This window comes from Subtercola sp. Z020, from assembly GCF_002931235.1.
GTDB lineage: Bacteria > Actinomycetota > Actinomycetes > Actinomycetales > Microbacteriaceae > Subtercola.
On the sequence record NZ_PSTT01000103.1, the window covers coordinates 1 to 44,288 of the forward strand.

Annotated in this window: 45 protein-coding genes and 2 tRNA genes; 26 read left to right on the plus strand and 21 right to left on the minus strand. The window is 68.8% G+C overall.

All coding sequences use genetic code 11. The annotated features are described in order from the left end of the window. Positions 1-180 precede the first annotated feature (180 nt). Together C5B96_RS13405 and C5B96_RS13410 are read right to left on the minus strand one after the other, a co-directional pair. Positions 181-2,337 carry a hypothetical protein gene (locus C5B96_RS13405; RefSeq protein ID WP_146078184.1) on the minus strand — a complete coding sequence of 719 codons (2,157 nt, stop codon included), beginning with the start codon at positions 2,335-2,337 and terminating at the stop codon, positions 181-183. A gap of 78 nt (positions 2,338-2,415) precedes the next feature. Then, the gene (locus C5B96_RS13410) at positions 2,416-2,895 is read right to left on the minus strand and encodes a hypothetical protein (RefSeq protein WP_104245902.1); all 480 of its coding nucleotides are present in this window, start codon (positions 2,893-2,895) and stop codon (positions 2,416-2,418) included. A 200-nt stretch (positions 2,896-3,095) separates the two neighbouring features. On the opposite strand from C5B96_RS13410, the gene C5B96_RS13415 reads away from it, so the two are divergent. The 5 genes from C5B96_RS13415 to C5B96_RS13435 all read left to right on the plus strand — a co-directional run bounded on the left by C5B96_RS13415 (position 3,096) and on the right by C5B96_RS13435 (position 8,838). After that, positions 3,096-4,919 (plus strand): circularly permuted type 2 ATP-grasp protein, encoded by a 1,824-nt coding sequence (locus C5B96_RS13415; protein WP_104245868.1) that lies wholly within the window; start codon positions 3,096-3,098, stop codon positions 4,917-4,919. Next, on the plus strand, positions 4,919-5,851 hold the full coding sequence (locus tag C5B96_RS13420) for an alpha-E domain-containing protein (RefSeq protein ID WP_104245869.1): 933 nt from the start codon (positions 4,919-4,921) through the stop codon (positions 5,849-5,851). The genes C5B96_RS13415 and C5B96_RS13420 overlap by 1 nt, the downstream gene beginning before the upstream one ends. Continuing rightward, complete coding sequence (locus tag C5B96_RS13425) at positions 5,848-6,693, plus strand: transglutaminase family protein (RefSeq protein WP_104245870.1); 846 nt, start codon at positions 5,848-5,850, stop codon at positions 6,691-6,693. The genes C5B96_RS13420 and C5B96_RS13425 overlap by 4 nt, the downstream gene beginning before the upstream one ends. A gap of 115 nt (positions 6,694-6,808) precedes the next feature. After that, complete coding sequence (locus C5B96_RS13430; RefSeq protein WP_104245871.1) at positions 6,809-7,648, plus strand: alpha/beta hydrolase; 840 nt, start codon at positions 6,809-6,811, stop codon at positions 7,646-7,648. A gap of 140 nt (positions 7,649-7,788) precedes the next feature. Further along, positions 7,789-8,838: a biotin/lipoate A/B protein ligase family protein gene (locus C5B96_RS13435; protein WP_104245872.1), complete on the plus strand. Its 1,050-nt coding sequence runs from the start codon at positions 7,789-7,791 to the stop codon at positions 8,836-8,838. A gap of 44 nt (positions 8,839-8,882) precedes the next feature. On the opposite strand, the gene C5B96_RS13440 is transcribed toward C5B96_RS13435, so the two are convergent. Both C5B96_RS13440 and C5B96_RS13445 read right to left on the minus strand, forming a co-directional pair. Next, positions 8,883-9,308: a VOC family protein gene (locus C5B96_RS13440; RefSeq protein WP_104245873.1), complete on the minus strand. Its 426-nt coding sequence runs from the start codon at positions 9,306-9,308 to the stop codon at positions 8,883-8,885. Between the two features lie 69 nt (positions 9,309-9,377). Then, the gene (locus C5B96_RS13445; RefSeq protein ID WP_104245874.1) at positions 9,378-9,665 is read right to left on the minus strand and encodes a GNAT family N-acetyltransferase; all 288 of its coding nucleotides are present in this window, start codon (positions 9,663-9,665) and stop codon (positions 9,378-9,380) included. 70 nt (positions 9,666-9,735) lie between these two features. Here C5B96_RS13445 and C5B96_RS13450 point away from each other — a divergent pair, with 70 nt between their 5' ends. Beyond that, positions 9,736-10,602 (plus strand): site-specific DNA-methyltransferase, encoded by an 867-nt coding sequence (locus C5B96_RS13450; protein ID WP_104245875.1) that lies wholly within the window; start codon positions 9,736-9,738, stop codon positions 10,600-10,602. A gap of 111 nt (positions 10,603-10,713) precedes the next feature. On the opposite strand, the gene C5B96_RS13455 is transcribed toward C5B96_RS13450, so the two are convergent. Beyond that, the gene (locus C5B96_RS13455) at positions 10,714-12,627 is read right to left on the minus strand and encodes an MDR family MFS transporter (protein WP_369826485.1); all 1,914 of its coding nucleotides are present in this window, start codon (positions 12,625-12,627) and stop codon (positions 10,714-10,716) included. A 278-nt stretch (positions 12,628-12,905) separates the two neighbouring features. Here C5B96_RS13455 and C5B96_RS13460 point away from each other — a divergent pair, with 278 nt between their 5' ends. Both C5B96_RS13460 and C5B96_RS13470 read left to right on the plus strand, forming a co-directional pair. Further along, on the plus strand, positions 12,906-13,706 hold the full coding sequence (locus tag C5B96_RS13460; protein WP_104245876.1) for an amidase domain-containing protein: 801 nt from the start codon (positions 12,906-12,908) through the stop codon (positions 13,704-13,706). A 23-nt stretch (positions 13,707-13,729) separates the two neighbouring features. After that, positions 13,730-14,746: a D-alanyl-D-alanine carboxypeptidase family protein gene (locus tag C5B96_RS13470; protein WP_233189201.1), complete on the plus strand. Its 1,017-nt coding sequence runs from the start codon at positions 13,730-13,732 to the stop codon at positions 14,744-14,746. 187 nt (positions 14,747-14,933) lie between these two features. Here C5B96_RS13470 and pgm read toward each other — a convergent pair whose 3' ends face one another. Continuing rightward, positions 14,934-16,559, minus strand: coding sequence for a phosphoglucomutase (alpha-D-glucose-1,6-bisphosphate-dependent) (pgm, locus tag C5B96_RS13475; protein ID WP_104245878.1), 1,626 nt, complete (start codon positions 16,557-16,559; stop codon positions 14,934-14,936). A gap of 118 nt (positions 16,560-16,677) precedes the next feature. After that, positions 16,678-18,555 (minus strand): putative Ig domain-containing protein, encoded by a 1,878-nt coding sequence (locus C5B96_RS13480; protein WP_104245879.1) that lies wholly within the window; start codon positions 18,553-18,555, stop codon positions 16,678-16,680. Positions 18,556-18,768: 213 nt separating this feature from the next. Here C5B96_RS13480 and pheA point away from each other — a divergent pair, with 213 nt between their 5' ends. Next, the gene (gene pheA, locus C5B96_RS13485) at positions 18,769-19,758 is read left to right on the plus strand and encodes a prephenate dehydratase (RefSeq protein ID WP_104245880.1); all 990 of its coding nucleotides are present in this window, start codon (positions 18,769-18,771) and stop codon (positions 19,756-19,758) included. A gap of 54 nt (positions 19,759-19,812) precedes the next feature. On the opposite strand, the gene C5B96_RS13490 is transcribed toward pheA, so the two are convergent. Next, positions 19,813-20,844 (minus strand): diacylglycerol kinase family protein, encoded by a 1,032-nt coding sequence (locus C5B96_RS13490; protein ID WP_104245881.1) that lies wholly within the window; start codon positions 20,842-20,844, stop codon positions 19,813-19,815. Between the two features lie 35 nt (positions 20,845-20,879). Between C5B96_RS13490 and serS the strand changes: the two genes are divergently transcribed. From serS to C5B96_RS13520, 6 genes are all read left to right on the plus strand, one after another. Further along, complete coding sequence (serS, locus tag C5B96_RS13495; protein ID WP_104245905.1) at positions 20,880-22,157, plus strand: serine--tRNA ligase; 1,278 nt, start codon at positions 20,880-20,882, stop codon at positions 22,155-22,157. Between the two features lie 59 nt (positions 22,158-22,216). After that, positions 22,217-23,254: an HAD family hydrolase gene (locus C5B96_RS13500; RefSeq protein WP_369826486.1), complete on the plus strand. Its 1,038-nt coding sequence runs from the start codon at positions 22,217-22,219 to the stop codon at positions 23,252-23,254. Between the two features lie 427 nt (positions 23,255-23,681). Continuing rightward, positions 23,682-24,848 carry a putative Ig domain-containing protein gene (locus tag C5B96_RS13505; protein ID WP_233189202.1) on the plus strand — a complete coding sequence of 389 codons (1,167 nt, stop codon included), beginning with the start codon at positions 23,682-23,684 and terminating at the stop codon, positions 24,846-24,848. 169 nt (positions 24,849-25,017) lie between these two features. Beyond that, positions 25,018-25,102: transfer RNA gene (locus tag C5B96_RS13510), tRNA-Ser, on the plus strand. A 65-nt stretch (positions 25,103-25,167) separates the two neighbouring features. After that, complete coding sequence (locus tag C5B96_RS13515; protein ID WP_104245883.1) at positions 25,168-25,386, plus strand: hypothetical protein; 219 nt, start codon at positions 25,168-25,170, stop codon at positions 25,384-25,386. 48 nt (positions 25,387-25,434) lie between these two features. Beyond that, positions 25,435-25,788: a VOC family protein gene (locus tag C5B96_RS13520; RefSeq protein ID WP_104245907.1), complete on the plus strand. Its 354-nt coding sequence runs from the start codon at positions 25,435-25,437 to the stop codon at positions 25,786-25,788. Here C5B96_RS13520 and C5B96_RS13525 read toward each other — a convergent pair. Both C5B96_RS13525 and C5B96_RS13530 read right to left on the minus strand, forming a co-directional pair. Beyond that, the gene (locus tag C5B96_RS13525; protein WP_233189203.1) at positions 25,719-26,423 is read right to left on the minus strand and encodes a hypothetical protein; all 705 of its coding nucleotides are present in this window, start codon (positions 26,421-26,423) and stop codon (positions 25,719-25,721) included. The two genes, C5B96_RS13520 and C5B96_RS13525, sit on opposite strands and share 70 nt — an antisense overlap. Further along, positions 26,420-27,259, minus strand: a complete 840-nt coding sequence (locus C5B96_RS13530) for an endonuclease/exonuclease/phosphatase family protein (RefSeq protein WP_104245884.1) — start codon at positions 27,257-27,259, stop codon at positions 26,420-26,422. Before C5B96_RS13530 ends, C5B96_RS13525 begins: the two co-directional genes overlap by 4 nt. Positions 27,260-27,528: 269 nt before the next feature. Between C5B96_RS13530 and C5B96_RS13535 the strand changes: the two genes are divergently transcribed. Continuing rightward, positions 27,529-28,995 carry a protein kinase gene (locus tag C5B96_RS13535; protein ID WP_104245885.1) on the plus strand — a complete coding sequence of 489 codons (1,467 nt, stop codon included), beginning with the start codon at positions 27,529-27,531 and terminating at the stop codon, positions 28,993-28,995. A gap of 4 nt (positions 28,996-28,999) precedes the next feature. On the opposite strand, the gene C5B96_RS13540 is transcribed toward C5B96_RS13535, so the two are convergent. After that, on the minus strand, positions 29,000-29,347 hold the full coding sequence (locus C5B96_RS13540) for a LysR family transcriptional regulator (RefSeq protein ID WP_104245886.1): 348 nt from the start codon (positions 29,345-29,347) through the stop codon (positions 29,000-29,002). Between the two features lie 87 nt (positions 29,348-29,434). On the opposite strand from C5B96_RS13540, the gene C5B96_RS13545 reads away from it, so the two are divergent. Next, positions 29,435-29,830, plus strand: coding sequence for a hypothetical protein (locus tag C5B96_RS13545; RefSeq protein WP_104245887.1), 396 nt, complete (start codon positions 29,435-29,437; stop codon positions 29,828-29,830). A gap of 6 nt (positions 29,831-29,836) precedes the next feature. Here C5B96_RS13545 and C5B96_RS13550 read toward each other — a convergent pair whose 3' ends face one another. Continuing rightward, positions 29,837-30,184 carry a DUF952 domain-containing protein gene (locus C5B96_RS13550; protein ID WP_104245888.1) on the minus strand — a complete coding sequence of 116 codons (348 nt, stop codon included), beginning with the start codon at positions 30,182-30,184 and terminating at the stop codon, positions 29,837-29,839. Positions 30,185-30,277: 93 nt separating this feature from the next. On the opposite strand from C5B96_RS13550, the gene C5B96_RS13555 reads away from it, so the two are divergent. The 4 genes from C5B96_RS13555 to C5B96_RS13570 all read left to right on the plus strand — a co-directional run bounded on the left by C5B96_RS13555 (position 30,278) and on the right by C5B96_RS13570 (position 31,721). After that, positions 30,278-30,367 (plus strand) — tRNA-Ser (locus tag C5B96_RS13555). A gap of 266 nt (positions 30,368-30,633) precedes the next feature. Continuing rightward, on the plus strand, positions 30,634-30,924 hold the full coding sequence (locus C5B96_RS13560; protein ID WP_104245889.1) for a hypothetical protein: 291 nt from the start codon (positions 30,634-30,636) through the stop codon (positions 30,922-30,924). Positions 30,925-31,097: 173 nt separating this feature from the next. Continuing rightward, complete coding sequence (locus C5B96_RS13565) at positions 31,098-31,430, plus strand: ATP-dependent DNA ligase (RefSeq protein ID WP_104245890.1); 333 nt, start codon at positions 31,098-31,100, stop codon at positions 31,428-31,430. Beyond that, a complete protein-coding gene (locus C5B96_RS13570) occupies positions 31,431-31,721 on the plus strand; it encodes a hypothetical protein (protein WP_199176658.1) in 291 nt (96 codons plus the stop codon). It abuts the gene before it with no gap. On the opposite strand, the gene C5B96_RS13575 is transcribed toward C5B96_RS13570, so the two are convergent. Beyond that, positions 31,659-32,453, minus strand: coding sequence for an SDR family NAD(P)-dependent oxidoreductase (locus tag C5B96_RS13575; protein WP_104245908.1), 795 nt, complete (start codon positions 32,451-32,453; stop codon positions 31,659-31,661). The genes C5B96_RS13570 and C5B96_RS13575 overlap by 63 nt on opposite strands. Positions 32,454-32,517: 64 nt before the next feature. Between C5B96_RS13575 and C5B96_RS13580 the strand changes: the two genes are divergently transcribed. Further along, positions 32,518-33,408: a sigma-70 family RNA polymerase sigma factor gene (locus tag C5B96_RS13580; protein ID WP_104245891.1), complete on the plus strand. Its 891-nt coding sequence runs from the start codon at positions 32,518-32,520 to the stop codon at positions 33,406-33,408. Positions 33,409-33,475: 67 nt separating this feature from the next. Beyond that, the gene (locus tag C5B96_RS13585) at positions 33,476-33,703 is read left to right on the plus strand and encodes a hypothetical protein (protein ID WP_233189204.1); all 228 of its coding nucleotides are present in this window, start codon (positions 33,476-33,478) and stop codon (positions 33,701-33,703) included. A 19-nt stretch (positions 33,704-33,722) separates the two neighbouring features. On the opposite strand, the gene C5B96_RS13590 is transcribed toward C5B96_RS13585, so the two are convergent. From C5B96_RS13590 to C5B96_RS13625, 8 genes are all read right to left on the minus strand, one after another. Then, the gene (locus C5B96_RS13590; RefSeq protein ID WP_104245892.1) at positions 33,723-34,352 is read right to left on the minus strand and encodes an alkylhydroperoxidase domain protein; all 630 of its coding nucleotides are present in this window, start codon (positions 34,350-34,352) and stop codon (positions 33,723-33,725) included. Beyond that, on the minus strand, positions 34,349-34,936 hold the full coding sequence (locus C5B96_RS13595) for a CMD domain protein (RefSeq protein WP_104245893.1): 588 nt from the start codon (positions 34,934-34,936) through the stop codon (positions 34,349-34,351). Before C5B96_RS13595 ends, C5B96_RS13590 begins: the two co-directional genes overlap by 4 nt. Beyond that, positions 34,909-35,931, minus strand: coding sequence for a putative FMN-dependent luciferase-like monooxygenase (locus C5B96_RS13600; RefSeq protein WP_104245894.1), 1,023 nt, complete (start codon positions 35,929-35,931; stop codon positions 34,909-34,911). The genes C5B96_RS13595 and C5B96_RS13600 overlap by 28 nt, the downstream gene beginning before the upstream one ends. Further along, entirely contained in the window at positions 35,928-36,656 is a 729-nt protein-coding gene (locus C5B96_RS13605) for an ABC transporter ATP-binding protein (RefSeq protein ID WP_104245895.1), read from the minus strand. The genes C5B96_RS13600 and C5B96_RS13605 overlap by 4 nt, the downstream gene beginning before the upstream one ends. Further along, on the minus strand, positions 36,653-37,522 hold the full coding sequence (locus C5B96_RS13610) for an ABC transporter ATP-binding protein (RefSeq protein WP_104245896.1): 870 nt from the start codon (positions 37,520-37,522) through the stop codon (positions 36,653-36,655). Before C5B96_RS13610 ends, C5B96_RS13605 begins: the two co-directional genes overlap by 4 nt. After that, complete coding sequence (locus C5B96_RS13615) at positions 37,519-39,321, minus strand: ABC transporter permease (protein ID WP_104245910.1); 1,803 nt, start codon at positions 39,319-39,321, stop codon at positions 37,519-37,521. The genes C5B96_RS13610 and C5B96_RS13615 overlap by 4 nt, the downstream gene beginning before the upstream one ends. Next, positions 39,318-40,481, minus strand: coding sequence for an ABC transporter substrate-binding protein (locus C5B96_RS13620; RefSeq protein ID WP_104245897.1), 1,164 nt, complete (start codon positions 40,479-40,481; stop codon positions 39,318-39,320). Before C5B96_RS13620 ends, C5B96_RS13615 begins: the two co-directional genes overlap by 4 nt. A gap of 181 nt (positions 40,482-40,662) precedes the next feature. Further along, the gene (locus C5B96_RS13625; RefSeq protein WP_104245898.1) at positions 40,663-41,652 is read right to left on the minus strand and encodes an NAD(P)/FAD-dependent oxidoreductase; all 990 of its coding nucleotides are present in this window, start codon (positions 41,650-41,652) and stop codon (positions 40,663-40,665) included. A gap of 131 nt (positions 41,653-41,783) precedes the next feature. Between C5B96_RS13625 and msrB the strand changes: the two genes are divergently transcribed. The 3 genes from msrB to C5B96_RS13640 all read left to right on the plus strand — a co-directional run. Continuing rightward, positions 41,784-42,281, plus strand: coding sequence for a peptide-methionine (R)-S-oxide reductase MsrB (gene msrB / locus C5B96_RS13630; RefSeq protein ID WP_104245899.1), 498 nt, complete (start codon positions 41,784-41,786; stop codon positions 42,279-42,281). Positions 42,282-42,283: 2 nt separating this feature from the next. Beyond that, on the plus strand, positions 42,284-42,796 hold the full coding sequence (msrA, locus tag C5B96_RS13635) for a peptide-methionine (S)-S-oxide reductase MsrA (protein WP_104245900.1): 513 nt from the start codon (positions 42,284-42,286) through the stop codon (positions 42,794-42,796). A 297-nt stretch (positions 42,797-43,093) separates the two neighbouring features. Then, positions 43,094-44,288: D-alanyl-D-alanine carboxypeptidase family protein (locus tag C5B96_RS13640; protein WP_146078185.1), on the plus strand; the 1,195-nt coding region annotated here is incomplete at its 3' end.

Sequence of the window (44,288 nt, forward strand, 5' to 3'; positions counted from 1 at the left end):
ACCGCATTCAATGTGACGGCCGGCTGATGGGCGCGAGCACGGGTCAGTCGCTCGGCACCGCCTCCTGCGACCTGGCGAGCACGAACACGGCCGCCATCGCCAGCACTGCCCCCACGGGCATCCCGGTGCTCGCCAGGTCGCAGGAGGCGGTGCCGAGCGACTGACCCGTGCTCGCGCCCATCAGCCGGCCGTCACATTGAATGCGGTGCTGACGACGGAGACGGACCCCACGGTTGCCTGGAGGGTGTAGCCGTTGCCCGAGGCCAGCCCCGACAGCAGCGCCCCAGCGATCGAGACTCCGCTGAAGGTCGCGACTCCCGACGCGTCACTCGTGACGACCACCGGGTTCGTCGACACGCCGTTCTGCCAGAGCCGGCCGACGCCGAGCAGGGAGGGGTTGTTCGCGATGGAGAGGCTGATGGCGGTCGACACGGGGTTGCCGAACGCATCGACCGCGCTCACCTTGATCGCGGGCGAGAACGGGGTGCCGGAGACGATGTTTCCCGGCTGCTGGGTGAACACCAGCGTGGCTGCGGCCCCTGCTGTGACCGTCTCGCTGAGCGAGGCCGACGTGAGGCCCGACGCCGCGGCCGTGATGGTCGGCGTGCCGATCTTCGTGTCCCCGTAGTAGAAGGTGGCGGTACTGGCACCGGCGGCGATGCTGACGGTGGCGGGCGCAGCCCCGCTCGTCGGGCCGAAGACCGCGGTGCCCGAGGTGTTCGACGTCAGTGTGAGGGGGCTGGCGGTGGCCGAGGTGACCGCGTTGCCGAACGCGTCCTGACGCTGCACGGTGATGGCCGTGCCGTTCGGAGTCGCCGAGGCGGGGGCCGAGCGGGTCGCCGACGTGAAGGCGAGCTTCGACGCGCTCGCGGGCGTGATCGTCTCGGTCTGGGTCGCCGAGGTGAGCCCCGACAGGGCCGCCGTGATCACAGGTGTGCCGGCCCTGGTGTCTCCGTGGAAGAACGTCGCGGTGCTCGACCCGGTGGCGAACGACACGGTCGAACCCGCCGCACCGCTCGTCGGGGCGAAGATCGCGGTACCACCCGAGTTCGACGTGAGCGTCAGCGGTGTCACAGCCGTCGCCGGCGCCGGGTTGTTGAAGGCGTCCTGCCGCTGCACGGTGATCGCCGACGTGTTCGTCGTCGCCGAGGCCACCGCGGTGACGGCCACCGACGTGAAGACCAGCTTCGAGGCGGCAGCAGCGGCCACGGTCTCGACCTGGGTCGCCGAGGTCAGCCCGGTGGAGGCTGCGGTGATCGTCGGCGTGCCGACGCGGGTGTCGCCGTAGAAGAAGGTGGCCGTGCTCGAACCGGCCGCGATGCTCACGGTGGCGGCCGCCGCGAGGTTCGTCGGGGCGAAGACGGCGGTGCCGGCCGTGTTCGAGGTCAGCGTGAGCGCGCTCGCCGTGCCCGAGGTCACCGCATTGCCGAACGCATCCTGCCGCTGCACGGTGATGGCGGTGCTGTTCGTCGTCGCCGAGGCCGTCGTGGTCACCGGGGCCGAGGTGAAGGCCAGCTTCGAGGCGGCGGCGGGAGTGATGGTGAACGTGCCGCTGGTCGCTGCCGTCAGCCCCGGGCTCGCCGCGCTGAGGGTGTAGCCCGCTGCCGCCTTGTCGAGGGAGAGTCCGGCGAAGGTCGCGATGCCGCTGGAGTTCGTCAGCGCCGTCACCGTGCCCGAGAGCGTTCCGGCGGCGGGGTTGGTTCCGATCGACAGGGTGATCGCGACGCCGGCCGCCGCGACCGTGGTTCCGGCGGCGTTCTGCAGCGCCACCGCGATCGACGGCGTGATCGCGACACCCGCGACGGCGCTGGTCGGCTGCACGGTGAAGCCCAGTTTCGTCGCCGCGATGACGACGACACTGCCGCTTGATGCGCTCACCGCCGTCCAGCTGCGGAACACCGCCGTCACGGCATACGTGTAGGTGCCCGCGGCGACCCCGGTGTCACTGCACGACGTCGTCGTCAGCAGGGCGGTGGCCGAGCTGCCGCAAGCGGCGATGGTGCTGGCGCCTGCCGTTCGGGTCACGAAGTACCCGGTGGGCACGGTTGTGCCGCCGGATGCCGTCCAGCTGACGCTGACCGGCGAGGTGCTGGTCGCAGCCACGGTGACCCCGGTCGGCGCGTTGAGCGTGCCGCTGACAGCGGAGCCGACGCCGCGACCCGTCGAGCGCCAGAACGCATCGGCCGGCCCAGCGACGGGAATGCCGGCGAGCACGAGCAGGGCGACCGCGAGCATCCCGCCGAGCCCCGCGCTGAGCCATCCGCGCACGCCGAACGGCAGGCGGTCCCACGATGATCTGTGGGCACGCCTGCCGTGTCGCGGTGGTGCGGTTCGCATGGTTCAGCTGACCGTTCGACCTGTTTCTGAAGGGCGGGGCACCCGATGCTGCGGCTCGGGCGTCACGCGGTCGATCGGCTAGCTGGCGGTGAAGTAGAGCGGAACGGTGGCGAGCTTGCAGCCGTCCTGGTTGACCGCGGCGCGGTTGATCATCTGGATGGTCACCGTGCCGGTGACGGTGGCGCCCGGGTTCACGTTGCCGGTGGTGAAGGTGGGTGTTCCGACGGTGTAGTCGGCAGCCGAGCATCCGGTCACCGCGACCCACGGGGTGCCGTCGGCGTTGGCGACGGCGGTGGTGACCGCGGCGAGGTTCTGCACACCGGTGCCCGGGTTCGTGACGATGAAGGTGACGGTGTCTGTCGGGCCGCCGGGCGTGAGGGCGGCGCCGGCCGTGGTCGAGGTGATGGTCCAGTTGACGGTGGTGCCGGTCGTGGCCGAGCCGGTTCCCGTACCGGTCGTGGTCCAGTAGGCGAAGGCCGCTGACCCACCACCCAGAACCAGAACGGCGGCGGTGACGATCGCGAAGACGCGCTTTTTCCTGTTGATGTGCTTAGGCATGATTCCCCAAATATCGGTGTCGATGTGAAACATCGACGGCCGATGTTCTGGGGTATCGTGCCATTTCGAAAAAGCCGATTTCGCCGAACTCCCCCCAATGGTGTATTGAGCTTTCGACAGCGGTTGCGGCCTGCCTCCAGCACCAGACGGGTGCAGCCGGCGGAAACACACCGGCAACACGGTGGGCCTAGGCTCTCACCATGGTTGACCTGTTCGCCGGCTATGGCGCCACACTCCTGCCCCGCAAGCCGATCAAGGGTGCCAGCGCCTACGACGAGATGTTCCCCGAGCCGCACTCCTCGTCGCCGGTCGAGGCCAGGGCCGCCTACAGGGACATCTACAACGCTCTCGCCCGCATGACGCAGGAGGAGCTCCGCGGCCGCACGGATGCGCTCGCGAGCTCGTACCTCGCCCAGGGCGTGACGTTCGACTTCGCGGGCGAGGAGCGGCCCTTCCCGCTCGACGCCGTGCCCCGCGTCATCGAACAGGCCGAATGGACCGGGGTCGAAGCCGGCATCAAGCAGCGCGTGCGCGCGCTCGAAGCGTTCCTCGCCGACATCTACGGCGCCCAGAACGCCATCCGCGACGGCGTCATCCCCGCCGGGCTGGTGAGTTCGTCGAGCCACTTCCACCGCGAGGCGGCGGGCATCGTGAGCGCGAACGGCGTGCGCATCCAGGTCTCGGGAATCGACCTCATCCGCGACGAGAAGGGCGCGTGGCGGGTGCTCGAAGACAACGTGCGGGTGCCCTCCGGCGTCAGCTACGTCATCTCGAACCGCCGCGTCATGGCCCAGACCCTGCCCGAACTCTTCGTCAGCATGCGGGTGCGCCCCGTGGGCGACTACCCCAACAAGCTGCTGCAGGCCCTGCGGGCATCCGCCCCCGAAGGTGTCGAAGAACCGAACGTCGTCGTGCTCACCCCGGGCGTCTACAACTCGGCGTACTTCGAGCACACGCTGCTGGCCCGCCTGATGGGCATCGAGCTCGTCGAGGGCCGCGACCTGTTCTGCTCGGGCGGGCGGGTCTGGATGCGCACGACGGCGGGGCCGACGCGCGTCGACGTGATCTACCGCCGGGTCGACGACGAGTTCCTCGACCCGTTGCAGTTCCGGGCGGATTCGATGCTCGGTTCGCCGGGCATCCTGCTCGCGGCGCGCCTCGGCAACGTCACCATCGCCAACGCGGTGGGCAACGGCGTGGCCGACGACAAGCTCGTCTACACCTATCTTCCCGACCTGATCAGGTACTACCTCAGCGAGGAGCCCCTGCTGCCGAACGTCGACACCTGGCGCCTCGAAGACCCGGGAGCCCTCGAAGAGGTGCTCGACCGGCTCGATGAGCTCGTCGTGAAGCCCGTGGACGGTTCGGGCGGCAAGGGCCTCGTCGTGGGTCCGGCCGCGTCGAAGAAGGAGCTCGACGCGCTTCGTAAACGGCTCATCACAGACCCCCGGGGCTGGATTGCACAGCCCGTCGTGCAGCTGTCGACGATTCCGACGCTGGTCGAAGACGGGATGCGCCCGCGGCACGCCGACCTCCGCCCGTTCGCGGTCAACGACGGCAAGGACATCTGGGTGCTGCCGGGCGGCCTCACCCGCGTGGCGCTGCCCGAGGGGGAGCTGGTCGTCAACTCGTCGCAGGGCGGCGGGTCCAAAGACACCTGGGTGGTCGGTTTCGCCGGCGGATTCTCGCCGATCGACGGCACGGCGCAGGTCGCGCAGAACATCCAGGGGCTGGTCGCCGACCAGGCCGCCAACACGCAGGCCATCCCGATCGTGAAGCACGTGCCCGACCAGTCGCCCTACGACAAGCCGCGCTCGCACCACGACCAGCAGGAGCAGCAGCAGCAGGCCGCCGCCCCGCGCCTCGGCGCGCCGCTCACCCTCGCCGCCCTCCCCCTCGCCTCCGGCGAGATGGGCACCTCCGTTCGAGACCGTCAGGCACACCTGTCGGTCTCGCCCGCAAGTGACGGTCTCACGATCGATACGGCTCCGGATGCCCGTTCCGAGCACGAGGGAGAGCGCTGATGCTGAGCCGCATCGCTGAGAGCCTGTTCTGGATCGGGCGGTACATCGAGCGCAGCGACGGTACGGCGCGCATCCTCGACGTGCACCTGCAACTTCTGCTCGAAGACCCGTGGATCGAGGAGAACCTCGCCTGCCGGTCGCTGCTCGCAGTGATGGGCAGCGACATCCCGCCCGACGACCACGAACTGACGCGGGCCGACGTGCTCGACATTCTCGCGGTCGACCGCACGCAACCGGCGTCGATCGCCTACTCGCTCGGTGCTGCCCGCGAGAACGCCCGGCGGGCCCGCGAGATCGTGTCGACGGAGCTCTGGGAGTGCCTCAACACGACGCGCGCACGCATGCCGCGGCGCATCGCGGTGGAGAAGACGCACGAGTTCTTCGCCTGGGTCAGGGAGCGTTCGGCGCTCGCCGTCGGCATCCAGGAGTCCGCGGCATCCAGAGACGAAGCCTGGCACTTCTTCACGCTCGGGCGCTCGCTCGAACGGGCCGACATGACCGCGCGACTGCTCGCGACCCGGTCGCTGACCGAAGCCTCTGGGCCGTCGTGGACGACCATTCTGCGCTCGTGCGGCGCGTACGAGTCGTACCTCCGCACCTACCGCGGGGTGCCGTCGGCGCGAAACGCCGCCGAGTTCCTGCTGCTCGACCGGCTCTTCCCCCGCTCGATCCTCTACTCGGTCTCGCGTGCCGAGCAGAGCCTCCGCGACATCGAACCGCGCAACACCCGCCTCGCGGTGACCGACCAGGCGCAGCGCCTGCTCGGCCAGATCCGCAGCCAACTGGAGTACCGACCGATCATGGACATCCTGCACGACCTCCCGCACCAGATGGATCTCGTGCAGGAGGCGACCAGCGAGGCCTCGGAGGCGATTCGCCAGCGGTACTTCCCGACGAACGCGGCACCGAGCTGGGTGGGAGAGCACGTATGAACCGCCTGCGCATCCGGCACGTCACGGGGTACCGCTACGAGGGTGAGGTGGGGGCGTCGTACAACGAGGCGCGCATGCTGCCGGTGTCGTCGGACGGGCAGTTCGTGCTGTTCTCGAACCTCGAGATCTCGCCGCTGTCGTCGAACCACTCGTACCTCGACTACTGGGGCACGAAAGTGTCGTCGTTCGAGGTGCTGACGCCGCACAAAGAGCTGTCGCTCACCGCGAACTCGCTCATCGAGGTGCGGCCGCGCGAGCATCCCGCCCACGTGCTGACCTGGGAGTCGCTGCGCGAGGAGTCGGCGCGCGTGACCTCGACGATCGAGCAGGTCAAGCAGACGAAGCTGACCGACCCGCCCGACGAGGTGGCGGCTCTCGCGGCCTCGATCGCCTCATCGTACGAGAACGTCTGCGACGCAGCGCTTGCCATCTGCTCGGAGATCGGCAACCAGGTCGAATACATGACCGGGGTGACGGGCGTGCACACGAACGCGCGCGAGGCGTGGGTGGAGAAGAAGGGCGTCTGCCAGGACATCACGCACATCGCGCTCGGTGCGCTGCGGTCGGTGGGCATCCCGGCGCGCTACGTGTCGGGATATCTGCACCCGCGGCCGTCGGCCGGCATCGGCGAGACGGTGACGGGGGAGTCGCACGCCTGGGTGGAATGGTTCTGCGGCGACTGGCGCGGCTTCGACCCGACGAACTCGATCGACATCGGCGATCGGCACGTGACGATCGGCCGGGGCCGCGACTACAACGACGTGGCGCCGCTGCGCGGGGTCTACGCGGGGCCCTTCGGCTCCCGCCTCTTCGTGAAGGTGGAGATCACGCGCGAGGCGTGACCTCGCCCGCGAGACGGTCACTTGCGGGCGAGATGGCCACCTCTACCTGGCGGTCTCGCCCGCAGGTGACCATCTCGCGACCGCGGTCGGCCCGCAGAGCGGGCACAATGGGGGAGTGCCCCACTTCACCGATGAACACGGCGTTCGCATCACGTACTACCGCTGGCTGGTCGAGAACCCCCGCGGAGTGGTGCAGCTCTCGCACGGGCTCGGCGAATACGCGGGCCGCTACGTCGAGCTCGCCGCCGAGCTGAACGCGGCCGGGTACTCCGTCTACGCGAACGACCACCGCGGCCACGGACAGACCGGACTCGACCAGTACAGCGGCGACCGCTCGCAGTTCGGCCGCCTCGGCCCGGGCGGCCTGCGGGCGACGATCGCGGGCATCCGGCAGTTCACGGCGTTGATCGCCACGAAGAACCCGGGACTTCCGCTCTTCCTGCTCGCGCAGAGTTGGGGCTCGCTGATGGCGCAGATCATTGTCAACGGTTCGTCCAAACCGTACGCCGGCCTCGTGTTGGTCGGTTCGGCCTACCGGATGCCCGGGTCGATGGATGGCGGCGACCTCAGCCGACGGCACCGCCCACCCGGCGGCGGCCACGGCTACGAGTGGTTGAGCCGGGATGTCGCCGTGCAGACGGCAGCCGCAGCCGACGAGTTCATGTTCGAAGCGAAGGTGCTGAAGCTGTTCGGGCTGGCAGACGGACTCCGCCTCTTCGGCCGCCCGGCGCGGCGCTTCGACTCCGACCTGCCGGTGCTCATCCTGTCGGGAACCGACGACATCCTCGGCGGGGAGAAGAGCGCCCAGAAGCTCGCGGCGGCCTACCGGCGCGGAGGTCTGAGCGACGTGACGGTGCAGCTGTACCAGGATGCCCGCCACGAGGTTCTGCGAGAGACGAACCGCGACGAGGTCGTCGCCGACCTCCTCGCCTGGCTGGCCGCCCACCCCGCCTGACCCCGCCCCGCCTGACCCCGCGCGCCGATCGACACGCCAAAAGGTGCCGCTCCGGGCCCGGCCTACCGGCGACTTTCGGTGTTTCGACGACCAATGCGGACGCAGGGCGGGCGCGGGCCGGGCGCGGCTACGATGGGCACATGCACGGTGAATACAAAGTTCCTGGCGGCAAGCTCGTCGTGGTCGACCTCGACGTTCGTGACGGAGTGTTCGCCGACTTCCGGCTGGCGGGCGACTTCTTTCTCGAACCCGACAGTGCGCTCGGCGACATCAACCGGGCCGTGAACGGGCTCTCCGCCGACAGCGAGGCTTCCGCCATCGCCGCAGCGATCAAGGCGGCCCTGCCGAAGGACGCCACGATGCTCGGGTTCAGCGCCGAGGGCGTCGCTGTCGCGATCCGGCGTTCACTCGCCAAGGCGACGAGCTGGCGCGATTACGACTGGCAGGTCATCCACTCGAAAGCGGTTCCTCCGCTGATGCAGATGGCCCTCGACGAGGTTCTGGCCGTCGAGGTCGGCGAGGGTCGGCGGCAGCCCACCCTCCGCATCTGGGAGTGGGACTCGCCCGCCGTCGTCATCGGCAGCTTCCAGTCGCTGAAGAACGAGGTCGACCCCGACAACGCGGCGAAGTTCGGCTTCGATGTCGTGCGACGGGTGAGCGGTGGCGGCGCCATGTTCATGGAGGCCGGCTCGGTCGTCACCTATTCGATCTACGCCCCGGCCGATCTCGTTCAGGGCCTCAGCTTCGCCGACTCCTACGCCTTCCTCGACGAGTGGGTGCTGGTCGCTCTCAAGTCGCTCGGCATCGACGCCTCGTACGTGCCGCTGAACGACATCTCGAGCCCGAGCGGCAAGATCGGCGGGGCCGCCCAGAAGCGCCTCGGCAACGGCGCCGTGCTGCATCACGTCACGATGAGCTACGACATCGACGGCGAGAAGATGGTGCAGGTGCTGCGCATCGGCCGCGAGAAGATGAGCGACAAGGGCACCAAGTCGGCCGCCAAGCGGGTCGACCCGCTCCGCAGCCAGACCGGGCTCCCTCGGGCGGAGATCATCGACCGGATGATCGCCACGTTCACCTCGCTCTACGGCGCGACCACCGGCGACATCACCGATGACGAATACGCGAAGGCCGAAGCACTCGTCGAGACGAAGTTCGGCACCCGCGAGTGGATCGAGCGCGTTCCCTGAGCAGCGGCGCCCCCCGGCGGCAGGCGCCCCCCCGGCGGCAGGCGCTACGCAGCGGCGGGCGGCCCGTTCTCGGCGGCGACCGGATCCATCCACATGATCTGCCAGGCGTGGCCGTCGGGGTCTTCGATGTCGCGCGAGTACATGAAGCCGTAGTCTTCGGGATCGCCGAGTTCTGCGCCGCCCGCGGCGACAGCCCTGGCGGCGAACGCGTCGACCTCCTCGCGTGAGTCGACGCCGAGGGAGTTCAGCACCTCGGCCGAACGCCGCGGGTCGACGACCTCCCGGTCGGTGAACGTCGAGAAGTACGGCTTCACCAGCAGCATCAGGTAGATCGAGTCTGACAGTCGGATGTTGGCGGCCTTCTCGTCGGAGAAGTTCGGGTTCACGGTGTAGCCGAGCGCCGTGTAGAACGATGTCGCCCGTTCGAGGTCTTCGACGGGCAGGTTCACGAAGATGTTGTTGGTGGCCATGGCATGCTCACTTTCGAATCGAGATGGTGAGTGATAGTCAACCATCAGCCTCCGACATCCGTAAAGAGCTCAGCCACGCTCCACGAGCTCGTGGTACTCCGGATGCACGTCGATCCAGTCCGCGACGAAGGGGCACTGCGGAACGACTTTCAGCTTCGAGTTGATTCGCACATCATCCAGAGCCCCCTTCACCAGGTTGCTGCCGAGCCCGTGCTTGCGACGGCTGGGGTCGACCTCGGTATGGGTGAAGACGATGGTCTGGCCGATGGTGCGGTAGTCGGCGAGCCCGGCTTCGCGGTCGTCGACGACGAGAACGTAACGGTGGTGATCGGCTTCGTGCCGGATGACAGTGCTCATTGCAGAGCGACACTACGCCGGGTGCCGGGGCCGTGCCAGTCGGCGCTCCGCAGCCTGCCAGAATGAGAGAATGCCCAGCCAGCCGCCCCCCGACCTTCCGGCAGCGGGCTCGACGGGCCGCGTCATCCATGCCGACAATCTCGACGTTCTGCCCACCCTGCCGAGCGGCTCGGCGACACTGATCTACCTCGATCCGCCGTTCAATACGGGGCGCGTGCAGCGTCGCCAGGGCACGACCGCGGTGCGCTCAGAAGCGGGAACCGGCTCGATCACGGGGTTCAAGGGCAACTCGTACGCGCGGATCAAGGGCGACCTGCTGCGCTACGACGACGCCTTCGAGAACTACTGGGAGTTCCTCGAGCCGAGGCTCGTCGAGGCCTGGCGGCTGCTCGCCGACGACGGCACGCTCTACCTGCACCTCGACTACCGAGAGGCGCACTACGCGAAGGTGCTGCTCGATGCGCTCTTCGGCCGGGAGAGTTTTCTGAACGAGATCATCTGGGCCTACGACTACGGAGCGAAGTCGAAGACGCGCTGGCCGACCAAGCACGACACGATTCTGGTCTACGTGAAGAACCCGGATGCCTACTTCTTCGACTCTGAGACTGTCGATCGTGAGCCCTACATGGCTCCCGGGTTGGTGACTGCCGAGCGGGCGGCGCGGGGCAAGCTGCCGACGGATGTCTGGTGGCACACGATCGTGTCGCCGACCGGCCGCGAGAAGACGGGGTACCCGACCCAGAAGCCCGAGGGTGTTCTGCGGCGCATCGTGCAGGCCTCGTCGCGGGAGGGCGATCTGGTGCTGGACTTCTTCGCCGGCAGTGGCACGACGGGGGCGGTTGCGTCAGCGCTCGGGCGCCGGTTTCTGCTGATCGAGCAGAACCCCGAGGCGATAGCGGTCATCCGCCGGCGCCTCCCGGCCGCCTCCTTCGAGTAGCGACCGCCTGGACGGGCGCTCCGACCGCCGAGACTGACGCCTGCGGGCGAGACCGACGGTTCTGTGTGTCGGTCTCGCCCGCAGCGGTCCGTCTCGGCTCAGGCGCGCGAGTCAGGCGCCGTGCTTGGGGTGGTGCTGAGCGGGCTCGCCGCCCGTGGCGACACCGATGCCGGTGTGGCGGGCTCCGACGGTCGTGTCGGCGACTCCAGCCGAGACGACACCGGTTCCGGATGCCCGCTCCGCACCGCCCCGGTCACCTCCGTCGCTCGTGCCGGGCTCGATCATCGCGCCCGTGGCGTTGGCGGCGCTCAGCGCTTCCGCGGCCACGGCATCGGCCGCGGCATCCAGATCGCTCGCCTCCTGCATGGCCGACTTCTGACGGAGCGGCGGCGCCTTCAGGAAGATGGCCAGCACGAACGCGACCGTGACGACCGCCATCGTGATCCAGAACACCGATGCGATAGCGTACGAGAACCCGCTGAGGAACGGGAACGCGAGACGCGGGTCGATCACGTTGAGGAAGGACGTGTCACCGTTCAGCGCGTTGCTGATCGCCGAGAAGTCCTGCGTCTGGATCCAGCCGAGGATCTGCGTGTTCGCCGGGTTGCCGACGACGGCCGGGTCCTGCCCGGCAGCCGCGATTCCGGCCTGCGTCGAGGGAACCGCGAAGGCATCGGTGACCGTCTGCGGCAGGCGCGTGAAGATGAACGAGAACACCACGGCGGTGCCGAGCGTTCCACCGATCTGCCGGAAGAACGTCGACGCACTCGTCGCCACACCGATGTCACGCGGGCCGACCGAGTTCTGCGAGGCGATCGTCAGCGTCTGCATCATCTGGCCGAGACCCAGCCCGATGATGAACATCCCGATCATGACGTACCAGATCTGGGTGTCGACCTTCAGGAAGGTCATGATGAAGAACCCGACGGCCATCAGAGCCGTACCGATGACGGGGAACTTCTTGTACCGGCCGGTGCGGGCGATGAGCTGGCCGCTCACGATCGAGGCGGTCATCAGGCCGAGGATCATCGGCAGCATCAGGAAGCCCGACTCGGTCGGCGTCGCGCCCTTCACCAGCTGCAGGTAGAGCGGCAGGGTGAGCAGCGCGCCGAACATGCCGAACCCGACGAGCACGCCGAGCACGGTGGCCACAGAGAACGTCGACGACTTGAACAGCTTGAGCGGGATGAGTGCGTCGTCGCCCATGCGGCTCTCGACGAAGAGGAAGGCGGCGATGCCGACGGCGGACATGATGTAGCAGAGCCACGCCCCACCCGAACCCCAGCCCCATTCGCGACCCTGTTCGGCGATCAGCAGCAGGGGAACCAGCGCGAGGATGACGGTCGCGGCACCCCACCAGTCGATGCGCACGCCCGGGCGCTTCGTGAACGGGAGGTGCAGGTAGCGGAGAACGACGGCCAGGGCGACGACGCCGATGGGGAGGTTGATCAGGAAGACCCAGCGCCAACCGGTGATGAAGATGATCTCGGGCGCACCCGACAGCAGGCCGCCGAGCAGCGGGCCGATGACACTCGCGATGCCGAAGGTGGCGAGGAAGTAGCCCTGGTACTTGGCGCGTTCGCGCGGGGCGAGCATGTCACCCATGATCGCGAGCGGCAGCGCCATCAGGCCACCGGCACCGAGGCCCTGGATGCCACGGAAGACGGCCAGCTCGTACATCGAGGTCGAGAGGCCGGAGAGCAGCGAGCCGATCAAGAAGATGACGATCGCGATGATGAACAGGGGTCGGCGGCCGAAGATGTCGCTGAGCTTGCCGTAGATCGGCGTCGAGATGGTGGAGAGAATGAGGTAGGCCGTCGTGACCCAGGCCTGCAGGCTGAGCCCGTCGAGGTCGTCGGCGATGGTTCGCATCGAGGTGCCGACGATGGTCTGGTCGAGGGCGGAGAGGAACATTCCGGCGATCAGAGCGAAGATGATCACGAGGATCTGGCGGTGTGTCATGACGCCGCCGGCATCCTTGATCGACTGCGCGCGGGCCTGGCCGGCGCTGGTGGTTCGTGACATGAGTGTCCTGAGGTGTGAAGAGGTGGATGCGGCGGCCGGTGGGTGCGCGCGGGCTACTTCTGCGAAAGTTTGCGGAGACTGCAAAGTTACACCCGGCGAAACCTTCGTGCAAGACAGCAGCTTTTTACCCTCTCGGGCTTGCAATTGCAACCCGATCGAGCGCGGAGGTTATTCATAGGAATACGTGTTGTTCTTAAAGGGTGACAATTACTACGCGACGCTCGTTCATTGCACTGGCCGCCGGGGCCGGCTTCCTGGCCCTCACAGGATGCACTGCCGTGAACGCGTTCGGTGAATCGGCCTCGATGCCCGTCACCTCTGCTGCTCCCGCTCCGTCGGTCACGGCTGCGAGTGTCACGACCGGGTCTCTGGCCGGCGGTACTGCCGTGAGCCTCGCCGGGCAGGGGCTCGGCAGCGTGGTCAGCGTGTCGGTCGGCGGCGTGCCCGCGACATCCGTTGCCATCGACGGCGAGGGCACCGTGACGTTCGTGACCCCGCCCGCCGCCGACTACCAGCCGGCCGCCGCTGCGCTCAGCCTCGCGAACGCAGACGGAACGGTGGTCGACACCGGCCAGACGTTCACCTACACCGCGGTCACGCCTGTCGATCAGCAGATGCAGTACGCGTTCGCGCACTGGAAGGACTACAACCTCGCCGACTGGAGCGTCTTCAGCGACAACGACTGCGGCAACTTCGTGAACCAGACCCTCGTCGCCCGCGGCTGGGAGCAGAACGACGACTGGTACAGCAACTACGGCTCGGGCGGCGACTACAGCTACAGCTGGATCCGCGGCAACGAGATGGACGACTACCTCGACTCACGGCCCGAGACGACGCGCCTCGAGCTCTCTGACCGGGCGTCGCTCAAGATCGGCGACGTGGTGATGTTCGACTGGGATCCGCAGAACGACAACGGGGTGGACCACACGATGCTGGTGTCGCGGGTCGACAGGAACGCCGACGGAAGTGTCTCGGTGAAGATGGTCGGCCACACGGTCGACGCGCAGTACCGCGACCTCGACACGGCGATCACGGTCGAGAACCCGGGCGGAACGGCGCACTTCTACAGCATCGCGTAATCTGCTGCCCCTACACTGGGCGGGTGCCGAACGACCTGCCTCCTGCCCGCCCCCGAAGCCCTGAGCAGGTCTCCGGTTCTGGTCGTGCTGCGCAGCGGGTTCTGGATGCCCGTCAGGGCCGCTTCCGTCGCCGCCGCGTTCTGGCGGCTGCGCTGATCGTCGTCGTGGTGGCGGTCTTCGTCGCCGGCACGGTCGTCGCGCTGAGCGTCGCGGCCCACCAGTTCGGCCCCGGAGCGGCCGCCGCGGGGCTGCAGACTGCGCCGGCGTCGCTCGGGGCCGGTGCCTTGCCGACGGCTTCGGCCACCTCCGCTGCGCCCACTGCGCCCGCGGCCGCGCCCGTTTCGCCGACCGCCGCGCCCGTTTCGCCCGCGCCCTCTGCGCCGCCCGTACCGCCCGGCCCGCCCGCGCCTCCCGCGTTCGACAAGGCGGCGAACTCGGTCGACGACCCGAACAGCATCTGGGTCGTCGTGAACAAGCTGCGCCCGATCGCGAACGGCGCGGATTTCGTTCCGCCCGGCAACGCCGCTATTCCCGGTGACCTGCACAATCCGTGGGGGCAGTCCCTCCGGCCCGAGACGATTGCGGCCCTCGAGGCGATGGCGGCGGCCGACCACGCGGAGGTCGGAACCTCACTCGTCGCTGAGAGCGGCTACCGCTCGTTCGCGTCGCAGACCCGGGCGTACGGAAACTACGTAAGCAGCCTCGGGCAGGCTGGGGCTGACGCGACCAGTGCCCGCCCGGGGTTCAGCGAGCACCAGACGGGGCTCGCCGTCGACATCCTCGACTCGGGAACCAGCTGCGACCTCGACAGCCCCTGCTTCGGAAGCTCGCCGTCGGGAGTGTGGCTGGCGGCGAACGCCTACCGCTTCGGCTTCATCCTGCGGTACCCCGCCGACAAGACCGCGGTGACCGGCTATGAGTACGAGCCCTGGCACTTCCGGTACGTCGGCACCGACCTCGCCACCGAGATGCACGCGACCGGCGTCACGACGCTGGAGGAGTTCTTCGGCCTCCCCGCCGCCCCCGACTACGCGCCCTGACCCCTCGCCCGAGCGGCGCTCTGAGGCCGTTCGGGCCCGGCGGGCATTCCGGCCGTGCCCACCCAGCCCGGCGGGCATATGCCTCGCCAGGTGTCCCCGCCGAGCGCGGGACTCGGCTCTGGCGCCGCGTGCGCCGCGTGCGCCGCGTGCGCCTCGCCAGGTGTCCCCGCCGAGCGCGCGGCACGACCTAGGCGCCGAGTGCGCCGTCGACGATGACCTTCGCCTCTGCCTGCACCTCCTTGAGGTGGTCGGCCCCGAGGAACGACTCCGCATAGATCTTGTACACGTCTTCGGTGCCCGAGGGGCGCGCGGCGAACCAGGCGTGCTCGGTGACGACCTTGACGCCGCCGACGGGAGCGTCGTTGCCGGGTGCCCTGCTCAGCTTGGCGACGATCTCGTCGCCGGCGAGCGTCGAGGCGGGGATATCGTCTCCGTCGAGCTTCGCGAGCTGCGCCTTCTGCGCCTTCGACGCTGCAGCATCGATGCGCTCGTAGACGGGGTCACCGAACTCGGCGACCAGGTCGGCGTAGTGCTGCGACGGCGTCTTGCCGGTCACCGCGAGGATCTCGGAGGCCAGCAGCGCGAGGATGATGCCGTCTTTGTCCGTCGTCCACACCGTGCCGTCGAAGCGGAGGAAGGAGGCTCCCGCAGACTCCTCGCCGCCGAAGGCCACACTTCCGTCGATCAGCCCGGGAACGAACCACTTGAACCCGACCGGCACCTCCCAGAGCCGTCGGCCGAGCGATTCGGCGACCCGGTCGATCATGCTCGATGAGACGAGGGTCTTGCCGATCGCGGCATCCGGGCGCCACGAGGTGCGATTGCCGTAGAGGTACTGGATCGCAACCGCGAGGTAGTGGTTCGGGTTCATGATGCCGGCGTCGGGGGTGACGACGCCGTGCCGGTCGGCATCCGCATCGTTGCCGGTGGAGATGTCGTAGTCGTGACGGCGCTCGACCAGCGAGGCCATGGCATAGGGCGAGGAGCAGTCCATGCGGATCTTGCCGTCCCAGTCGAGCGTCATGAACGCCCACTGCGGGTCGACGGTCGTATTGACGACCTCGAGGTTCAGCCCGAAGCGTTCGCCGATCAGCGCCCAGTAGTCGACGCTCGCCCCGCCGAGCGGGTCGGCGCCGATGTGGATGCCCGACTTGGCGATCTTGTCGAGATCGATGACGCTCGGCAGATCGGCAACGTAGTGCTCGCGGAAGTCGTACGTGTCGCTCGGCGTCGCCTCGCCCCGCAGCACCTCCGTGAGGCCGCCCTCGATGAGCTCGTTCGCACGGGCGGCGATCCAGCCGGTCGCGTCGGAGTCGGCCGGACCGCCGTGCGGGGGGTTGTACTTGAAGCCACCGTCTCGCGGCGGGTTGTGGCTCGGCGTGATGACGATGCCGTCGGCCTGGTCGGAGTGCCCCGACGCCGGATTGTTGTAGCGGAGGATCGCGTGCGACACGGCGGGCGTGGGCGTGTAGCTGTCGCGGGAGTCGGTCCACACCGTGACGTGGTTCGCGTTCAGCACCTCGAGCGCGGTGTTCTCGGCGGGCTTCGACAGCCCGTGGGTGTCGCGCCCGATGAACAGCGGGCCGGTGATGCCCTGCAGCGCCCGGTACTCCACGATCGCCTGCGTGATGGCGAGGATGTGGTTCTCGTTGAAGGCGGTGTCGAGCGACGACCCGCGGTGCCCGCTCGTGCCGAAGATGACCTTCTGCTCCGGGTTGCTGACATCGGGCTTCAGGTCGTAGTACGACGACACCAGGGCATCGATGTCGACAAGGTCTTCGGGGAGGGCCTGCAGCCCGGCGCGCTCGTTCATGCCTTCATCTTGGCATCCGTGACCATCGCCCGGGGAGCTCTTGCGTCATCTGTGCAAAAGTGGTCCCCTCCCCCCACTGGGGAGGAGAAGACCACCTTGCTCAGCAGTTCTGCCGGGGCTACATGTCGCCAGAGACCGCGGGGTCGGAGACGGTCAGGTCGACCGCCCGCAGCTCAGACGCGCCTTCGCCCGTCACCTTCACCACGAAGTGGTAGTCGCCGGCCTTCGTCGGTGTCCCCGAGATCGTGCCGGTTCCCTGGTCGACCTTCAGCCCGGCGGGCAGCCGCCCCGTTGTGACCTCGAACTTGGCCGAGGCTCCCTGCATGGCCGCGAGAACGTACTGGTACGGCTTGCCGAGCAGGGCTGTCGGGGGCTCATCGCTCGTGACGTGGATCGTGGCGGTCGCCTGTTCGCCGGCCTGTCCGGCCGGTCCCACCAGGTGGTAGGTGAAGGTCACGTCACCGGTGAAGGCCGCCTGCGGCTCGAAGCGGAACGACCCGTCGGGCGCAGCGGTGACCGTGCCGACGGCAGGGTGGTCGTCGACCACGACGTTCCAGTCGTCACGCCCGCTGGCGAACAGATCGTTCGCTGCGACGCCGTGCGCCGCATCGACGGCGAGTGTCGAGTCGGCTGCGACGCTGTACTCGTCGTTCGCCGAGACAGCGCTGCCTCCCACTCTCAGATGGATGGCCGTCGGCGGGCTCGCGACGCCGGCCCCGTTCTCGGTGTAGACGTAGATCGTGTCGTCGCCCACGAATGTGCTGGTCGGTGGGGTGTACCGGATCTCGTTCGAGGAGATCGTGAATGTGCCCGCGCCACGTTCGTTGCCGGTCCACGCCTTCAGGTCAGTCGACGCCTGCACGTGGCAGAGCACGCCCCAGAGAGTCGTCGGTGCCGATCCGATCGCTGCGACGGACTTTCCGTCAGCCGTTCCGGGGTCGGTGCAGACCGGTGCGGCTGGCCGCACGTCGACGTGAGCGCCGGCGGTCGCGCCATTCGCATCGGCGGCGACCACGGCCTGGCTGAGGGCCTGGACGGTGAAGTGCAGGCGCGCAGTGGCGACGTCCCCTGCGTTCATGTGCGGGATGAGGTAGCTCACGTATTCGTCCGTCTGGGTGCCGAAGCGCATCCAGTCGCTCGGGATCGAGTCCACGACTGCGGCGCTCAGTCCGGAGATCTTCAGGCGAACCAGCGTCGACCCGGCCGTCGAAGCACGAACGGTGAGGGTGTAGTCGGCGCGCCCGCCCGGGGCCGTCACCTCTGTGGGTGTGATCGTCGACGAGGTGGTGACGGTGTTCGCCGGCTCCATGTCATCAGCGGAGGGCGACTCCGTCGTCAGGAACCCGCGGGAGGTTCCGAGGTACGTGCCGATGTTGCCGTAGCCCTTACCGTCGTTCTTGTACCAGGAGACCTGGGGAACATTGAGTTGACCTGAACTCGAGTAGGTGTACATGGCTTCCGCTGTGTACTTCGTGAAGACGACAGTTGTCTTGAAGCAGCCGAGGCTCGTGACGCACTCGATCGTGTCGTCTTCCACCCAGCTGAGGACGCTGCCCCGGTTCGACTCCGACTTCAGCTGGGACAGCGAGGCATTGTCTATACCCGGGAGGGGCGTCTGGGCCGTCGACCTCGTGCACAGGTTCGACCCGTTGGGGGAAGGCATGCAGTTGTAGCCAGAGTCAGACGAGGGGAACAGCCGCTTGTTGTTGAGAACCTCCCATGGGCTGAAATCCTTTGTGTCGGTGAACATCTGCTTGTCGTAGCCCCAGTACGACCCGCCTTCAGGGGTGCCGGAAGCCCCACCCGTAGAACCGCGGTACCCGCAGGTGTGTTCGGGTATCAGGCCTCCGATGACGGCGTCAGTCATTTTGCAGGCCAGCGGCTGATGGTTCAGGGCGCCGGCGGCCGAGGCCGATGAGGCGCCGCCCGCTGCAACCAGGCCGGACCCCAGCAGCAGAGCTATGACAGGCGCGACCACCGACTTCGACAACTTCATGATGGAATTCCTCTTTCTATCGTGCGTGAGCAGAGCTGGGAACGCTGAGATATGTGTTGTGTTCCTGAAGAGGGAGAGCGGCGGTGAGGCATTTCATTACGCGAAGGCCGCAAAGTTCAGCGAAACGTAAGGTTCGCGGGCGCCTTTGCCGTATTCCTGTACCGCGAACGGGGGGTAAGACCCGCCGCGGCAGCCGCGGGCTAGGCTCGGGGCATGGCAGACAGCACGCCCGCAGACAGCGCAGCCGCGACATCCGGCGCCGCGAAAGCGACCTACAGCTACCTCGGCCCGACGGGCACCTTCACCGAGGCCGCCCTCGCGCAGGTGCCCGAGGCGGCTGGCCAGAACTGGCGGAGCGTCAACAACGTGGGTGAGGCGCTCGACGACGTGACGTCGGGCCGCAGCATCGCCGCCATGATCGCGATCGAGAACTCGGTCGAGGGCGGCGTCAGCGCCACGCAGGACGCGCTGGCGAGCATCCCGAACCTCCGCATCGTAGGGGAGTACCTGGTCAGGGTGCAGTTCGCGCTCGTCGCGCGGCCGGGCATCGAGCTGAAAGACGTGCACGTCGTGAACGCGCACCCCGTCGCGTACGCGCAGTGCAGGGGCTGGCTCGAGGCGAACCTGCCCTCGCACGGCCACATCCCGTCGACCTCGAACGTGGCGAGCGCGCTCAGCCTCTTCGACAGCGACCTGGCGGATGCCGCGATCGCCCCGCCCCGCATCGTCGAACACCACGAGCTGAACACGCTGGCCACCGACATCGGCGACAACCACAATGCGGTCACCCGGTTCGTGCTGGTCAGCCGGGCCGCCGCGCTGCCGCAGCCGACGGGGGCGGACAAGACGAGCATCATCGCCGAGCTCCCCGCCGACCGCTCGGGCGCGCTGCTCGAACTGCTCGAGCAGTTCTCGACGCGCGGGGTCAACCTCAGCCTGCTGCAGTCCCGCCCCATCGGCGATGCTCTCGGGCGCTACCGGTTCATCATCGATGCCGACGGCCACATTCTCGACGAGCGCGTGGCGGATGCGATGCTCGGCGTGCGCCGGTTCAGTCCGCGCGTCATCTTCCTGGGGTCGTATCCGCGGGCGGACCAGGCTCAGATCGAGTACGTCGACCGCTACGACGACGAGGTCTTCATCGAGGCGCGCGACTGGCTGCGGTCGCTGGTCTCGGGCGAACCCGAGGTCTCCCCCGAGTAGCCGCCGGCTCTGGATGCCGCGGGCCGCCGCCGCCCGCCGCGCGGCATCCGGAGCCTAGACGCGCACCCGCAGCGCGCCGGGGTCGACCCAGATGTGCAGAAGCGACGCCTCGCCGAACTCGTCGCCGTCGAGCTGGATCTGCTGCGGCTCGTCGAGCCTCAGCCGCAGATCGGTGCCCTGCGCGTACACCACGTCTTTGACGTCGGGCGAGATCTCGATGAGGCGCCGGCCCGCCGCCGACTTCGCGAGCACCCCGTTCTCGATCGTCACCTTGTTCCACGCGCGGATCCAGCCGAACGGCCCCTTCGGGCGCAGCGCCATGAAGTCGAGCACCCCGTCGTCGGGCTTCGCGTCGGGCATGAGCAGGATGCCGCCGGGCAGCAGCCCGCAGTTGCCCGCCATCACCGAGTGCGACGAGACGTCGCGCCACGGCTCCTCCCCGTCGATCGACACCGACATGGTGATGGAGTGAAGCTCGGGCAGCGCGCGCAGGCCGCCATCGACGTAGGCGAGCCAACCGACAGCTTTCTTGAGCTTCGAGTTGGTGTTCGCGATCATCTTGGCATCGATGCCGAGACCGGCGATGACGAGAAAGACGTGGGTCGAGCTGGCGGGCTCGGCAGGCGAGTCGGCTCCGGATGCCGCGGCGGCACCCGCGGGCCGCGTGATCTCGATCAGCCCGAGGTCGATGTCGCGGTCGTACCCCGTGAACATCAGCCCGATGCCCTCGTCGAAGTCCATCGTGAGGTCGAGGTTGCGGGCAAGCAGGTTTCCGGTTCCCGACGGCAGCAGCGCAAGCGGCACGCCCGAACCGCGCAGCGCCTCCGCGACGGCGCGCACCGTTCCGTCGCCGCCGGCGGCCATGACGACGTCGGCTCCCGCAGCGATCGCGGCTGCGGTCACGTGCTGTCCGGCATCCAGAGCCGTCGTCTCGTACCAGAACGTCTCACCCCAGCCGGCCGCAGCGGCTCGGCGTTCGACAGCTTCCCGCAGCTTCGACCCCTCGACCTTGATCGGATTGAACACGACGGCAGCACGTCTGCCTGCAGGCCCGGCCTCTTCTCGGGAATGCTCTGCGACGGCCACAAGTCATAGGGTAGGGCATCGCTAAGATTGTGCAGGTGATCGATCCTGTACTCCTGCGCGAGAATCCCGAGCTCATCCGCCAGTCCCAGGCTGCCCGCGGTGACTCGGTCGAGCTGGTCGACCTGGCCCTCACGGCCGACACCGAGCGCCGAACCGCGATCGGCGAGTACGAGAACCTGCGAGCGTCGCAGAACGCTTTCGGCAAGAAGGTCGCCGCGGCTCCCAAAGACGAGAAGAAGGCCCTAGTCGCCGAGGCCCAGACCCTGGCCGCGAGCGTCAAAGAGGCGAACCAGCGGGTTCAGGATGCCGAACTGAGCTTCAGCGGGCTCGTCGGCGCCATCGCGAACCCCGTTCTTCCCGGCGTGCCCTCCGGCGGCGAGGAGAACTTCGTCACCCTGCGCGAGGTCGGAACCCGCCCGGACTTCGACTTCGAACCCCGCGACCACGTCGAGATCGCCGAGTTGATCGGGGCATTCGACCTGCAGCGCGGTGCGAAGGTCAGCGGCGCGCGCTTCTACTTCCTCACCGGCATCGGTGCCCGCCTCGAGATCGCGCTGATGAACCTGGCGCTCGAGAAGGCGATCGCGAACGGCTTCACGCCGATGATCACGCCGACCCTGGTGCGCCCCGAGATCATGCGCGGCACCGGCTTTCTCGGCGAGCATGCCGACGAGATCTACTACCTGCCGGCCGACGACCTCTACCTCACGGGCACGAGCGAGGTCGCGCTCGCGGGGTTCCACTCCGACGAGATCCTCGACCTCACCGACGGGCCGTACCGCTACGCCGGCTGGTCGACCTGCTACCGGCGCGAGGCCGGCTCGGGCGGAAAGGACACCCGCGGCATCCTGCGCGTTCACCAGTTCAACAAGCTCGAGATGTTCTCGTACGTGCTGCCCGAAGACGCCGAAGCCGAACACCTGCGTCTCGTCGGCTACCAGGAGGAGTTGCTCACCTCGCTCGGCCTCAACTACCGCGTGATCGACGTCGCTGCGGGCGACCTCGGCTCGTCGGCCGCGCGAAAGTACGACATCGAGGCGTGGGTGCCCACGCAGGGCACGTTCCGCGAGCTCACGTCGACGTCGAACTGCACCACGTACCAGGCGCGGCGACTGGATGCCCGCTACCGCACCGAATCGGGCAAGACCGCTCCCGTGGCGACGCTGAACGGCACGTTCGCGACCACCCGCTGGCTCGTCGCGCTGCTCGAGACGCACCAGCGGGCCGACGGATCGGTGCGGGTGCCCGAGGTGCTGCGCCCCTACCTCGGTGGGCTCGAGGTCATCGAGCCGCTGAACGGGCGGCGGGCGTGAGCGGCGTGGGTGGGATCGGCGGCGTGGGTGGAGTTCGCGGCAAGGGCGGGGCTGATGGCGTGAGCGACGAGGGTGCCGTGGGCGACATCCCGTTCGGCGATGCCGACGAGGCGGCGGCCGAGGCTGCGGGCGTGAGCGGTTCGGGCGAGGTTCCGATGGTCGACGACGCCGGGCTGGTCGACGCCGACCCCGAAGAACCCGACTTCGCGGCGCGCCCCGGCCAGCTCGACCTGCCGAGAGACGCCGTCGCCGACGCGCCGGGCTCTGCCGGGCATCCGGAGACCAACCCGACGAACCCCGAGCGCTGGCTCGTCGCGCTCGACATCGACGGAACGATCCTGCACGAAGACGGCTCGATCTCCGACGCCGTCGTCGACCAGGTCGCGCGCCTGACCGGCCTCGGCCACGAGGTGATGCTCGCCACCGGCCGCTCCGTCGCCTCGACCCTGCCGGTGCTCGACCTGCTCGGCATCGCGCCGACCTACGTCGTCTGCTCGAACGGGGCCATCACGATGCAGCGGGATGCGGATGCCCCACTGGGCTATCGGCGTGAGATCGTCGAGACGTTCAACCCCGGTGCGGTGTTGCGGCAGATCCAGGCGCACCTGCCGAACGGGCGGTTCGCGGTGGAGGATGCGGACGGCTACTTCCGCTACACCGGCGACTTCCCCGACGCAGTGAACTCGATCGGCGGCGAGGCGGTGCCGTTCGACGAGCTGCTCGACATCGAGGCGACGCGCGTCGTCGTCATCTCGCCCGGGCACGACATGGAGGACTTCCTGTCGATCGTCGAGACGATGGGCCTGCACCGCGTCTCGTACTCGGTCGGCTGGACGGCCTGGCTCGACATCGCGCCCGACGGCGTCAACAAGTCGACCTCGATGGAGCGCGTGCGGCAGCTGCTCGGCATCCCCTCGTCGCGTGTACTGGCGGCCGGCGACGGCCGCAACGACATCGAGATGCTGACCTGGGCCGCGGTCTCGGGCCGCGCTGTCGCGATGGGCCAGGCGCCAGACGACGTGCGCGAGGTCGCGACAGAGGTGACGTCGTCGATCCACGACGATGGTCTGGCGAAGGCGCTCGCGACCCTGCGCTGAGGCTGGGACTCCGGGTTGTGGGTTGCTCAGTTAATGAGCTAATCTCACGATCATGCCTCTTGCGTCCCGATTCTCTGTTCCTGTCGTCACCGTCTGTCTCGCCCTCGTTGCCTCCGGTCTGGTGATCGGAGCTGGGTCGGCCACGGCGGCGCCTGTCTCCAGCGACCCTCTCGTAACGCTCGCCGCTGGCAGCAGCCCACGTTCGATAGCAGTAGGCGCAGGGGGAGAGTTCTTCACGGCGAATTTCGGCTCGAGCGTCGTCGCAGCCTTCACCTCTGACGGTGTCTTCGAGCCCCTGAGATCGGTGCCGATGCCAGCGGGATCGCACCCGATCGATGTGGCCGTGGACTCGAAGGGTACAGTTTGGAGCGCGAACATCGACGGCCATTCAGTCGGGTCGTTCGTACCCGGGACCGTGATGCTGACTGTGTTCGATCTGGGTGTAGGTGTGGGGCCGGAGGCGGTTGCTGTCGGGCCGAATGACATCGTCTACACGGCGAACGGCTCAGCCAACACGATCTCGAAGATCGAGAGGATGGGGGCGGGCTTCGTCACCACTGCGAAGTTCGCCGAGCTGGTCGGCGCGCAGCCTCTGGCGCTCGCGATTGACGCCGCGGGCGACATCTACACCGCCAACACCAACAACGGCACCGTCTCGAAAGTCTCCGCAGTCGGTCGAGTCATCGACGTCTTCGCGAAGCTGCCGGCCGGCGGCCACCCTGACGCGATTGCGATCGACAGCCACGGGATGCTCTACGTGGCCGACACCGACCACGACTCGGTCGTCAAGATCGATCCGTCGAAGCCGCTTGCAACCAACATCATCGCCACGTACCAGCTCGCTGCAGGGGCGAAGCCCTTCGGTCTGACCGTGGATGCTCGCGACAACGTGTACGTCACGAACCGTGCAACGAGCACGGTCGACGTGATCCCGGATGGCGCCACCGTCGCGACCACGATCCAGACGATGCCGGTCGGATCGGGTCTGACGGGGATCACCGTCTCGCCGGCGAACGTGCTGCTGACCACGAGCTTCGCGCGCGCTGTGGTGTCGTCGCTTGACCTCACCACGGTGCTGACGCTGACGAAGCCGGTCGCCGATGTCGACCTCGGTGCCAGTGTCTCGGGCTCCTTCACCGCGACCGGAGTCGACCCTCTCACGTTCTCGTCGGCCGACCTACCGGCGTGGCTGACCCTGAACCCCACGACCGGCGCGTTCACGGGCACCCCGCCGACCTCGGGACCGGTGTCGTTCTCCGTGGTGGCGAACAGCCTCGTGGGTGCGAGCAATCCCGTGACGGTCTCCTTCACCGTCATCGGTGCGGCCCCGACCGCAACCCCGACGCCGACGTCGACCCCCGGCCAGACGACACCGCCGACGACCGTGCCGGGAACGGGTGGCGGCGGCTCGACGGGCGGTTCCGCGGGGGGAGGGTCGGGTTCGGGTTCGACAAGTGGCCGGGGCGGCTCGACCGGGTCGCTCGCCCACACCGGCGCTGACGCGGGTGGCGCGGTCGGGCTCGTCGGCAGCGGGCTGGGTCTCGTGGCGCTCGGCATCGTCGTGGGAGTGCGGCGTCGGCGTCGCACGGTCTGAGCCGCCGGTCGACCAGCTGGCCGACGCGGCCGACCCTCCAGCCGACCCGCGTCGGTACATCGGATGGTCCATCAGTCAGTCGTTCCGATGGTCCATCCGTCGATCGATGACCGGAACAGGGGGTCGGTTATGCTGGGGGAGTCGGCGCGCGCGTGCGCGGTGCCGGCAGGGAGGGCTGTCCGAGCGGCCGATGGAGCCAGTCTTGAAAACTGGTGGGCAGAAATGTCTCGCGAGTTCGAATCTCGCGCCCTCCGCAGATGGTCGGGGTGCCCCGCAGGGCCGTTGTTGTGTTCGGTGCCCGGGCGAGTAGGCTGCGGCCATGACGGCAGCCCGGCTCAACTCTGCTCTGCAGCGAGTGCTCACGTGGGTCTACGTGGGGTTTGCGGCAGCAATTTTCGTCGCAGGGATCGTCAAGCTGCTGAATGGCGACAACATCGGGTGGCTGCTTCTGCTCTTCGCGCCGATCACCGTTCTGATCGGACATGTGCGGGTCGCACGCATTCGGGCCCAGCGCGCGAAACCCTCTGAGCTCCCCTAGCGCGGGTGGGGGGGCCTTATGTGGCGGAGCGATGGCGAGGAGGTCGGCGTGGGCGTGACGGGGATCGGTGGGCTGTTCATCCGGAGTCGGGATCCGGAGGCGCGGGCGGCGTGGTACCGGGAGCACCTCGGCGTCGGGCTCGGCCCGGGCGGGAGCTGGGCGCAGGAGGCGGGCGAGACGGTGTTCGCGCCGTTCCCGCGAGACAGCGACTACTTCGCCGCCGATCAGGCCTTCATGCTGAACCTCAGAGTGACGGCCCTCGACGCTCTGGTCGCAGAACTGGAGGCCGCGGGGATCGCCGTCGAGCGGCGCAACGAGTGGGATGCGGGCGGCTACTGGCGCTTTGCGCGCATCCTTGACCCCGAGGGGCTGCCGATCGAGCTCTGGGAGCCGGGCGCCTGACCCGCAGCAGCCGCCTGACCCGCAGCGGTCACCGGGGCGCTCGCCGCGGCCCGCTCGAGCGGCACCAGCGACAGCACGACGCCGGCCGCGAGTGCGCCCAACGCGCCGACGGCCATGTCGCCGATCGTGTCGTTGTACTCCACGAAGATGGCCGAGCTGATGAAGGCGTGGCCGAACCACTCCACCATCTCCCAGAGCGCGCTGACGGCGAGGCCGAACGCGGTCGTGAGAACGATTCCGGTGGCGAGGGTGAAGCGGGTTCCGTCGGGTGATGGATGCCCGGCCGGGTGCGCCAGCACCCCGACCTGGGCGAGCAGCAGGTAGACCATGGCCGCGATCACTCCCGTGCAGGCGATGTGCACGGGGATGTCCCACCACCGCACGCTCGTGTAGAGGTCGAGCACGTTGCTCCAGCCGGCGACCAGCAGCAGCACGCAGAACACGATGTCGAAGGCGGGGCGGGCTCCCACGAACCGCGGCAGCAGCAGACCGGGGAGGAGGAAGGCGAGCACGCCGGCATCCGTCGCCTGGAAGAAGGCCGCCGCAACGATGACGCTGACCAGGCCGATCACGCGGAGGGCATCGGCGACATATTCGGACCCTCCGTGCGGCCGGCGCAGGAAGTTCTCGATCACGACGCGCCGTCGGGGGTCGGCAGGGTGATGACCGCCTGCACCGGCATGTGGTCAGACGCCCACACCCCGCCCGGGCGCGCGGTGTTGATGCCGATGCGCGAGACGTCGACGCCGCGCGACACCACGATCCAGTCGATGCGTTTGCGGTCGCGCCGCGGGTCGCGGTAGTTCGGGAAGGTGCCGAACTCGGCGGTGAGGCGCGTGTGGGCCGCACCCCAGGCATCCTGCAGTCCGCCGCCCTTCAGCAGCGCGGTCAGCGGTGCCGTGTCTTCGCCGCTGTTGAAGTCGCCCGTGATCACGGCGGGCAGCGGCTGGGCCTCGACCAGCGCGCGCAGGGCGTCGGCTGCCCGCACCCGCGACCGGCGCGACATGTTGTCGAGGTGCGTGTTGATCGCGAGGAACCGGATGCCGGTGGCCCGGTCCCGGAACGTCGCCCTCACCAGTTCGCGCGGCGTGATGTTGCCCCACGACCGCGATCCGGGGACGTCGGGTGTGTCGGAGAGCGCCTGCTGCTGCCAGTCGAGCAGTTCGAGCCGGGCGGAGTCGAAGAAGAGCGGAGTGCCCTCCCCCTGCCCGTTCGCATCGCGACCGTGGCCGAGGCGGGTGTAACCGGCACCGAGTGCGCCGCGGAGGAACCTGTCCTGGTCGGCCAGCGCCTCCTGGGTGCCGAGCAGATGGGGGCGCTCTGCATCGAGCAGCGCGGCGACGGCCGGGGCCCTGCCCGCCCAGCGATCGGCGGTGCGCGGCCCGATCGGGGGCATGCGCCGCCGGATGTTGAAGGTCGCGACGTGGAGGAACGGGGCCTGTACCGGCCCGATCATCGGCAGCGCTGTCATGGGTCAACCCTATGGGCGCTGTGGCTGGCGAACCGCTGAGAGCCCCACCGGCTCGCCGACGCCGCGAATCCGGCCGACGCTCCGAACCCCGCCGACGCCGCGAACCCCACCGGCGCGCACGCCGATGGACGACTACCCGAGCCGCCCCGGGCCCGCAAGGCGCCCCGAGAAATGCTCGCAGCCGTTACGATGCTCTGAAGCGGGTGTCTCGGTCACCCGCTGTCTGCCGGTGAACTCCGCAGCCCGAGCACCCCGGAGAGTTGACGACGATGGCAGGCGCACGCGAGGTTCCCGTCGACAAAGTGCTGGGTGGCCGGTACCGGCTCGACGAGGCCATCGGCCAGGGCGGCATGGCGACCGTCTTCCGCGCGCGCGACGAAGTGCTCGGTCGGGATGTCGCGGTCAAACTCTTTCACAACAGTGCTGTCGAGGCGGGCCGCCAGGAGGGTGAGCTCGCCGTGCTCTCGGGCCTCGACCACCACGCCCTCGTGCAGCTGCACGACGCCGGCCTCGACACCGACGACTACGGGCGGTCGCACCGGTACCTCGTGATGGCGCTGGTGAACGGCAGCGACCTGCACCAGCGCATCAAGGCGGGGCCGCTGTCGGCACGCCACATCGCCGAGATCGGTTACGACCTGGCTGAGGCGCTCGACTACATCCACGCGCACAATGTCGTGCACCGCGACCTCAAGCCCTCGAACGTGCTGCTCGTCGACTACGGCGACGGGTCGACCCGCGCCCGCGCCAAGCTGACCGACTTCGGGGTCGCGCTCGCCGAAGACATGGAACGCATGACCGCAGAGGGCGCGACCACGGGAACCGCCGGCTACCTGAGCCCCGAGCAGGCGTCTGGGCGCCCCGTCGGCCCGCCCACCGACGTGTACTCGCTCGGCCTCGTGCTGCTCGAGTGTTTCACCCAGCACCTCGAGTTCGCCGGCAGTGTGGTCGAATCGGCGATGGCCCGGCTGACGCGCGACCCCCTCATTCCCGAGAACCTGCCCGAGCACTGGCAGCAGCTGCTCGCCGCGATGACGGCACGGGACCCGGATGCCCGACCGATGCGGCACGAACTGGTGGCGTTGCTCAAGATGGTCGTCATCGCCGAGAGCGGGCGGCACCGTGACGAAGAGCTCGAGCCTCTCTTTCCCGAGGGAGTGGCCGGGGCATCCGGAGCCGCGGAGGGCGCCCGCACCGGCGCCGGTGCGCGCTCGGCGCTCGACACCCGCCCCGACGTGCTCGACACGCTGCCCGATGAGGCCCTCGACCGGGTCACCGCGATGGCGGCGCGACTGTTCCGCGCCCCGATCTCCCTGATCAGCGTCGTCGACCACGACCGCGTCTGGTTCAAGTCCCACTACGAGCCCGATGTCGAGCGCGTGGCGCGAAAGCTCGATCTGACGATGAGCTCGGTGCCGTCGGCCCAGATCGTCGTGGTCGAGGATGCCCGTTCCGACCCGCGTACGAGCGACCACGTTCTCGTGACCGGCCCGCTCGGCATGCGCTTCTACGTGGGCGTTCCGCTGAAACGCGGCGACGGATCGGTCATCGGAACCCTCTGCGTGATGCACTTTTTGCCCGGAACGGCGACCCAGGCCGAGATCGAGAACCTCGAAGACCTGGCCGCACTGGTGGTGAGCCAGCTGGAGCTGCGACAGGTGGGGCTCCGCACGACGACCGAGATCGAGACGGCGCTGCCGGTTCCGGCGCGTTCGGCAGAGGCCGGCACCGCGTAGCGGCTCAGCGTGACTGGCGGCGCTTGCCCACTCGGGGAGCGCCCTTGACGGCCGGCGCGCGGCCCTTTCCCTTCGAGGCCTTCGCCTTGCCTCCCGGTGGCGGAACGTCGGCGGCGGCCGCTGCGGCCGACTTCGCCCACTGCACCAGTGTCGTCTTCAGCAGCGCTTCACCGGCCGGCGTGAGCGTCGTGGTCGGAGCCGCATAGTCGAACAGCGGATAGCCGAGTTCCGCCTCGAGCTGCTTGATCGACGCGATCAGCGTCGCCCGCGAGACGCCCTGCGAACGGGCGGCGTGGGCGAAGTGCAGTTGCTCTGCCGCTTCGACGAAATGGCGCATCAGTTCGCTGTTCACCCGGCCAGACTACGCCCGCGGGCCCGTCGATCACGTAGGGTCGAGGCTGAGGCACCGGCATCCGGAGCCCCGAAAGGTGGCGAACGGATGACCGAACACGAGCTTCACGCGATGTGGGCCTCTGCGCGGCTGCAGATCATCCTGTCGCAGCTGGGGCCGATCGTGCTGCTGACGTCGAGCATCGCTCTCGTGATGGCCGGACTCGGGCACCAGCCCACGCCCATCCGCCTCGCTGCAGCGCTGATCCTGCTGGCGACCGGCATTCTCGGGGCGCTCGTGCAGTTCTCGGCGGCAGCCGAGGCCCAGGCCATTGCGGCCGACCTCGGGGCCCTGGGGGCGCCGAGCGCGGTGAGCCGGCGTATCGTCGCGCAGGCGGGGTTCGCGAATGTGGTGAAGTTCGTGACGCCGACGATCTTCGTGCTGACGTTCCTTGCGCTGCTCTGGGCGATCTTCGCCCCGCCGGCCCTCGGTGGAATGCAGTAGGCCGAGTCAGTAGCGCAGGGCGCCGGTCCCGTCGAAACGGGCGGGTCGGGCATCCAGAACCCATGCCGGGTCGATGGCCCCGAAGATGTGCGGGTAGCTCTGGCTGTCGGATGCGGCCTCGTGACGAACGGTGGTGCCCGCCGCTTCGATCACCGCGTCGTCGAGCACCAGCACGACCAGGGGCGCCGTCTCGTCGGAGTAGAACCGCCGAGCCGTGCCGTCGAGCTGCTCTGCGGTGGAGGCATGGATGAAGCCCTCCTCGGCGAGCGAGGCGGTTCGGGTCGACGTGGTGTACGCGCCGGAGGCCTGGGCGGCCTGCCAGTCGGCTGCACGTGCGAGGTGGAAGATCTGCATGCGATGAGCCTACGGGGCCGCTCTGGCGCCGACGGCGGGGGTGTGTCGACGGGTCGTTGTGGTGTCGGCTATGATTGCTGAGGCAACACGCATGGAGCTGTCGCATAGTTCGGCCTAGTGCACCACCCTGCTAAGGTGGAGTGGGCGTCAAGCCCACCGTGGGTTCAAATCCCACCGGCTCCGCACTTTTTTACCCGGCGATCCCCGATCAGCGGGCCTCTTGGCATAGCGGTTCGCGCGTGCCCTGAGCCTCCGGGCACCCGCCACCCCTCACAACCGGCTTGACCGACGGTTTCTGGGTGTCTGTCAACCCGTCGCCCCCCAGTGTGGGAGACGTAGAGTGAGTGTGGCCGACATCGCGGCCCTGCGTCGTCTCCCCCCGATCCCGGGTTGCGTCGTAGCCGCTCCCCGGGGGCGGTTGCCACGATCCACCCGTTGTCAGGAGTCTCATGCAGATCATCAAAGCCCGTGTCGACGGCCAGATCTTTCTTCTCCGTGCCGGCACCGACATTGCCGCCCTCAAGTCGTCGATCGTCGCGGCGGTGCGGCACGGAGCCGACTTCGTCGACTTCGACACCGCAGGGCGGGGCCTGATCTCTGTGCTGATCACCCCGACGATCCCTGTGCGGTTCGAGATCGTGGAGCGCTCGCAGGAGCAGGTCGACGACTGGCAGGAGAACCCGCCGTCGATCGACGGACTCGTCGACGCCGAGACCTACCTCACCGACCACGATCACTAGGGCGTTCTGTCAACGGGCTGCATATGAGCAGAGCGGCCCGCTGAATACAACCCCCTTGTGCTCCAATTGCCGGGCATCACGCGTTTGGGTCAATAATTGGGGTGCGAGTCCGGGCCGTTTTCTTGCGGTGCTCGTGAGCGACCCCTCCGGTAACCACGACAGGGGGAATCCCATTGGGCACGCTGAGCTACGACGCCACTCTGAAGATCGACTTTGACGACCGCACCCTCGCCCACCTGCAGATCGTGATCGGAGCGAAGCTGCGCCGGGGCGAGGCGTTCTACTTCTCCTGGCGCGACGAAGACACCACGGGCGACGGGAGAACGACCATCTGGCTGCATCCCGCGCTGCCGCTGGTCTACAAGTACTTCGGCAGCAAGATGCCCCGCATCAACCCCGCGTGGATCCAGCGACTGACCGAGGCGGCGAACTCCAATGCCGGGCTGCAGATCGTGGCCGAGCCCGACCCGGTGACCACCGTGACCGGTCCCGGTGAGGCGAAGTAGATGAAGCGCATCAACATCATCTACGGAGGCCAGAACTATACGGTCAGCAATCGCGAACTCGACGATCTGCAGAACGAGATCGCGATCGCGCTGACGTCGAGTGGAGTGGCCTGGCTCACGGTGAACTACGGCGAGGGCAGGCGGCGCGATGCGCACCTGCTGGTCACGCCCGGCGTCGATCTCGCGCTCGTGCCCATTCCCTCGGCCGAATACGATCAGCCGGGCGGATTAGGGCAGGATGGAGTCGACGTACCCGCCGTCGACGCGGAGCGCCCCACCGGTGGTGGCTGACGCCAGCGGTGAGGCGAGATAAGCGACCATGTTCGCGATCTCCTCAGGCTCGATGAGTCGCTGCAGCAGGGACTGCGGGCGGTGCAGCCGCATGAATTCCCGCTGGGCCTCGTTCCAGGGCAGCTCGCGGTCGACGAGTTCGTAGACGAAGTCCTCGACGCCGCCGGTGTGGGTCGGCCCGGCGATCACGGAGTTCACGGTCACCCCCGTGCCGGCCGCCGCCTTCGCGAACCCGCGCGAGACAGCGAGCAGCGCCGTCTTCGACACCCCGTAGTGGATCATCTCGGCCGGGATGACGACGGCCGAATCGCTCGCGATGTCGATCACGCGGCCCCAGCCGGCCTCGATCATGCCCGGCAGGTAGCTGCGGATGAGCCGAACCGCAGAGAGCACGTTCGTGTCGAAGTACCGCTGCCAATCGTCGTCGGTGATCTCGAGGGCGGGCTTCGCCCCGAAGATGCCGAGGTTGTTGACGAGGATGTCGACGGCGGGAACGGCCTCGAGCATCCTGTCGACGCCGTCGCTCTGCGTCACATCGGCGTCGACGCCGCGCACGGAGGCCCGGGGTCGTTCGGCCAGCAGCCGCTCGACCGCCGCGTCGACGGAGGCGGGGCTGCGGCCGTTCACGACGACCGTCGCACCGGCGCCCGCGAGGGTCGACGCGATCGCGTAGCCGATGCCCGACGTCGAGCCTGTCACCAGTGCGGTCCGTCCGCTCAGATCGATCTGCATGCCGCCCACGATACCGCGGCCCTTCCGGGTGTCCCGGCACGAGGGGGTGAGTAGGGTGAGCCGGGTGGAGCATTCAGAAGCCTTCGAGATCGAGCGCCCCCGGCTGACGAACATCGCGGCTCGACTGCTCGCTGACCGGTCCGAAGCGGAGGACATCGTTCAGAATGCCTGGCTGCGCCTCGAACGGGTGCCCGTCGACGTCGTGAGCCTGCCGGCATGGTTGACGACAGTCACCACACGGTTGTGCCTCGACAGGCTGCGGGCGCGCATTCCTGTGCCTAGCGACCCGAGCGTCGCCGCGAGCGAGCGTAGAGGCTCCGACATCGCCCCCGAGTTGCCCGATCCGGCCGACTCGGTCGAGCGCGCAGAGGCCGTGGGGCAGGCTCTGCACGTCGTGGTCGAGACGCTGACGCCCGATGAGCGGGTCGCCTTCGTTCTCGCCGACACGTTCGGGTTCGATTTCGCGAGCATCGCCAGCATTCTGGGGCGGCACGAGGCTGCGGCCCGGCAACTCGCATCCAGAGCCCGACGCAAGGTCGCGGAGCACGACCGGGATGGCCGGGTGACCGACTGGCAGATCGTCGACGCCTTCATGGCTGCCGCGCGGGGAGGCGACCTCGAGCGTCTGCTCGAACTGCTGGCACCCAATGCCAGCATTGCCGCAGACGCAGCAGCGGTGCTGGCGGGCACGCCCGCAGGCATCACGGGGCGGGATGCCGTGGCGGCCTTCTTCAACGGAAGCGCGCGTTCGGCGCTGCCCGTCTTCATCGACGATCGTGCTGGCTCAGCCTGGTTCTTGCGGGGGGTGGCGAAGGTCGTCTTCGACTTCGAGATCGTCGACGGGCGGGTCTCGAGTGTGGTCTTCCGGGCCTCCCCAGACGCTCTCGCGGCGGTCACCGTGCGGAAGGGCGGCGCCGCAGTGGGCGACGGCGGCGCGTCTCTGTCACATCTCTGACCGGCCGTGCGTCAGAGAGGGGAGGGCACAGATCCTCGTGCCCCAGGAGGAGAACGACGTGAAGACCATGACCTGCCGCCAACTGGGCGGCCCGTGCGACGAGCGGTTCGAGCGACAGACCGCCGACGAGGTGATCGAAGCCCAGGACAGGCATTTGAGAGAGGCCGTCAGGGCGGGGGACGCCAGTCATCGTGAAGCGCACGACGAGATGAAGGGTCGCTGGCGGCACCCCCGTCAGTCGATGGCGTGGTACTGGGGAGTGAAGCGCACGTTCGCCGAGCTCGCCGAGGGCTGACATCGCCGACCCGAGGCGGTCAGGCCGCGGGCGGAGTGGGCTCGCCGAGGGAGAGCATCAGGCGGTTCGCCCAGTTGAAGAACGCTGCCCCGTGGATGGCGTCGGCGATCGCGAGGTCATCGAGGCCCGCCTCCCGCAGCTGCCGCACGTTCGAGGCGTCGAAGGCTGTGGGGGTCTCGGTGAGGGCGACCGAAGCGTCGATCACGGCCCGCCACTGCGGGTCATCCTGCGAGGCGGCCGTGCCGTCGTCGAGGAGGCGCTGCACGTCGTCGGGTCGCTTGGAGTGGTGCGCGGCGAACCGGGAATGCACCGAGGCGCAGAAGATGCAGCCGTTCGTGCGCGACGCACTCGCCGCCGAGAGCTCCCGCAGGGCCCGGGTGAGCCCGCCCTTCTCGTTGTAGAAGATGTCGTTGTCGGTGCGCGTGCGCGCGCCGAGAATGTCGGGGTCGCGCACGAGCAGGCGGAAGTAGGGGTTGCTGGCCCGCCTCTTGTCGACGAGGCCGAGGTAGTGGCGCTCGGTGAGCTCGTCGACCGGGAGCGGGGCGAGCCACGGCTCCCAGCCGAGTTCGGCCTGTGTGAAGGCGTTTGGGGCGGCAGTGGAGGCGCTGTCGGCGCCGGCGGCGGAGCGCCGGAGAACGGTCTCGGTCATGCGAGCTCTCCTTTCAGAGCGGTCAGCCCCGCGACCACGCGGAGCTGGAAACTGAGGAACGCGACCAGCTGCGACAACGTCACGATGCCGGTGCTCGACCAGCCGGCGTCGAGCAGGGTCTGCAGCGCCTCCGGGGAGGAGTCGCGCGGCCGGTAGACGAGCAGGTGGGTGTGGGCGAGGGCGGCCGCAAGGCGTTCGCCGACGACCGAGGTGAGTGCGGCATCCGGAGCCCAGAGCAGGCCCGGAGTGTTCTCGATGCTCAGCGGGCCGGCCGGATAGTCGCCGTACGGCCCGCTCGTCGCGGCGCCGGGCAGGGCTGCCTCGAGGGCGGTGAGCGTGGTCGGCGACTCGGCGGCGAGCAGGTCCCGGTAGTAGCCGGCCGTCGGGCTCTCTGACAGTGCCACTGTGAAGTAGGCGACGGCGAGGCGTTCGAGCTGACTCACCTGCTGCAGGTCGTCGGAGGCGAAGAGTGCGTCGAAGCTGGCCTGCGCATTCTTCTTCGCATCGGGTCGCTGGGCGCGGAGCGTGAAGAGCGCGTCGCCGTCGTGGGTTCCGGTCAGGTGGTCGATGACGTCGATGGCCATGGGATTCCTTTCAGGGCGGGGGCGACCGAGCCGGCGAGTAGTTCGAGCGAGCGGAGAACCACCTCGTTCGGCGGGTCGACAGGATGGGGTTGGAAGACGATGTCGGTCGCGAGCGGCAGAATCGGGTCGTTTTCGAGGGAGGCGAGCACCTGCGGCACCGTTCCGATGTGCAGGTCGAGGTAGGCGGCCAGCTCGGCGTCGTCGACGTCGCCCGGCACCGTGACGCCCTGGGCGGCGAGCATCGGCAGCGAGTGGGTGATGCCCTGTGCGCGCCACCGCCGGGCATCCGCCTCGGTGTCGACGACCAGCGCCGAGCGCGACGCCATCACCCGCGGTGCGACGCCGTCTGGCAGGGCGGCGGTGTAGGCCTCGACGAGCGCGACCTGGTCGGCGGCCGATCCGCGGCCGGTGTAGCCGGGTCGCGGCTGCGTGCGGGAGAGCAGCAGGCCGTGGCCCTCGCTGCCGATCCGCGCAGCGCCGCGGGCGGAGAAGGTCGCCTCCCACAGCGTGTCGACGAGACCCGGTGCAGGCGGGTAGAGCGCGCCGTCATCGATGGTGAGCGTCTCGCCGCGAAGCGCCCGCAGCACCGTCTGCTTGTTGGCCGCGTATGTCGCCGGCCGGTCGTCGACGTCGAGGCCGAAGGGGGGAAAGGATGTCGCGGTGCCACCCGAGCCGATGCCGAGCTCGAAGCGGCCGTCGCTGAGCGTCCACAGCACGGCGGCGTCTTCGGCGACCCGCAGGGGTGCCTCGAGCGGAAGGGTGACGATGCCGGTCGCGAGCGTCAGGCGCGAGGTGCGCGCCGCCACCTGGGCCAGGAAGACGAACGGCGACGGCAGGCCGCCCTCACCCTCGTGGAAGTGGTGCTGCGCCACCCAGCCGGTGTCGAAGCCGAGCTGCTCGGCGTGCTCGAACTGGGCGAGGGCGTTGCGGTAGCGCTCGCGGGGCGGGGCGTCGCCGAGCAGGCGGGTGAAGAATCCGAGGCGGGGAGAGGTCATGAGGGGTTCGCCTTTCCGAGGTAGGCCTCTTGGATGTGGGGGTCGTCGAGCAGTTCGCGGGCGGTGCCCTGCAGCACGATCTCGCCGGTCGCGAGCACGTAGCCGCGGGAGGCGATCGAGAGAGCGAGCTCGGCCTGTTGTTCGACGAACAGCACGGCGACTCCGAGTTCGCGGTTGATGCGCACGATCTCGTCGAGCACCTGGTCGACGAGCTTGGGGGAGAGCCCCATGGTCGGTTCGTCCATGCAGATCAGCTTCGGTCGGCTCATCAGGGCGCGGGCGAAGGCGAGCATCTGCTGCTCGCCGCCCGAGAGGGTGCCGGCCTCCTGCCGGCGACGTTCGGCCAGCCGCGGGAAGTGCTCGCGCATCCGTTCGAGGTCGTCGGCGATGCCGGCGCGATCGGAGCGGGTGTAGGCACCGGCGAGCAGGTTCTCGTCGACGGTCATCTGCGGGAAGACCCGCCGGGCTTCCGGAACGGAGGCGATGCCGCCGATCACGCGGCGCCTCGTGGAGGCGTGGGTGATGTCACGGCCCTCGAAGCGCACGGTGCCCGACTTCACCTTGATGAGGCCGAGGATCGTCTTCATCGTCGTGGACTTGCCGCTGGCGTTGCCGCCGAGCAGCGAGACGATCTCCCCCTCGCCGACGGTCAGGCTGTTTCCGCGGAGGGCGTGGAACGGGCCGTAGAAGACGTTGACATCGTCGAGGGCGAGCAGGGCGGTCATTCGGGGGCTCCCGGGTTCGGATCGCGGGCGGGTTCGCGACGTCTTCCGATATAGGCCTCGATCACCGCTGGGTTCTGGCGCACCGCCTCGGGCGCGCCCTCGGCGATGATGCGCCCACCGTCCATCACGATGACCCGGTCGGAGACGCGCATCACGAGATCGAGCTTGTGCTCGACCAGCAGGATGGCCTGGCCCTCGGCCTTGAGGTCGAGCAGCTGCTCGAGCACCTCGGTGGTCTCGGACTGGTTCATGCCGGCGGTCGGTTCGTCGAGAACGAGCAGCCGGGGCCGGAGCGCCATCGCCCGCGCGATCTCGGTGCGACGGCGGTTGGCGTAGCTGAGAGAGTAGGCGGGGTCGTCACGGCGCGGGCCGAGGCGGGCCTCGAAACGGTGGATCTCGGCATCCACCGCCGAAGCCACCTGCTTCTCTTCGCGCCGGGAGCCCGGAGTGCCGACGATCGCGACGAACAGCTCGCCGAGCAGCGGGATCCAGCGCAGCAGGAAGATGTTCGACAGCCCGCGGAACGGCCGGCTCGCCCGCAGGGTGGAGTGCAACCCGACCTCGATGTTGTCTGCCACGGAGAGGGTGGCGAACACGCGGCCGTTCTGGAAGGTGCGGGCGATGCCGTGTTCGGCGATGCGGGCGCTGTCGGCCTTCTCGATTCGGGTGCCCTCCAGCGTGATCGTGCCGGCGTGCGGCCTGATGGTGCCGGTGACGAGGTTGAGGGTCGTCGTCTTACCCGATCCATTCGGACCGATGATCGACACGACCTCGCCCGGGGCGACGCTGAACGAGACGCCGTCGACCGCTTTGAGGCCGTCGAAGTGACGTTCGAGGCCGGTCACCTGAAGCAGGCTCTCGCTCATGACTTTCTCACCAGGATTCCGCCCGGCCGGAACCTCACCACGAGGATCAGAACCAGGCCGTAGACGATGATGCGGAGCTCGGGCGTGAACCGCAACAGCTCCATGGCGCCGATCAGGATGATCGAACCGATGACGGCGCCGTAGGACAGGCCGACCCCGCCGAGGATCACGATGGTGACCACGAGCAGCGACATCATCATCGTGAAGATCGTCGGATCGATGTAGGTGTACTGGTGGGCCAGCAGCGACCCGCCGACGCCGGCGAAGAACGCCGAGACCGCGAAGGCCAGCGCCTTGTAGTTGCGCCCGCGCACCCCCGAGGCGAGAGCCGCCACCTCGTCGGCCCCGACAGAGGAGATCACCTTTCCGAGATGCGAGCGGCGGAGGCGCCACATGATCACGAGGGTGATCACGAGCACCACGAAGTCGATGAGGTAGTAGGCCAGCGGCGTCGAGAGGGGCGTGCCGAAGAACGTCGGCACGGGAATGTTGTAGAGGCCCTGCGGGAACACGAGCTGGATCACGGCGACGATCGCGATGCCGAGCCCGAGTGTGGCGATCGAGATGTAGTGGCCCTTCACGCCCCAGATCGGCGAGGCGAGGATCGAGGCGACGATGGCGGCCACCAGCCCGGAGAGGGGCAGGGCGATCCAGAACGAGAAGCCGAGGTACAGAGTGAGCACCGCCGACATGTACGCGCCGATTGCGATCGGGCCAGCCTGGCCGAGGGCGAGCACGCCCGCCTGGCCGGCTGTCACGGTGAATCCGGCTGCGATGATGGCGTAGATCAGCACCTGCGTACCCGTCGTGAGCACGTAGTTGCTTCCGAACACCGGCACGGCGACGCCGAGCACCACGAAGGCGACCGGCCAGACCCAGCGCGGGATGCGGAGGGGCCTGCCCTTGCCGAGGAAGGTGCCCGTCAACGGTTCGGCCGACAGCAGAGGCACCTTGCCGAACAGGCCGCCGGGCCGCACGATCAGCACGACGATCAGCACCACGAACACAATGATCTGTCGCGCGGTGTCGCCGAAGAAGTGGATGCCGAAGGCCTCGAGAATACCCAGCACGAACCCGCCGACGACGGCCCCGACCAGCGAGCCGAGCCCGCCGAGGGTGGCCGCGACGAAGGCGGTGAGGCCGATGTTCAGGCCCGAACCCGGGTTCGCGACGCCCACGTACAGGGCGATGAACACGCCCGCGAGCCCGCCGAGGGCCGACGCGATGACGAACGAGACGTTCTGCACCAGCCCGACCGGGATGCCCATCTGCAGCGCGGCCTCCTGGTCCTGCGAGGTCGCCCTGATCGCCCGGCCGATCTTGCCGTACTTCAGAAAGAGCGCCATCGCAGCCATGATCACGACGGTGGTGCCGAGCATCACGACATCGGAGGTGCCGAACCGCGTGCTGCCGATCGCCAGGTTCGACGTGGGCAGCACCTCGGGAAAGACCTGGAACTGCGCGGTGAAGGCGATCTGCGAGACGTTGTCGAGAATCTGGGAGACCGCGTAGGTCGAGAGCATCGCGGCCAGGGGCAGGTACTTCGCGAGCGGCCGCACCACCGAGATGTTGATGACGAAGCCGAGCGCCGCGCAGATCAGCAGCACGAGCGGCAGGGCGATGTAGAAGGGGAGCCCGAGCTCAGAGACGAAGAACCACGAGAGCATGGCGCCCAGGCCGAAGAACGAGAACTGGGCGAAGTTGACGACGTTCATCACGCCGAAGACGAGGGAGATGCCGACCGCCCCGAGGGCGTAGACGTTGCCGCGGAGCAGGCCGGCGATCAGGGTGTCGGTCAACTCGCTGCGACCCACTTACCGCCGGTCAGGATGGTCGGGGTGAGCTCGGGGTTCGCCACCCGACGGGTGGACGGGTCGAGGGTGATGGTGCCGTAGACCACGCTCGGAACGTCTTTCACCTGCTTGAACCCGTCGAGGATGCCCGCACGCGTCGTGCCACCGGCCTTGGCCGCGGCGACGGCCACGTACAGGGCGTCGTAGGCGCCGGCCTCGAAGCTGGTCACGGCCGTCTCGTTCGGGTACTTCGCCCTGAAGGCCGCGACGAACTTCTGCACGTCGGCGTCGGGGTTCGTCTCGATGAACTGGGCGGCGATGACCGAGCCCTCGGCATCCGGCGTGCCGTCGAACGACTGCTCGTCCTGGCCGCCGTAGAACGTCTTGTCGTAGCCGATCGCGCGCAGCTGGGTCACGATCTTCGCGGCGTCGGGGCCGTATCCGAGGTGCACGAAGGCGTCGGGGTTGCCGGCGACCGCCTTCGAGAGGGAGGGCCGGTAGTCGTCGGAGGTGTCGAGCACGCCCTCGGCGTCGACGATCGTCAGGCCGATCTTCTCGGCCTCGCCCTTGAAGGCGTTGTAGGCCGGGATGCCCCAGTCCGCCGTGTTCAGGTAGGTCAGGCCGACCGTGTTGATGCCCTGCTTCTTGATGTAGTCGGCGGTCCAGACGTAGGTGGCCGTCGTGGTGATCGAGGTCGACCACTGGTAGTCGGAGCCCTTGGCCGTGAAGTCGGGGTTCGAGTTGTTGAACCCGTACTGCACGAGCTGGCCCTGCGTGTAGATCGGCGAGGCGGGGATGGATGCCGCCGACGAGTAGTCGCCGAACACCAGGCTGATGTCGGGGTCGCCGACGAACTTCTGCGCGACCGCGACAGACTGCTTCGGGTCGGACTGCGAGTCTTCGTACTTCAGGGCGACCTTCTTGCCGTTGATGCCGCCGTTCGCGTTGACCTCGTCGACGGCGAGGTCGAATGCCTCCTTGAACTGCTGGCCGTACTGCGCGTACTGGCCCGTCTGGGCGGCGGAGACGCCGAAGTAGACCGTGCCGTCGGCGGAACCGGATCCGCCCCCGCCCGCTGCGTTCTCTGCGGTGCTGCACGCAGCGAGACCCATGATGGCGAGGGTGGCGAGGGAGGTCGCTGCTGCGCGTCGGAGGATCTTCTTCATGGCGGGAGACTTTCTGATGGGTGTTTGCGAGAAGGACCGGTGGGTGACCGGTGAGTACTTTCGCAATGCTAATCAGCGCTCGGCGCCCTGCTACCCCTGGCTGTAACACTCCGCCACAAAGGTGCGGTCGCTGTCGGGCGTCGCCGGGTGCGGCGGCTGGTGGGCCTCGGCGAGTGCTGTGCTACCGGGCCTCGGCGAGATCTTCGCCGAGTGCTGTGCCGGAGGCCCAGGCGGTCGGCACAGCCGAGCGGGCGCCCCACGCGTCGCCGCAGACGGCGATCCGGCCTGCGAGCAGGTAGGGTCCGTCGTGCTGTGCGGCGGGCGACGAGAAACTCCAGCGATGCGCGAGGGTCGAGGTCGGTTCCGTGCTGATGCCGAGCAGCGCGCGCACGGCCGCCACGACGGGCGCGATGCCCGAATCGGGGTGGGCGAGGTGTTCGCGGGCGAAGTCGGCGGTCGTGTGGGCGACGAGCACGGGTGCCGCGTCGCCGCGGCGGTCTCCGTCGTCGGCCACGAAGGCGAGCACGGGGGAGTCGTCGACGAAGATGCCGTGCAGGCTCTGGGGCCACTGCCGTTCGGCCCAGGCGAGGGCGACGGAGAGGGTCGGCTGCCAGCCGTCGGCGCCCACCAGCTCGGCCCCCGCGGGGGAGTCGGGCGCGAGCATCCGTTTCGCCTGCGGGTCGGGCATCGCCAGAACGACGTGGTCGTACTGGATGCCGTCGACCTCGCCGCTCTCAGAGACCGAGGTGATCTCGTGCTCGAGGTCGACGGCGACCCCGTCGGCGCGGAGGCGGTCGTCCAGGTCGCTGGTGAGGGAGCGGAGGCCGGCGGGCGCGGCGAACCGCAGGGGGCCCTGTTTGGTCGTGCGGCTGCCGTCGGCGGCGATCGCGTCGAACGTGTCGGTCCAGGGGCGGGCGAGGCCGCGGTCGAGCCAGTCGTCGACGACGACGCGGAATCCCGAGTCCGCTTCGTTCGGCACGGTGAAGTAGCGGGCGCCCGTGTCGACGGGGCGGGCATCCAGGCGCTTGGTCGCCAGCCGGCCGCCGACCACCCGGCCGCGGTCGACCACCCGAACGCTCACGCCACGGTCGTGCAGGGCGCGCGCGCAGGCGAGCCCCGAGATGCCGGCGCCGACGACGAGAACGGAGGGGGAGGGGGCTGGAGTGGTCATGCTCCCATCCTCTCCTGCACAGGTGGCAGACCGGCCGAAGTTTCTCCCATCTGCGGGAACTAACCGCGCCGCTCCGGCGTTCTTCCTACTGTGGGCAGCAGCCAGCTGTCCCGAAGCAAGGAGTACCCCGCATGACCACCGAGTACCGCAAGAACGAAGCCGCCGTTGCGAAGCTGACCCGCAACCAGTACGCCGTGACGCAGGAGAACGCGACGGAACCGGCCTTTCGCAACGCCTTCTGGAACAGCCACGACGACGGCATCTACGTCGACGTCGTCTCGGGCGAACCGCTGTTCGCCTCGACCGACAAGTACGACAGCCAGTCGGGCTGGCCGAGCTTCACCCGCCCTATCGACCCCGCCAACGTGGTGCGCCGCGACGACAAGACCTACGGCATGGTGCGCACGGAGGTGCGTTCGGCCAACGGCGACAGCCACCTCGGGCACCTGTTCGACGACGGGCCCATCGAAGACGGCGGGCTGCGCTACTGCATCAACTCGGCGGCGCTGCGCTTCATCCCGCTCGACGCGCTCGAGGCGGAGGGCTACGGTGACTACCGCAGCCTGTTCGTGAGCGCGGCGGGCGTTGCTGCAGGTTCAGACACCGACAACCACACGAAGGAGGCCTAGCCATGGCGACAGAGACCGCGATTCTGGCGGGCGGATGCTTCTGGGGGGCGCAGCAGCTGCTGCGCCGGCGCCCGGGAGTCATCTCGACCCGCGTCGGGTATTCCGGCGGCGACACCCCGAACGCCACCTACCGCAACCACGGCGACCACGCCGAGGCCGTCGAGATCGTCTTCGACCCCTCGCTGATCTCCTACCGCGACCTGCTGGAGTTCTTCTTCCAGATCCACGACCCGTCGACCCGTGACCGCCAGGGTTACGACGTCGGGCGCAGCTACCGCTCGGCGATCTACTACACGAACGACGACCAGCACCGGGTCGCGCTCGACACGATCGCCGACGTCGACGCCTCGGGCCTCTGGCCGGGCCCGGTCGTCACCGAGGTCGAGCCCGCCGGCGCCTTCTGGGAGGCCGAAGACGAGCACCAGGACTACCTGGAGAAAGACCCGGGCGGCTACACCTGCCACTACGTGCGCCCGGGCTGGAAGCTCCCGCACCGCGAGCAGGTCGCGGGCTAGGGTTCCGCGGGCGGCACCGGGCGTGCGGGAGCGCGTCCGGGGCTCGGCTCCCCGGGAGCGCGTCCGGTGTTCGGCTTCCGAAAGCGTTTCCGGTGCTCGGCTCCCGGCACTCCCGGAAGCGCCAGCCGCCGGGTCGTGGCGCGCTGTCGGCCCTGCGCCGGGCAGCCATGCGCCGGGTCGTGGCGCGCTCTCGGCCCTGCGCCGGGCAGCCATGCGCCGGGCCGTGGCGCGCTGGCGGCCCTGCGCCGGGCCGCGCCTGCCGCCGGCCTCCCAGTCTGCGCCGCCTAAAATGGGCGGATGACCCCGACCCGCCGACAGTTCATGGTGCGGCGACTGGTGGTTCTCGGCATCCTGCTGATCGTGGTCGTGACGGGCATCTACGTTCCCGTGGTGCTCACGGCGCCCCTCCCGGCCGCGGCGGCCACCCTCGAACTCCCCGCCATCGCGGTCGCGCCGGCCGCGACCGTCACGACGCCCGGCGTGGGTTCGAGCGCCATCGCGCTGCAGGGCTCGGCCGACGTTCTCGCCTCCAGCGGGCAGACCGGGCCCGTGCCCATCGCGAGCGTCACGAAGATCCTGACTGCGCTCGTCGTGCTGCAGGCCAAGCCGCTGACACTCGACGACAACGGTCCCAGCATCACCATGACCGCCGCCGACGTCGCCTTCCTCGCGTCGACGCGCGCCGCCGGCGGCTCGTACGTGCTCGTCAACGAGGGCCAGGTACTGACCGAACGCCAGATCATCGACATCATGCTGCTGGAGTCCGCCAACAACTACAGCGAGACGCTTGTCACCTGGGCGTTCGGGTCGATCCCCGCCTATCTCGACGCCGCCCGCACCTTCATCAGCGCCAACGGTCTCACCGGCACCAACGTGGTCGACTCCAGCGGGCTGGACCCGGCGAGCGTCTCGACGACGACCGACCTGCTGAAGCTCGCCTCGCTCGCGCTCGCGAACCCGGTGCTCGCGGCCGTGGTGTCGACGCCGAGAGAGAGCGTTCCGGGCCTCGACCAGCTCGACAACACGAACACCCTGCTCGGCACTGACGGCATCGATGGGCTGAAGACCGGAACCACCGACGAGGCCGGCTCCTGCCTGCTCTTCTCCGCCGACTTCACGGTCGGCGGCACCTCGCTCAGCGTCGTCGGCGTCGTGCTCGGGGCGGCGACCTCAGAGTCCGCCCGCCAGGCGGTCGTCGCCCTGCTCGACAGCACGAAGGCCGGCTTCACCGACGTTCCGCTCGCCACCGCCGGGCAGGTGGTCGGCGACTACACGACGGAGTGGGGCGAAACGGTCCCCATTGTGGCGGCCGAGGATGCCGGTACCGTCGTCTGGTCGAGCGCCCCCGTGACCGTGGCCGCCGACGCGGTGCCCCTCGCCGAGGGCGCGGCCGGATCCCCCGCAGGCGACCTCCGCTTCGCCGTCGACGGCGCAACCGTCACCGTGCCCCTCCGCCTCGACGCCGCCCTCGCCGGCCCCGACCCCCTCTGGC

Coding starts and splice junctions, on each gene's coding strand:
- C5B96_RS13410 (WP_104245902.1), bottom strand. CDS start 2,895: ATGCCTAAGCACATCAACAGGAAAAAGCGCGTCTTCGCGATCGTCACC.
- msrA (WP_104245900.1), top strand. CDS start 42,284: ATGGCGACAGAGACCGCGATTCTGGCGGGCGGATGCTTCTGGGGGGCG.
- C5B96_RS13585 (WP_233189204.1), top strand. CDS start 33,476: ATGACCTGCCGCCAACTGGGCGGCCCGTGCGACGAGCGGTTCGAGCGA.
- C5B96_RS13620 (WP_104245897.1), bottom strand. CDS start 40,481: ATGAAGAAGATCCTCCGACGCGCAGCAGCGACCTCCCTCGCCACCCTC.
- C5B96_RS13455 (WP_369826485.1), bottom strand. CDS start 12,627: ATGTCACGAACCACCAGCGCCGGCCAGGCCCGCGCGCAGTCGATCAAG.
- C5B96_RS13550 (WP_104245888.1), bottom strand. CDS start 30,184: ATGCAGATCTTCCACCTCGCACGTGCAGCCGACTGGCAGGCCGCCCAG.
- C5B96_RS13590 (WP_104245892.1), bottom strand. CDS start 34,352: ATGACCGAGACCGTTCTCCGGCGCTCCGCCGCCGGCGCCGACAGCGCC.
- C5B96_RS13605 (WP_104245895.1), bottom strand. CDS start 36,656: ATGACCGCCCTGCTCGCCCTCGACGATGTCAACGTCTTCTACGGCCCG.
- C5B96_RS13425 (WP_104245870.1), top strand. CDS start 5,848: ATGAACCGCCTGCGCATCCGGCACGTCACGGGGTACCGCTACGAGGGT.
- C5B96_RS13575 (WP_104245908.1), bottom strand. CDS start 32,453: ATGCAGATCGATCTGAGCGGACGGACCGCACTGGTGACAGGCTCGACG.
- C5B96_RS13610 (WP_104245896.1), bottom strand. CDS start 37,522: ATGAGCGAGAGCCTGCTTCAGGTGACCGGCCTCGAACGTCACTTCGAC.
- C5B96_RS13530 (WP_104245884.1), bottom strand. CDS start 27,259: ATGACAGCGCTGCCGATGATCGGGCCGGTACAGGCCCCGTTCCTCCAC.
- C5B96_RS13600 (WP_104245894.1), bottom strand. CDS start 35,931: ATGACCTCTCCCCGCCTCGGATTCTTCACCCGCCTGCTCGGCGACGCC.
- C5B96_RS13435 (WP_104245872.1), top strand. CDS start 7,789: ATGCACGGTGAATACAAAGTTCCTGGCGGCAAGCTCGTCGTGGTCGAC.
- C5B96_RS13560 (WP_104245889.1), top strand. CDS start 30,634: ATGCAGATCATCAAAGCCCGTGTCGACGGCCAGATCTTTCTTCTCCGT.
- pheA (WP_104245880.1), top strand. CDS start 18,769: ATGGCAGACAGCACGCCCGCAGACAGCGCAGCCGCGACATCCGGCGCC.
- C5B96_RS13515 (WP_104245883.1), top strand. CDS start 25,168: ATGACGGCAGCCCGGCTCAACTCTGCTCTGCAGCGAGTGCTCACGTGG.
- C5B96_RS13625 (WP_104245898.1), bottom strand. CDS start 41,652: ATGACCACTCCAGCCCCCTCCCCCTCCGTTCTCGTCGTCGGCGCCGGC.
- C5B96_RS13445 (WP_104245874.1), bottom strand. CDS start 9,665: ATGAGCACTGTCATCCGGCACGAAGCCGATCACCACCGTTACGTTCTC.
- C5B96_RS13440 (WP_104245873.1), bottom strand. CDS start 9,308: ATGGCCACCAACAACATCTTCGTGAACCTGCCCGTCGAAGACCTCGAA.
- C5B96_RS13570 (WP_199176658.1), top strand. CDS start 31,431: ATGAAGCGCATCAACATCATCTACGGAGGCCAGAACTATACGGTCAGC.
- C5B96_RS13480 (WP_104245879.1), bottom strand. CDS start 18,555: ATGAAGTTGTCGAAGTCGGTGGTCGCGCCTGTCATAGCTCTGCTGCTG.
- C5B96_RS13545 (WP_104245887.1), top strand. CDS start 29,435: ATGACCGAACACGAGCTTCACGCGATGTGGGCCTCTGCGCGGCTGCAG.
- pgm (WP_104245878.1), bottom strand. CDS start 16,559: ATGAACGAGCGCGCCGGGCTGCAGGCCCTCCCCGAAGACCTTGTCGAC.
- C5B96_RS13420 (WP_104245869.1), top strand. CDS start 4,919: ATGCTGAGCCGCATCGCTGAGAGCCTGTTCTGGATCGGGCGGTACATC.
- C5B96_RS13595 (WP_104245893.1), bottom strand. CDS start 34,936: ATGGCCATCGACGTCATCGACCACCTGACCGGAACCCACGACGGCGAC.
- msrB (WP_104245899.1), top strand. CDS start 41,784: ATGACCACCGAGTACCGCAAGAACGAAGCCGCCGTTGCGAAGCTGACC.
- C5B96_RS13450 (WP_104245875.1), top strand. CDS start 9,736: ATGCCCAGCCAGCCGCCCCCCGACCTTCCGGCAGCGGGCTCGACGGGC.
- C5B96_RS13405 (WP_146078184.1), bottom strand. CDS start 2,337: ATGCGAACCGCACCACCGCGACACGGCAGGCGTGCCCACAGATCATCG.
- C5B96_RS13535 (WP_104245885.1), top strand. CDS start 27,529: ATGGCAGGCGCACGCGAGGTTCCCGTCGACAAAGTGCTGGGTGGCCGG.
- C5B96_RS13415 (WP_104245868.1), top strand. CDS start 3,096: ATGGTTGACCTGTTCGCCGGCTATGGCGCCACACTCCTGCCCCGCAAG.